This is a genomic window from Enterobacter asburiae, from assembly GCF_008080435.1.
Classification (GTDB): Bacteria; Pseudomonadota; Gammaproteobacteria; order Enterobacterales; family Enterobacteriaceae; genus Enterobacter; species Enterobacter asburiae_C.
Window position 1 is genome coordinate 1 of sequence record NZ_VRKN01000001.1, and the last position, 57,671, is coordinate 57,671.

Sequence of the window (57,671 nt, forward strand, 5' to 3'; positions counted from 1 at the left end):
CAGCAGTCAGCTAAGAAATAACTCAAAGGCGGCCAGAGTAGTTGACGCGTATCGGCCAAGGTAGTTGACGTCTAATATCTGGACATTGATGTTCTGCAAAATTCACTTTTCTTAACAGATCGATTAAATTTGCCTGGCTAAGTTGCTTGCCATTTTCCGGCACGCCGGCAATCAACCCTGCATCAGTCACACCAAAAATCAGATACCGGTCACCGTCATGCAGGAGGTTTGCCATGCAGAGGATATCGTGAATAAGGGTTGCATTGTTTTGGTGATAGGTTTGTTTAAAGTCCCACCATGGCCCTTCCTTTCCACTGGCAATCAGTTTTTCGATGGTTTCGTTCATTGTCCCCTCAATCCGATCTGGTGTGCGTTTACCTGCATCAAGTATTCCCCCAGTCTACTCAAATTGATAGTGTGATATAGGTGGCACGTTAGCTGAAAAATCGAAAAATGGGATTCGATATGAAAATTACAGACTTTCAAATTGGAACGTTCTTTTTGACATGTGCGGGCCAGTTATGGCAGTGCACGGATGTGGGAACAAGGACGATTCTGGCTATTGAAATCGCTCCTGGGCGTGATATGCATTGGTACAATGGTCCACCTTACGTGGTACCAGAAGAGATTTTTGATGAAACCAGTATACGTACCTGTTATCGAAGCGAGGAAGGAGCCATTCTTGAATTGTTGACTGACGGCTATGAGCAAAGCGTCCATCCTGGTTATCCGGCTGAGGTAATGAAAATTTTTATACGTCATTTTTCAGAAAAGTCGGCATATCCTAATGGGCGTCTCTTTCGCATCGATCGTGTCGACGAAGACGGTGAAATCTATCATCCATACTCGGCAAGGGAAATCAATAATGAATGGCGAATCTTGGTATACCTGCCATTTACTCAAGCATTTGCTGATTTTTCTGAAGCAACATTTATTCGAATGCGTGTTGCCACTGAGCAGGATTTTCGGCAAAGGAAAAACAGTATGGATAGCCTTAATAAATCTGAGCGATAAAGAGGGTCAGCCCAGTTGTCGTATTACTTACATGATAATTGGTTCATAAAAGCAGTAGGGATTCTAAGCATACCAATCCAGTTTTAGGGTTGACGTAAGGGAGATGATGTCGTTGGATACCTTTGTTAAAGCAAATATTGCGGTTCTTTTTTCATCTACAGTCGCTATCCTGTCTTTAGTTGTTGCCATTGTTTCATTGGTGTTAAACAAAAGAAACTCTCGCTTATCTAGCTATAACGTTAGGGGTAGTTATGCTGTTGTTATAAAACGAAAATCTTGGCTAAAGCGTTATCTTTTTAGCCCCAACTTCACGGTTAAGATACATGATTCAGTCGTGTCAGATGTCATCGATTTTGATTATCAAATTAATGTAATATCTCTACTCGGAGGTATTCGTAGAACTCAGATTTTTGATGACCTGGAAGATCGGGAGTATATCGGTATCAACAAAACGGTTTGCGTTGTGGACAACTTGCCCAACAGGAAAAAATTCCCCCTAAGATATGCGCATCAGGATCTTTTTAGTTTTTATAGTACACCCCTTTTTCCTTATTTTTCGGCAATGGGTAAAAATTCAGAATCAGACAGTCCTAATGACAGATTGTTCAACAGATATCATCGTTACATTGAAATCACCGATTTTTGTGGCAATACCGAAATTTGGTATTTCTCCTTTTCATTATATCTGTCAAATCTGGACGAAGATTTTAATGGAGATTCAAAGTGGAGATATTGTCAGCGTGGCTTTTATAAATACTATCAGTTTGCGGATTTTACTATCGTTTCTCCTAATGATATGCCTAAAAATTTAAAAGCCGCCCTGACGCCTCAAAAAACATTCTCGGAGATTAGAGGGGGTGAGGAGGCGTGGCAGCCTTCAGAGTTGTTGATGAATAAGGGCTTCCACCGATTTGACGGGGAGCTGCAACTGTATGAACTTAGGGAATACTATCTTTTTCTTGCGAAGCTGAGTTAAGTCTTAGTTCATCCTCAGGATGAGGAAAATCTATGACGATGAGCAAACAATGAAAACATTCCTCAGTTAGACGATGCGTTGGTGCGTGCGCGCAGCACAACCCATTATCGACCTGATCATAGAGCTTGATGGATTACGTGGCTTCGGTCTGGGGACTGAGAAGCGCCCTGTTTTTGAACAGACGGTGCGGCAATTTGACGAACAAAAGCTTGAGCTTGAGATGGTACTATTGGCATTCGATGTGAGTTCAACTGGTACGCCTGTACAACAATTTTTATTGTATATTACACTATACAATAACGTATTTAATGCATACTGTAGTATACAAAATGCGATCATTTCGCACCATAAATTGGCAAGGTAAGCAGTACAAACCCTTGTGGTGTGAACCGAGCTTCCACAGTGAGTATCGGTTATACCTCGCCAGCCTCATACCTGCGGAATTACATCCCTCCCAATTCGCCCTGCGTATGGCGTAACGTCTAAAATCTTCTTAAAGCCCGGTCCCGTAACACCAAAAATCAAAGCAACGTTCACTTCATACAGCGTGCTAAGGCAGCCATACGACCGACGGTAAGAGTACTGTAAGACCCGCTTTATGACTGTTTATGGCCAGGAAGGGAATATGTTTTCCTCCAGCCAGATTAGCAACATTTAACCGGTGATTTCCCTTGGCCAAAACACATATATCTTATTGATTCTATTATTTAAAACAAAATTATTATGAATTTCTGCTATCAGTGCCTAACCGAGGATCAGAACGTCATTTTTTACCCAAGCTGGATAACAGCCATCGAAAGAATAGATCCATTCAGTTGGTTCAAGGCTCCAGCTTATCGTCAGTGACGGCCAGGCCGAGACCGGTTGATTCACATATATTTCTTCTTATACTCCTGATTTGCGAATACAAACAAAAGGCAGCGCCGGTTGATACAGATGTTCCAGTCTATTTGCGGCCAATGACCTGACCCGGATTCAGTTCCCTTGCTCTGGACGAAAACGCTTATCCAGACTAGCCGCCAGCTGTTTAATACTCTTCGTTGAGCCTGCGTAAATCTTGTTGAGAACAAACTCAATGATCCGGTAAGCTTGATCGATGTCAAAGGCATTGACGCGGTCCAGCTCATGACTTCCCACATTACCCAGCCATTTAATAGCCATCAGGGCAGCTTTATGCTCACCGAATTGTTCAGGTAGCGCTTCAATTCTCATGTGGAGTGAACGCATTTGTGGTACCCCCAGCGCAGTCATCAGCTCTTCAAGGGCAATACGTATCATGTTAGCTGCGGCTCCTGGAGCACTCAAAAACAGCCCAAATGACTGCATTACTGGTTGAGCAACACTTCCCGGGCAATGCGGCGGAATGGTAAAGGCCGGTAGTGGTGGAGTGAAATGTCTGACCTGAAACAGCTCGTAATATGGCTCATCACCGTCTTCTCCGTGATTTGAATGAACACCACCGCTACCACTGACAGCGACAACCGTTTCACAACGGGCACGTTCACATTTCAGCAGGCAGCTGAAGACCAGATAAATGTCCTCGTATTCCCCCTCAGGCTCCTGCCAACGAGCGACAGACTCTGGAAGCGCTGCGTAATGAAAAGTTCCGTCCTTTATGGCCAGAGAAGTTGAGTGACAGGATGGGCATGCCCAGTTCGGACAATGGTTTTCGGTAAAACGGGTCAAAAGTGATGGATTCATGGCTTTTTTGTCGTCCGTATTCGCTGGTGTGTCTGCTTACTATTATTGGGGTCAGTCAATTATTTCAGATGGCGTTTCATTTTCGGGTGACCAATAGCCACCGCTGCCATGGTAGGTTTCAGCGCCAAGAACGAACTGAGTTCGGCAATAGTTACATGCAAAATGATAATCAACTATATCGGCCCACACCATTTTCTCAGCATACTCGTGGAAGCTATATTGATTCCAGCCATTCGTCGTTTCAATTTCGGACATCGTTCCTTCATCCAGCGCGTTTCTGGCAATACGAATTGCTTTTTGTAGTTGATCTGGTGCCCGGATAACGTATTCACGCACAGTTCCTGACAATGTTCGCAGCTCATTTAGGGGTACCTCGTGTTGGCGTCTGAGTGCTAGGACAACTTATGTTGGTCTAAGAACATCTCGGGTCAGCAGGAAGAAATGACTACTATCCCTGTGACTCTGGCTTGATGTATAAAAAGTGTCATGGTCGGTGTTGCATCAAGATGAATCATCTTGTCAACTAACCTAGATGACCTGAACAGCTAACGATTTTAAAAGGAGTCATATTATGGCCAGAAAAGTATTTTTTAGCTTTCATTTTGACAATGACTTTTGGCGCACCCAGCAAGTACGTAACATCGGCGTGATTGAGGGACAGACCTTATATAAACCCAATGCATGGGAAGAAGTTAAGAGAAAAGGCAATGCAGCAATTGAAAAGTGGATTGATGAGAATCTGAGTGGAAAATCCTGTGTGGTTGTTCTCGTTGGAGCAGAAACGGCGAACCGACCTTGGGTAATAGAAGAGATAGTTAAAGGATGGAACTCAGGCAAGGGTGTACTAGGCATCCGTATAAATGGTCTCCTCAACAGCGAACAGAAAACTTCAACTGCCGGGGCGAATCCTTTCGACAGCGTTACACTAAAAAGCGGGACCATCAACCTATCAACTTACGCAAGATTGAAAACACCAATCGGTTCGGATAGCAAAGCCATCTATGCGTCGATTCAAAACAACATCGAGGCATGGATTGAGGAAGCTATTCAAATTCGCAAAGATTACAAACCTTAAAAGTTAAGTTTCGATCGACAGAGTTAAAAAAAACAAACTCTCATACTTCAAGGAATACTAGTATGACCAAAGCGGCTATGAATCGCTTCTTAAAAGAATATCCGAATGCGTTGAATGACGGGACGGGCGCCATTTTTATTGGAGCAGGCGTTTCAATGGCTGCAGGTTATCCATCCTGGTTTGAGCTATTGGGAGAAATTGGCGAAGAACTGGGGGTTAGCTCCAAAAACGTACATGATCTTGCAGCATTGGCACAGTGGAGCATTCAGGCAACCGGTGGGGCAACACGCGTCCGCGAAGTGATAAAGAAAGAAATTAGTCCCGACAGACCGATACCAGACACCGCAGAAGTGATTGCCCGGTTGCCTATCCGGCATATCTGGACAACTAACTATGATCGGTTGATTGAGCGAGCCTTCCAAGCTATCAATCGGCCTCTTGAACCTATCTCCGGTGCAGACAACCTGGCGCTTAAAGCAACGCCGGGCGCCGCACGACTTTATAAGATGCATGGCTCGGTTGATAGGCTTGACGATATTGTGATATCCACCGACGACTATGAATTATTCAGGTCGAAAAGAGGGGCCTACCTACCTCTTTTCCTGGCTCATCTGACAAGTATGTCAATGCTTTTCGTGGGAATCAGTTTCACCGACCCCAATATTAGACATGTGCTATCGCTAATCCGGGAAAGCTTCAAAGATGCGCCCCCCGAGCATTTCGCCATCGTACGCCCACCACAACGTGCTGATTTTTCATCCGATGATGAATACAAAGCGCGTTCAACCCAACACGACTTGTGGGCAAAAGATCTGAAACGCTACGGGCTTCTTGTCGTTGAAATTGACAATTACGACGAAGTCCCTGAGCTGCTACGAAAGGTAGAGCGACGCGTCGCTGCTAGGCGTGTTTGGGTGAGTGGGAGTTGGCCGATTGAGCACGGTGGTGCGGAGGCCTCCAACATTCACGCCTTTGTCGAAAGTATAGGCCGCAAGATTGGCGAATCGAATCGGGATTTGGTGACAGGGGCGGGTGTGTTGATCGGCTCTGCGTCTATATCAGGATTTCTCGCGGCACTACGTAATGGCGGAGGGTGGGACCTAGACCGCCGCCTTGTTGCACGCCCATTTCCCCAGCCTCTGCAAGGTAGCGCGCCAAATGAACGCGAGTGGAACGCCCTGAGGAACGAGCTGGCTAGGCAAGCAGGAATTGTGATTTTTGTGGGGGGTGTAAAACTACTTGACGGAGCACTCATTTCAGCCGACGGCGTATTGCAAGAGTTCGAATGTGCAAAAGCAAGCGGCGCCTTCTTAATCCCCATCGCAGCAACTGGCGGGGCAGCTAAAGACATCTGCGAGCAACTGTTAAGCTCTCCCCTGCCCACCGAAGGGGCCGTGGCACAACGCCCCTCTGATAAGGAACTGAGGGCGCTCGCTGATCCGTCGCTACTTCTTGATCAAAAAAGCCGCGACCGACTGATTACACTGCTCTTTGAACTCATTGATAGAATTGCAAAGATATCCTGACTCGTTTGGTGTTGAGACTATAAATTTATGGCCCGTAACGTCACCACTTCAGAACTGCGAAGCTTTTCAGCAAATCTAGCTCCGGCAGATTTGCAAAAATCATTAATAACGGCATCAAGAAGCCAGTCATCCAGTACTTTTCTTTCCCACTCCAGCAAAGACAAAGATTTGGTTATCGGAGCTATGCAAGTTATTCAAAACCATGGCGGTGTAGTCTATGTCGATGAAATCGATCCGGAGATGCCACCCTATACCACTGACGAAACTGCGGCACTATTGAAGCAAAGAATCAATCAGACGAAACGCTTTGTTCTTTTGACGAGCAGCAACAGCAAGGATAGCCGTTGGGTTCCCTGGGAACTCGGTATTGCTGACGGTGCTAAGGGGCTCGGAAAAATAGCAATTTTTCCGGCATCCGATACTGTGGGTCAAGATTCCTGGACATCCTGGGAGTACTTAGGCTTATACAGACGAATTGTTTGGGGAGAACTGGAGGGGCATCCAAATCACCTTTGGATGGTGCTAGACCACAAAGCCAATACTGCCGTCACTCTTAGATCATGGTTGTCTGGATACTAGGATGGTGTGCATTAAGAGCAAAGTGGACTGACCCCACAACCGTAGACATATCCTGATAATAGCCCCGACATGAATATCAAGATGTGTATCTACACCGAGGATCACGCTTTCAGGAGATTGAAGGTTGTTTTGCATAGTTTGCCTCCAGATATTGGTAGCACAACCATCCCCATCGCAGGACAGGAGACTCGGGATGCAGCACAAAGCTCCTATCAGGTCACAAACGCTGGGCCCGGCTATGCCCGGGAATGTACGGCCATAAAGTCGAGCTCTCGGTCAGTCGTGTACTGATTGGACGAAGAAGTAAAAACGAAACATGTTCAACATCATTTATCCCAGGCGGAATACAAGAACGCGGGATATTCATCCTTCAATCTGGTCGTTTCCGTTTTCTGTCATTTTCGGAGGACAAGCTGGGTTCGGTGCAATTTGCCTCAGAACCATTGAGGTGACGAAGGCGTTATGTGCTGATTTTGTGGCCAGCACCAGCCAGAGCATGAACGGGCTGCATGTGTATGGTATTGGTTCATGAAGTGAATTATGTATGGAAAACTATAAATTGCATTAAAACAATACAATAGATGCAGAATTAGCTATGAACTTAGATTTCACGCAACATAAGTTAAATAGAATGCGGTGCCCAATAACTTCATCTTCGACAGTTGCTTCTCCATAAATCAACACGTTACGAATTCATAACAGGCATCCCTTTTCTTGCCTCAAAGACCGGTATCTGTTCTGTTCTAAAAAGCCTGTCTGCCCGGCGGTTGCCGGGCAGCAGCAGCCAAATATTAATCTTCGCTTGTCATGCACTCGACTTCAGTTCATTTGCGGGAACAGTATTGAAAGGCAGCGGCCCTAACTGCATCACGCTTCCCGCCTGCTCGCCTAGCTGTTGCCACTGGCGTTTCATCGCGCTCAGCCTCAGTGCCAGATACCCTTTTGAACTCTGCTGCAGGTCGGCCAGCGTTTGCTGGTAGCTATCAGCAACGGTCTGCCATCCGTTGACCAGTAGCTTAGCGGCATCAATGGCAGACTGAGAAAGTCTTTCACTGGCCGTCAGCTGGTTATAAACCGTGTCAAAAACAGCCACCTCCAATTCAAGCCCGACGAGATTGGTCAACGTTGTGCTGTACTCTTTTTGCGCTTTGACGATATCGGCAGAGCTTATGGTCATCGCCAGCGTTCCGCCCGCGACCAGGGTAATACCCGCAGCCAGAAGCGTTTGCGTTGCCCCACCGGTTTCGATAATTGTTGTGGCCGCAATGACAATCATGCCGATCCCTATAATGTCGCTCACCGCTCCCGCCGAAATCTGCACAATATCTGCATCCATCTGTTTATTCAGATCGTTTAGCTTCTGCCGGAGTGCCGATATTTCCCCTTTATCACCGGTAATTTGCGTCTGAACGGTTTCTTTAGCCGCTTTAAATGTGCTCTGACTGCTGTTGATCCCATTCACATAAACCTGGACGTTATCGACAAACCCCCCTGTGGAAGTGACGTTTTTCTGAGCAAGAGAAAGCAGCTGCTGGATGCCCTGCTGGATATAAGGAAGCTGGCTTTTATCCCCCATGTCATATTTTTGTGCCACCGGAAGAAGTGCATCGACATAAGCCCCCACCTGGTTCGAAAAATTACGCACATTCACCAGAGAAGAGATGGCCGCCGGATTAATCGAGGACAACCATTCCTGCGCCTGATCGCGCGCAATAGCCTGCTGTGCAGGAAGATCAGGTAAAATATCTAAATGAATGTTGGGTTGACATAATACAGTGCTCGCATAAGTCTGTTGAGCAATCGATGAAGCACCGATGCCCTGAATACCTGTCATTAAGGCATTGGTTGATGATGATTCAGTATCATTTTTCGCAGCTGCAATGGCTTGCATGATCATAATGAAAACCTCAAAGTTGTTAATTGGTTTTTGCCTTACTGCAATTGCTCAACGGTGCGCATCACTTCCTGCCAGTTCGCCTGCACGGTATTAACGGAGACTATAAGAAAATCCGCAGTCACCTGTTGTTGGGTGACCTCCGACAGCTCGGCCGTCACGGTTTGCCAGCCATGTTGAAGAGATTGTGTCAGGCCACACAAAATAGCGGTTCCTTTGGTCAATGCGTTCAGTGCATCACTGGTGGCGCCGAGTTGTCCTATTTCCTGATAAAGCATCCCCGTTTCCTGTTGCGCCTGACCAATCGCCCGCTCCGTGCTTTGCACATATCCTGTTAATTCCATAATGGCGGCGCCAATCCCAAGAGTAAAAATGCCGATGATAATTTCCATCCTCTTTTTACTTTCAAGCTCAGCATTCAGCGCATTCAGCTGAGCGTTAAGAGCCTCTAACCTTGCCCGATCGGCAGCTAATAACTGTTGCGCCCTTTGCTGATCGGCTAACAAGTTCCTTGAATCCTTCGTAATGTCATTATTAAAGGAAATAACAACCTCATTGAAATCATTCAGAGAGGCGGATAGCGGCGCGCTGTCGGAGAGTAATTGCTTAATCTGACCCTGAGCTTTTGTGAGATATTCCTGTCCGTCAGGACCATTTAATTCAGTACGGATGTTGGCAACCGTAGAATTCAGCTCGTCTCCAAATTTGATAACCGCGGAATACAACAAATCCATTTTCACCACAATGTCAGACAGATAATAATTCGCATGGTTGTGGACGGAGAAGATATTTCCATTCAGGTCGGGGATCTGCGGATCGTTAATGGGCGGAAGCTGTTCTAATTGTTGTGCGACCTGCGTCATCTGTTGACGCACATTTTGTTGAGCCGTTAATGCCTGAGTAAAGCTGACTTTCAATGCTGGCATACTCTGAACCTTAGACAAGGGTCTCTTATTGGCATCATCGTGAAATGATGCGTCCGGTTTGTCTGTTAAAACAATCAGACCCTCACGGGCCTGATTGATGAACGCTATGCAGCAGCCAGCCGTGCAAACGTCGCCGTTGGGTTAGGCAACAGGATCCCCCCGCTGGTGACCGATGCGTTGCTGACCGGTAAAGAACCATAATCCAATAGCTTACGGGCATGATTGCCAACATCATCCCAGTCCGCTTTCGCCGCATTGAGTTGCGCGATCAGGAAATAGCCTAAATCGGGGGTCGCGCTGGTCAGCGCCGACTGGAAGACAATAAAGTCCTGTTCAAGCGTCTGCCAACCTGCCAGTAAAGAACCCGCGGCCTGAACGGCAGCGGATGCCTGGCCCGAAAGGTTCTGAACAATCGTATTCACGTTTTTGGTGGCAGAATACTGTTGTTGTAGTTTTGTTTTGGTCGTAATGGCCGTGCTGAGCGCGCTGGTTTGCTTGGCATAGTCAACTCCCCCGGCAATGGCAACACCAGCACCAGCCCCGACGACCACCAAACCACCGACAATCAGTGCGGTACTGACACCTGCGGTCGCAATTTCCGCCAGTGCCCCCACGGCAATCATTAATCCTCCTACCACTGCGGCGGTTGAACCCGCTGCAATCATAGTCAAGTCTTTACTCATGGCGGAATTAATAGCGTCGATTTGTTTACCCAGTGCGGCAATTTGTCCGTCTTTACCGGCTAATGCCGCTTCTGCCGTAGTAAAATCACTGGCGAAATTGCGGGCATCTTCGGCAAGCGTGGTCTGGAAACCGCCCACTGAATTAACCACGGTATGCGTAGCGGTTTGTTTTTGAGCGACCAGCGCCTGAAGTTGCTGAACACCCAGTTTAAAAGTATTAATTGATGCTGTGTCCGAAGGGTTTTGCTGTATTTTTACCGCCAGCTTAACCAAAGGATCATAATAGGAATCAAAATTATTAGAGAAGCTCACAATATCCGTATTGGTTGAGATCATTTGCGGCTGTATGACATCACGCCAGGATGTGGCATGGTCTCTGGCCTTTGCCTGATGTTCCGGTAGATCGGGCAATATATCCGGCAGGGAGAGATCGGCCTGTGTTAAAATGGTGCCGACATAGTTTTGAATAATCACGGCTGCCGTGGTTGAGGCATCAGCGCTCGCTTTCATGTTATTACTGTTAATCGACGGATTGGTGCCAGCCTGTAGAATATGATTTAACATTATTAAGTACCCTTTCTGTTACTAAGATCGGAGTGAACTTTTTGAACTCAGTTAAATATAAAACATATTGTCCGTGGTCAATCAGGTCGTTTCAAACCAAGGAAATCGTGCTTTATTTTCCTAAATCACGCATTGACACAGTATTAATCGAAAATTCAGATTCTGGTGATTCCGACAATATGTGGAGCCCCCTGCAAAGGCTGGAAGATTTCAACAATAGATTCCCACACCACTAAGGCAGGCGGAATTGAAGCAAGGCACTTGAAACGATAATTTGTCCCAGCCACTAACTGCGTTGAGACGGCCTGCGGCTCATACGATACACCAACAAATCCCGCCATGGCTTCTTTAAATACCTGCCAATCTTTTTCGGTCAACGTATGATAAGCCGTCCAGCCACCAACAATAGTCTCTTGATTCGACATGATATTGCCTCGATATTAGTCATCCTACTCATTTGGCTTTTCGGAGTTCGCCCCATCTATTTTGAAATGGTTTCTGGGATCCATTTATTTCCATACAGATTTGTCAACAAAAAACCCGCAAACTTCAATCTGGCAGAAGCTGCTTGTGATATATTTTATATTTTTGCCAGTGCAATAACTGGCAATCAGAACGTTCTTAAATATGGGTGGTGCAATCACTTCCCGCAACTGACTTTAGTAATACGGAATTTCATTTTACTGCCTTGCGAATTATATAGTACAATACGCCATCTAATGACATAAACAAAGCACCAATAACGGCCACCACCTCTTAATCCAGAACAAAATCTCAAGTGGTTAATTGTTATCAGAATAAATACCCCTTCATCAAGAAAAAGGCAAAAAAATCGTTTTTTGTTTTAGATTAATAATTAAGCAGTCGTTAATTGTTAATCTATTTATTAATCAAAACTTAATTGTATAAATATTTTAAATTTTGATTTGTCGACCTTTTTTGCGGCTGGAATAAAAAAACCGCAAAGTCACCTGCGGGTTTTCAGTTTCACCGGCAAACTCCGCCAGGATTTCGTCGTCGCCCCCCACAGCAGGGTCACGGTTTCACCCGCCATATCCGACTCCACTTCCCAGACCGTGCCGTCAATTGTCACCCGTGCATCCACACCCACTCGACGGGACTCATCATCTTATGAAATGGATTTTTACTAAACATAAGTTAAATAAGATATGGACATCAGAAAAGAAGCCATAAAGCGTCCATTCAAAACCCTCATAGTTGTCTTCCCTCTCACCGCTTTTACGCGTTTATCCACGGCAGCAGCATTCAGGGCAATCCCCCAATACCACAGATACCTATGACTTCCCCCCCCTGGCATCGTTTACATTTCACACGAGCAATATCATTTGATCACCGAGTTAACGCTGCTATTATCTAAATCTTATCGTCCGAATCATAAATTTTTTCAATAAATTACCCTGCTATCTACTTGTCCTCACGGAATGAAGGAGCTCTCTGATGAACTTACCCGGTCAGCCGTCGCCTGACGCCACTCTCCCCGGTTATGACCTCTCGCGCAGCTTAGGCCTTCAGGCTGGTGCTGATATCGATTTTAAAAAACTGGCCGCGCAACTCGACTGCACGCGTAACTTTTACAATGTCGGCATCATTTTTGATGATGGCAAGCAACGCTGGCTGGTTCGCCCATCTCGACGCATTGCTGATGTGAATCAGAGCACCGTCAGCCATGTGGTAATCAGTAAAATTCCGGATGCTAAGGAAATCAGTGCACAAAAAGCTGTGGTGGCGACGCTAACGACTCCGTCACTTGCTACAGAAATTACCTCAACTGGTTTCGCCTGTGGCGCGATGATTGTTACGCTTGTCATGGCGTTTGGTGCCGGTGCGGCAGTGCCTTTTACCGCTGGCGGGTCCGGTGTGATTGCCGCGATTAGCTTGTCCGGTACGCTGGCAACGGGCGCACAATGCATGATTGGCGCGGGCCGTCTGCTGGCTATCCATAACGATCATGGTTCCGATGTTGCCTGGCTCGACAGCCAGGACTGGTACGTAGCTACCACGACGGTTCTGGATGTCATTTCGCTGGCTGCGGCAGGAACCGCGCTTCGAGGTACTTTAGAAACGTACAAGCTGATGAAAGCGGCATCCTCAAGTAAAGTTACCGCCTGGTTCCAAAGCCTGAGCCGTGCTGAGCGTAAGCGCATCACGGAAGAGATCATTAAAGCGCAGAATCCAGGTATCTCCAGTGCCGGCGTGAAGGCAGCGATCCGCGCAGGCGTCTACCCGAAACGTTTCCCCAGCGAATCATTACAAAAATCACTGCAACGTGAGCTGATGAGTGCTGTGAACAACGCATCGGCCTTTGTGGGCAGTTCACTCACGGGGACGATCCGCAATCCTCAAAACACCGTCCAGTCCGGGCGCTATGTAGTCGGTCTGTTGCAGTCATTTTCACCTAACTAAACTCTGAGTATTCAAATGGTTAAAGTTTTTTCCCGTCGCCTGCAACACTGTAACGAGGTGGCTACCAGCATAAGCAATGCCTCCACGACACAGCTGCAACAGCTAAAGACTCAGTTGGCTGAAGAAATGGGCAAGCCTGTGGGTCTACACACCATGGGTATTCCAGCGGCAATCAGTACTCTCGGGGTGATTGTCAGTTTCGCTATTCCTCAGCTGTGGCTGGGGTATGGCGTGCTCGCCGGACTCAACCAGCCAGCGGGACACGTATTCGTCTGGGTTGTCCTCATCGCCCTTCTGTTCGCTGGCCTTAACGGCATGACGATGTTTATGATTGGCAAAGGCAGCATGCGCGCCGTGCGTTTACATCTTACGCTGGCGGTTATAAGCCTGGTACTAACGATAGTCTATCTACTGGCCGCGCTGAGCGGTCCCTCTTTTCCAGGCGTCAGTCTGACCGCAGCGCTGGTGAGTATTGTCATGCTAGGGCTTAGCGGCAGCTGTATCCTCTCTACCGCTTTTTATAAGATGCTGCTGTTTACTCTGCATAACAGAGCCTGGCGCAAGCTTATCAGCAAGGCGCGCTAAGCATTCATCACGTAAAAAACCCGCCGCTACCGGCGGGTTTTTTTATGGCTTTTTATGCCTGCGCAACCAAATTAACTTATACGCAGCAGGAATAATAAACAGCGATAGCAACGGTGCCGTAATCATCCCACCGATCATTGGCGCCGCTATCCGGCTCATGACTTCTGACCCGGCACCGGTCCCCCACAGAATGGGCAGCAGACCGGCAATAATCACCGCGACGGTCATCGCCTTTGGCCGCACGCGCAGCACGGCTCCATGATAAAGAGCGTCATCAAGCCCCTGTTCGGTGAACGTGTCCCGATTGGACAACGCCGGATGCGCTTCAATGGCATGACGCAAATACATCAGCATGACTACCCCAAACTCTGCCGCTACCCCGGCCAGGGCGATAAAGCCAGTGCCGGTTGCGACTGACATATGGAAGCCCTGCCAGTAGAGGAACCATATTCCCCCAACCAGGGCGAACGGCAGACTCATCAGGATCAGCAACGCTTCATCCACGCGGCGGAACGCCAGATACAGCAGAATGAAGATGATCATCACCGTCATCGGCACCATCAGCTTCAGTTTCTTGTTGGCATGCTCGAGCAGTTCAAACTGTCCGGAGAATGACACGCTGGTACTCGGTCTCAGCTTTACGTTCTGACTGATAGCCGTCTTAATGTCGTTCACCACCGACACCATATCCCTGCCGCGGGCATCGATATAAATCCAGCTCGCAGGTCGGGCATTCTCCGTTTTCAGCATCGTGGGGCCGGAAACCACGTTGATATCCGCCACATCGCCCAGCGTGATCTGCTGTTTCATCGGCGTGAGGATAGGCATCTGCTTCAACGCGTTCGGGCTATTCCGGTAGTCCTGGGGATAGCGAATATTAATCGGGTATCGGGCGACACCTTCCACCGTTTCTCCCACCGTCGCCCCGCCGATAGCCGAGGAGACGAACAGCTGCACATCGCCCACCGTCATCCCGTAGCGGGAGGCTTTTTCCCGGTTGATATCGACATCAATGTAGCGCCCGCCTTCCAGACGTTCGGCCAGGGCAGACACCACGCCCGGCACCGTTTTGGCTATCGCCTCGATGCTCTGCGCCGTGGCGTCGATATCAGACAGTACGGTACCTGACACCTTGATACCAATGGGGCTTTTGATCCCGGTCGAGAGCATATCAATGCGGTTACGAATGGGCGGAACCCAGAGGTTAGCCAGGCCGGGCAAACGAACGGTCTTGTCGAGCTCGTCAATAATCTTGTCAATTGTCATGCCGGGCCGCCACTGATCCTCAGGTTTGAGCTGAATCGTGGTTTCCACCATTTCGAGCGGAGCGGAATCCGTTGCGGTCTCTGCCTTACCCGTTTTACCAAAAACGGAGGCCACTTCAGGGACGGTTTTGATTAACTTGTCCGTGGTCTGTAACAGCGCCGCCGCTTCTGCCGGAGAAACGCCCGGCAATGTTGACGGCATATACAGCAGATCACCTTCATTAATCTTCGGCAGGAACTCGCCGCCCACCTGACTCAGGGGCCAGATCACCGTGAAGATGGATAAGGCCGCAACCAGCAGGGTTGTTTTTGGCCAGTGGAGCACCTTAATCAGTAGCGGATGGTAGGCTTTAATCAGCAGCCTGTTCAATGGGTTACTGGTCTCGGCGGGGATTTTACCCCGGATCCAGAATCCCATCAGGATGGGGATAACGATGATGGCCAGCGCGGCCGCGCCCGCCATGGAGTACGTTTTTGTGAAGGCCAGCGGACCAAACAGCCGCCCTTCCTGACCCTCCAGGGTAAAGATAGGAATGAAAGATAAGGTGATGATCAGCAGGCTGATAAACAGCGCGGGGCCAACCTCTACAGAGGCGTTGGTGATCACCTTCCAGCGCGTGGCGTTGTCAATCTGCTCTCCCGGATGCTGGTGATCCCACTCTTCCAGCCGTTTGTGCGCGTTTTCAATCATGACGATGGCGGCATCCACCATCGCGCCGACGGCAATGGCAATGCCTCCCAGCGACATGATATTGGCGTTCAGTCCCTGGAAATGCATGACGATAAAGGCAATACACAGGCCAAGCGGCAGAGAGATAATCGCGACCAGCGCAGAGCGAACGTGCCACAGGAACAGGGCGCAGACGATGGCCACCACGATAAACTCTTCGAGCAGCTTGGAACTCAGGTTGTCGATAGCCCGATCGATTAACTGGCTGCGATCGTAGGTGGTCACAATCTCAACGCCTTCCGGCAGGCTGGCCTTCAGCGTCTCCAGTTTATCTTTCACCGCCGTAATGACCTCGCGCGCGTTTTTGCCCGAACGCAGGATCACCACGCCACCCGCAACTTCCCCCTGCCCGTTCAGCTCGGCAATACCGCGCCGCATTTCCGGCCCCGTTTGTACGCGGGCAACATCACGAAGGTAAATCGGTACCCCGTTCCCTCCGGTTTTCAGGACGATGTTATTGAAATCGTCCATCGTCTGCAGATAACCGCTGGCCCGGACCATATACTCCGCTTCCGCCATTTCAACTGACGATCCCCCTGCCTCCTGGTTAGACGACTCAAGGGCCTGCTTAACCTCGGGTAGACTAATGCCATACTGAGCCAGTTTTAACGGATTGACCTGGATCTGATACTGCTTCACCACGCCGCCGACAGAGGCCACTTCGGCCACGTTCGGGATAGTTTTCAGCTCAAATTTCAGGAACCAGTCCTGCAATGAGCGCAACTCTGCGAGATCGTGTTTTCCGCTGCGATCGACCAGCGCATACTCAAATATCCAGCCCACGCCCGTGGCATCAGGGCCGATTTCAGAGCTCACGCCGGCGGGCAGTTTGCCCTGAACCTGGTTCAGATACTCCAGCACGCGCGAACGCGCCCAGTACAAATCGGTGCCGTCCTCAAAAATGACATACACATACGAATCACCAAACTGAGAAAAACCGCGCACGGTCTTAGCGCCGGGAACCGACAACATAGTAGTGGTGAGCGGATACGTGACCTGGTTTTCAACAATCTGCGGGGCCTGGCCGGGATAGCTGGTTTTGATAATCACCTGAACGTCAGACAGATCGGGCAAGGCATCGACCGGGGTGTTGATGATGGTCCATGTCCCCCAGACGCTGAGGAACAGCGCCCCTATCATGACCAGGAAACGGTTGGCGACTGACCGCCGGATAATCCATTCAATCATCATCGTCTCCTTAATGGCCAGAATGCGCGTCGTCAGCAGTTTCAGCGTGGCGCATGCGCTCCAGCGCACCGGTAATATTGGCCTCCGAGTCAATCAGGAACAGACCGCTGACCACCACCGACTCCCCCTCTTCCAGTCCGCTACCAATGCCGGACTGCTGCTGAGATTCATGCTGAACGTGGATCCTTTTTGGTACAAAATTCCCTTCCGCATCAACGGTAATGACGCGCTGTTCTTTGCCGGTATCAATAACGGCCTGGGAGGGGATCAGCAGCATTTCCTGACTTCGGGTATTCAGCTTCAGGTAAGCATTCATGCCCGGTTTCAGCAGCTCATCCCTGTTAGAGACCTGCAGGCGCACCTGCAGCGTACGGGTGGTTTGATCCACGCTCGGCAGAAGACTCCATTTTTCAACCGGGAAGGATTTATCCGGATAAGCCGGTATCGAAACAGCAAACTGCGAGGTATCTTTCAGCAGATAAGCAATGGATTCAGGCACTGCCGCGCCGATCCAGACCGGATCCATCCCCTGAATTTGCGCCACCACCTTATCTTTGGAAATATTCATGCCGGTACGCAGGTCAAAGGCCGTGATCACCCCGTCGATCGGCGCCCTGATGGTAAACCGGGTCTGGATGGTTCGTGTCGCACGCAGCCTCTGAATATCCTCATCCGGCATACCCGCCAGCCGAAGTCGTTCCAGGACCCCTTTTATTTGGGTCGGCGTTCCGCCGGTGCCGGATAACAGCAGAAACTCGCTCTGCGCCTCTACCCAGTCAGGAATGGTAATATCAATAAGCGGCGTGCCTTTCGTCACCTTATCGCCCGTCGTCAGCGGGTACACTTTCTCCACGAAGCCTTCCGCGCGCGCCTGCACAATGACAAACTGATAGTCGTTATAGCTGACGTTGGCCGGTATCGTCTGGGCATAATTCAGCGTTCCGCGCGTCACCTTTTGCGTTTTTAATCCCAGGTTCTGGACCTGAGTCGGGTCAACACGTATACCGGCGCTGCTTTTATTGTCGTTTTCATCCGCATATTTCGGCACCAGATCCATATCCATAAACGGCGATTTACCGGGTTTATCGAATTTTACGTCGGGTTTCATCGGGTCATACCAGAAAAGCACCTTTCTTTCAGCGACGCTATTTTCTGTTTTTCCAGATGAATGAAGAGTCTGCCATGCCGTCACCGATATCAGCCCTCCCGCAATAAGGCTGCTGACTATCATGGCAGCATATTTTATTTTTAAAGAGGCCATGCCGTTTCTCGCTATTTAATGCTCTTCAGTAAAGAAATATTGCCCTGCTGAACAAATGAAAAATCAACATGACTGCCGACTTTCAAGGCATTGATACTCTCGTCAACCTGAATAAAGGTGAAACGCATGGTCATCGCGGGCCAGCCAATCGCCGGGATCGCTTCATGAGAAATCGTGATTTTTTTATTCGTGAGATCAATGTCCTTCACGATGCCGGTCCCGGTGATGAGCTGCTCTGAGGTCCCTTCGCTGGCAGCACTCATCCCCTCGTGCTGATGGGTCTGAGCCTGGAGACCGGCAGAAAACACAATGGAGATCGCACCGAATACAACAGCCTTAAGTGAATTGCGCATGTTTATTTTCCTGTTTAATTAAATAACGTTATTCGACCCAACCGCCGCCGAGCGCGGTGAAGAGATTAATTTCATTAACCTGCCGGGCATAAATAAGGTCGAGAATATTTTGCTGTGTAGAAAACAGCGAACGTTCCGCGTCTAATACTTCGATATAGCTGACCGCCCCGCTGGAATATAACCCTCTGGCACGCTGCAGGGTGATGCGTAGCGAATCAAGATACCGTTGTTGCGCTGCAAGCTGCTGGTTGATGCTGTCCCGCAGCGCGAGCGCGTCGGCAACCTGTTTGAAGGCGGACTGAATTTTTTGTTCGTAATTAACAACCGACTGCTGCTGGCGAATTTCGGCCAGCTTCAGGTTGGCTTTATTCCTGCCCGCATTAAAAATGGGAAGTTCAATTTTAGGAATAAAATTCCACATCCCGCTCCCTGACGTGAACAGGCTGGACAACTCCGTGCTGCCTGTTGAAAGCCCGCTGGTTAGCGATATGGACGGGAAAAAAGCAGCGCGCGCCGCGCCGATATTCGCATCGGCCGCTTTAAGCTGATACTCCGCTTCCATAATATCCGGGCGCTGCAGCAGTATCGCTGAGGAAAGATGGGGAGGCAGTTTTACCGGCGCAACGTCGCTGGCGTTCAGGCCGCTGTTGCCCGGGAGCGCGCGATACGTGCCGAGGACCAGCTGCAGGGCATTATTGGCCTGCGCCAGCTCCCCCTCTCTTTTGGCAATCTCTGCCTGCGTGCTTTCGATCTGTCCCCGGGCCTGTTCCAGCGCCAGGACATTCGTACTGCCCGTCACCAGCTGCTGCTCAACGAACGCATAAGACTGCTGGTAATTTGTCAGCGTTTCCCGCGCAATACGCAGCTGTTTATACGCCAGCTGCTGGTTGAAATAGCTCTGCGACACGTTAGAGACGAGCAGGATATGCACCGCGCGACGGGCCTCTTCGCTGGCGAAATAGTTTTGTCGGTCGGCATCGCTCATGTTCCTCAGCTTGCCGAAGAAGTCGAGTTCATAGCTAAGCGCAAGGCCCGCGTCGTACTGCTGCGTGGTGGGTTTGTCACTTTTCAGACCACCGCTGTATGTGATACCCGAGGAGGCGTTCAACTGAGGATAACGATCCGCATCCGTCACGTTGAACTGCGCCCGGGCTTCCTCGACCTTCAGGGCGGCCATTTTTACATCGCGATTGTTGTTCAGGGCTTCCGTAATCAATCCGGCAACCTGAGGATCGACAAAAAAGCGTCGCCAGCCGGTGTCCTGATACCCCGCCGCTGCTGGCGTCAGGCCGTTACGGGAGAGCGAAAACTGCTGGGGTACAGGTGCTTCCGGTCGCTGGTATTCTGGGGCCAGGGAGACGCAGCCTGCCAGGATAAATACCGTACTGATGCTTAGTCGTTTTAACAGGAACATAACGGTTCAAATGAAGTCCAGAGTAGTTTTAGGGCTACTCTACGGAACGCATCCTGTTTGACGGGTGACAGGATAATGACAATGTTGTCATTTTTAGCGTAAGTCATTGTTAACGGTCGCAGGCTCACTAGAATGTCATCAGCAGCCAGTCAGGGGGGCACGATGAAAATACTGATCGTCGAAGACGAAATTAAAACCGGTGAGTACCTGAGCAAGGGGCTGACTGAAGCGGGGTTTGTTGTGGACCACGCGGATAATGGTCTGAACGGCTACCATCTCGCCATGACCGCTGAATACGATCTGCTGATTCTGGATATCATGCTGCCCGATGTGAACGGCTGGGACATTGTCCGCATGCTCCGCGCCGCCGGCAAAGGAATGCCCATACTGTTACTCACGGCTCTCGGCACGATTGAACACCGGGTTAAAGGGCTTGAACTGGGCGCTGATGATTACCTGATTAAGCCTTTTGCCTTTGCTGAACTGCTCGCCCGGGTCAGAACGCTGCTAAGGCGCGGAAATACGGTGATCGCAGAAAGCCAGCTTCAGGTAGCAGACCTGACGGTTGACCTCGTGTCGAGAAAGGTAAACCGGGCCGGAAGTCGCATCCTGTTAACCAGCAAAGAGTTCAGCCTGCTGGAGTTTTTCATGCGTCATCAGGGAGAGGTGCTTCCACGCTCCCTGATTGCCTCCCAGGTGTGGGACATGAATTTTGACAGCGATACAAACGCAATTGATGTGGCGGTAAAGCGGCTTCGTGCAAAAATCGATAACGATTATGAACCGAAGCTGATCCAGACGGTGCGCGGCGTGGGCTATATGCTGGAGGTGCCGGATGCACGTTAATCTCCCCAGGCGCCCTTTTTCGCTTGCCCTGCGGCTGACCTTTTTTATCAGTCTCTCCACGATACTGGCCTTTTTCGCGTTTACCTGGTTTATGCTCCATTCCGTTGAAAAGCATTTTGCCGAGCAGGATATCAGCGATCTGCAGCAAATCAGCACCGCGATGCACCGCATACTGCAATCGCCGGTCGATCCCGATCAAAAGAAAATCAGCAAGATCAAAGAGTCGATTGCCAGCTACCGCAACGTGGCCGTCCTGCTCCTGGATCCGCAGGGAAATACCCTGTTCAGCTCGGCGCAAGGGGCGGCACTGGGCCCTGCGATGAACACGGCGGATTTTAGCGAACACCGTCGCACACAGGATGTGTTTCTCTGGACGGTTGAAGACCCTGCCGCAAACATGCACGCCGGGTCCGACATGAAAATGGAAACGTACCGGATTATCGCCTCTTCAGGAACGGCAACGCTGCAGGGCAAAACGCAGGACTACGTCATGCTGATCGGGCTCTCCATTAATTTTCATCTGCACTACCTTGAGGCGCTAAAAAAGAATCTCCTGGCGATTGCCACGGCGATCAGCCTGCTGATTATCCTTGTCATTCGCATCGCGGTTCGTCAGGGACATTTGCCCCTGCGTAACGTCAGCAACGCCATTAAAAATATCACTTCAGAAAACCTGGATGCGCGGCTGGAGCCGTCCCGCGTGCCCGTTGAGCTGGAACAGCTGGTCATCTCCTTCAACCATATGATCGAAAAAATTGAAGATGTGTTTACCCGTCAGGCGAATTTTTCCGCCGATATCGCGCATGAAATCAGAACCCCCATCACCAACCTGGTGACGCAAACGGAAATCGCGCTGAGCCAGAACCGCTCACAGAAAGAGCTGGAAGATGTTCTTTACTCCAGTCTTGAAGAGTACAACCGGATGACCCGGATGGTCAGCGACATGCTTTTCCTGGCACAAGCGGATAATAATCAGCTCATCCCTGACCGGGTGATGTTTGATTTAAGTGCCGAGGTGATGAAAGTCTTCGATTTCTTCGAAGCCTGGGCGGAAGAACGCAACATCACGCTGAAATTTAACGGGATGCCCTGCCTGATAGAAGGCGATCCTCAGATGTTCAGAAGAGCAATGAATAATCTGCTCTCCAATGCCCTGCGCTATACGCCAGCAGGGAAAGCGGTGACGGTCTCCATCAGAAATCAGGATAACGTCGTTGAACTGATGATAGAAAATCCCGGTACGCCGATCCCGCACGAGCATCTGCCAAAGCTGTTTGACCGTTTCTATCGCGTCGATCCGTCCAGGCAGCGCAAAGGCGAAGGCAGCGGGATCGGGCTTGCCATCGTGAAGTCCATCGTCACCGCGCACCACGGAAAAGTCCGCGTGGAATCGGATGGGGTCTCGACACGCTTCATCCTCTCCGTGCCGGGAAAAGTGACCTGAGGCGTCAGCGTACAGGCCGACACACTTCCAGTACTTTTTCCCTGAGCCATCGATGCCCCGGCTCCCTTTCCATCCGCGGATGCCACATTTGTGACACCGTAATGGTCCGGGTTTTAAACGGCAGCTCAAAGACGTGTACGCGCTCGTTCATCGGCTGATTGAGCAAGTACAACGCCGGCACCATGGCAATCAGATCGGACGCCAGCGCCACGGATAACGCCGTCGGAAACCCGGGCACCACGCTGGCGATCTTGCGTTTCATCCCCCGTTCCGCCAGCGCGTCATCGACAAACCCGTGTAACGATCCGTCCGGTGAGGCCACCACATGGCCCCACGCGATATAATCGTCAAGGCTGACATCAGGCTGTGATGACAGCGGATGCCCCTTGCGCACCGCGCCAACAAACCGATCCTGAAAGAGCCTTTGCAGCCGTATTTCAGGCCCCATATTGCTCTGCACGCCGATCTCCAGGTCGACAAGCCCCTCGCGCAAGTAGCGCGACGTTTTTTCAGGTTTCGGCGAGAAGCGGATGCATACCCCGGGCGCAACGCTCGCCACCGCCGCAATCAGCAGTGGCCCAAACGCCACCACAAAACCGTCGTTGGCTCTGATGGTAAACAGCCGTTCGAGACTTTCCACCTTCAGCGTGTCGGTGGAGGGCTGAAGCACAGCCCTCGCCTCATGCACGGCGCTTCTGGCGCGATCCCGCGTGGCTTCGGCCCAGGGCGTCAGCACCATATGACGCCCGGCGCGCACCAGAATAGGATCGCCGGTCACCTCCCGCAGCCTGCTCAGGGTGCGGCTCATGGCGGAAGTGCTCAGGTTCAAACGTCGCGCCGCGCCCGCCACGCTGGCTTCTGCGAGCAGAATGTCGAGTGCAACCAGAAGGTTAAAATCAGGATCGGACACGATGACTCCTCAGATAAGGCGTTATATGCAACGATTAAGTGCAACTGATGCGTCTTCCGCCCTGTATACCGCATGATTATAGTTTCGTCATCACTATTCTTATCCGGAGTCACGACGATGACGCTATTTTCAAACCAGCCCGGCGATGAAGGTTTACCCGGGCATGAACGCGCCAGGGTGATGGCCGCCGTCATGACCACCACGCTGATGGGCGTCTTTGACGGCACCATGATCAACATCGCGCTGCCCTCCATGGCAAGGGCGATGCAGGTTCCCGCGAACGTGGCGGTCTGGTTCGCCAACGGTTACCTGCTGTCAGCAGCAATGACGTTAGCCATCTTCGCTGCGCTGGCGGCGCGCGTGGGCTACCGCCCGGTTTTTCTGGCCGGGCTTGCCACCTTCACGCTCACCTCGCTCGGCTGCGCGCTGGCAAAAACGCCGGAAATGTTAACCGGGATGCGTATTCTGCAGGGCATCGGCGGCGCGGCCACCCTGAGTATCGCCCCGGCCATCCTGCGATCCGTTTTTCCGGGTCGACTGCTTGGCCGCATTCTGGGACTGCACGCTCTGCTTATCGCCTCCAGCACGGCGATTGCCCCTGTACTGGGCGGAACCCTACTGGACGCGCTGAGCTGGCAGTGGTTGTTCGCCATTAACATTATCCCGGGCAGCATCGCCCTGCTGCTGGCATGGCGGGCATTACCGCGCGAAACGTCCGTTGACCGCTCACCCTTTGATGCGCCGGGCGCTGTGCTCTCCGCCGTGCTGTTAGGTTCGACAATCATGATGGCCAACAGTCTTCAGCGCGTGACGCAACACATTAACCTGGAGGCTGTATGCTGGGGACTTCTCGCTCTGGTCAGCGCCCTCGCCTTTATCTGGCGTATTCGGCGCGCACAAAGTCCCATACTGCCGCCCGTGATGTTCAAAAACGGACGCTTTACCCTCGCCGCCCTGACCTCGCTGGCCTCGTTTGTGAGCCAGGGCATCACCTTTGTCGCGCTGCCGTTCCTGTTTCAGAGCGTATATGGCTACAGCCCGGTGGTCTCCGCGCTGCTGTTCACCCCGTGGCCGATTGGCATCGTGCTGATAGCGCCGCACGCGGGGCGTTGGGCAGATACGGTTTCCGCACCGCTGATCTCGACAATCGGGCTGATGATTTTTGTCGGTGGACTGGTCCTGCTGGCGACATTGCCGGACAGCCCTTCCGCATGGAATATCTGTCTGCGCAGTCTGGTTTGCGGGATTGGATTTGGGTGCTTTCAGAGCCCCAATAACCGGGAAATGCTCTCTAACGTGGCGCGGGAACATGCCAGCTATGCCTCCGGCGTGTTGTCTATCGTCAGGACATTCGGCCAGTGTCTCGGTGCCGCCGCGGTGGGCGTACTGCTGGCCGCGACAACCGGGGGCGACCATCAAACGCTTGATGACCGGGCCGTGCATTTTGCGTTGTGGCTAGCCGTCATCGCCTCGACGGGATCGGTCTTGTTTAGCGTGAGCAGGCTGCGCCCTGCGGTTCGGGCATCAGCCTGATTCGCCCGGCGGCGCTACGCTTGCACAATGTAGGCCGGGTAAGCGCAGCGCCACCCGGCAAAAAAGACGACTCGTTTGTTTACTCCAGCGCCAGCAGCGCAAAGCTAGCCAGCCAGTGTCCGCCGCTGTAGTGGCTGCCGACCACATGTTCTACGCTCGCCTCCAGGTGTTTCGTCATAGCATCACGCAGCGCCTGCTGCGACGGATGGTTAGCAGGTAGCGCTTTGGCAATATGCTTCATGCACCAGGCGCGGCTGAGGTTTAACCCATCGAGATGGGCGATTTTCGGGTCAGTACGATCGCTCACTTCCGCCGGGTTCATCAGCGCCGCAACGGAGCCGACATCCGGCAGAAACGCGTCAAACCAGGCCGGGAAGTCTTCCAACACCTTGCTCATCAGCAGCGCTTCCGTCAGCGCCCCGGAAATATACTCATCACCGCCGGGTTCGTAGTGCGCCGGATAGCGCGTGTCGGCGAGATAAAACCGCTCCGCCGCCGTCACAATCGCCTGCTCAAGCGCGCTATCTTCTACGGCCCGGGCATAATCCAGCCCAAGCGCCAGGGCAAACGCGGTGTTGTAGTGCGTCCCGACGCGGATCGGATAGGTCAACTTGCTGAGGTAATCCACCAGCCGGTTGCGAATATCCTGGGTTAACGGCTCAAGCATCTGGTACCAGCCTGCGGCCTGCGGCAGCGACGACTGTTTTAGCTCCTGGGCCAGCGCCAGCAGCCAGCCGTAGCCATACGGGCGCTCAAACGAGGCGCGGAACGGCGCGGTGAAATAGGCCAACTCCTTCGCCACGTTATCTTCCGTCAGGTGCTCGTCGAAAAGCGCGACGATCGCGTCCCTGCACGGCAGTTTCGGGTAGCGGCGCACGCAGCGCAGCAGCAACCAGTAGCCGTGCACCGCCGAATGCCAGTCGAAACAGCCGTAGAAAATCGGATGCAGTTCGCGAGGCGGCAGAACATCGCCATCATCATTCAGCAGGTGCATGATGTGGTTCGGGTATTCCTGGCGCAAATAGGTCAAAGGCATTCGGGCAAACGCGTCAGCCTGATGTTGCGTTAATTCCATAACCGCTCCTTAGCGAAACACGAGGAAATACATTAGGAACACGTTCACCACCAGCAGGGTTAACGCGGTCGGTATCTGGATCTTGATCACCTGATATTTGTCTTTCAGCTCCAGCAGCGCGGCGGGAACAATATTGAAGTTCGCGGCCATCGGCGTCATCAGCGTGCCGCAATAGCCCGCGTACATGCCAATCGCCAGCAGCGGCGCCGGGTTCCCGTGATGCACGTTGATCAGGAACGGTAAGGCGATACCGGCGCTTAATACCGGGAAGGCCGCAAAGGCATTCCCCATGATCATGGTAAACAGCGCCATCCCCACGCAGTAAATCACCACCAGCATAAACCGGTTATCCGGGTTAACGAAAAGGCTCACCACCTTCTGTACCGAATCGCCGGTATTGGCCGCCACGAACACGCCGCCGAGCATGGCCAGCATCTGCGGCAGGATCACCGCCCAGCCGATGGTATCGACAAGACGACGAGACTGACGAATGGCATGCAGCGGTGTGCCTTTGGTCAGCCACCAGCCGGTGAGGATCGCCGCGACGCAGGCCACGCACAGCGCCGCCAGGGTGAGCTGTTTCTGATCGAGCAGGAACACGCCGCCAATCGACACGCCCTTCAGGAACAATGTCCCGATCACGGTCACCACGGGGATCATCAGCGCCGGTAAGAACAGCCAGTTTTTGAGTCGATTCGACGACGCGACGCGCGCCTCCTCGGTGGACATTTTATAATGCCCTTTCCCGACGAGACCAAAACCCGCCAGCAGCGCGATAACGATGACACCGCCGCCAATGATCCGGTACGCCAGCGATTTACCCAGTTCCTGCACCATCAGGTCGCCAAACAGGAAGATCCCGCCGAATAAAAACCAGAACAGCGCCGTGGTAAAGCGTTTAGGGTTGGCGCGATCGCGCAGGGTCATCACAACCAGCAGCATCACGACAAAGCCGATCAGGTAGTACACGCGGTTAATGGTGATAAGCGTCATCATTGCGCGGCCTCCTGCGTGCCCTGCTCTGCACGCCAGGCCATGACGTCGCGACGGATGCTGGCATCAAGGCGCAGCAGGCGCGTCATATGAATAATCAATGCCGCAATGGCGGTTGGGATGGCCCACAGGCCGATATGCAGCGGTTCGATGCCCGGAATACCGTTCTCTTTCAGAAACGCGTCAATCAGCAGAACCGCGCCAAAGGCAATAAAGATATCTTCTCCAAAGAAGACCGCGATGTTGTCACACGCGGCGGCATGGGCTTTGATTTTGTCGCGGATGTGCTGCGGCAGCTCGCCGTATTCGTTCAGCGCGGCCCCTTCGGCCATCGGTGCCAGCAGCGGGCGCACCGTCTGGGCATGACCACCCAACGACATCAGCCCCAGCGCGGCAGTGCCTTCACGCGCGACAAAATAGAGCATCAGAATACGCGCCGAAGTGGCACTGGCGATCTTCGCCACCCAGGCCTGGGCACGCTCCTTGAGCCCGTAATATTCCAGCAGACCAATCACCGGCAGGATCAGAATGAAGGTCGCCAGCGAGCGGCTATTCACGAACTTTTCGCCAAAGGTCTCCAGCAGCATCCCGAAATCCATACCGACCAGCAGACCCGTCGCCAGCCCCGCCACCACGACCACCAGTAGCGGGTTGAAGCGCAGTGCAAAACCAATAACCACGATCGGTATCCCGATCAGCGGCAACAGCGTAGTACCGTCCATAACGTTTACCCTATCCAAAGTGAGCGTTGCGCGCCGACGGCTATTTTTTTAATTTGCGGCGAGCGATGTTGTGTTTTTCGTCAGGTTTCGCAAAACCTGCGCTAAAAAGCTATATCTGAACCTCAAAAACATGTAAACAAATTATCAATAAAATGTTCTTATTTTATCGATGAGTTTACATTTCTGGCTAAGGAACGTTATGACCTCGAAAAAGAGTGCTTCACCCGATCGCGATGATATCAACGACGGCCGGATCGTCTCTTCCCGCCATCTGGTGTCCGAGCGCTGCGCGGAACTGTCAGAGCTGGAGTACGCGCTGATCATGACCAGCAACGCGTTCAATAAATGGATGGTGCGCTGCATGACCGCAGCCGGCGAACCGGATATGGGCGCATTTGACGTCTCTCTGCTGCATCATGTGAACCACCGCGACCGCAAGAAAAAGCTGGCCGATATCTGTTTCGTTCTCAACGTGGAAGATACCCACGTGGTGACCTACGCCCTGAAAAAGCTGGTCAAAGCGGGCTACGTGACGAGCGAGAAAGCGGGCAAAGAGCTCTTTTTCTCCACTACCGGGGAAGGGAAAGCGTTGTGTATGAAATACCGGGACGTGCGGGAAGCGTGTCTGATCGCTATCCACGCGGAGAGCGGCATTGCCGGGAAGTCGATTGGCGAAACCGCGCAGCTGTTACGCACGATCTCCTCCCTGTATGACACCGCCGCCCGCGCGGCGGCATCACTCTAAATTACGGACGTCTGAAGAGGGTAATACTGCGTCCGGCCAGTTCGTATTCTACGGTGTCGGTGATCGCTGTCCCGGTGGCAGCGTCATCTGCCGTAGACAGTTCCAGCACCCATCCCCCTTCGCCAAACTGCGGGATCTGGAACGGCACGGTGCCTTCAAACGGGTTGAACAGCATCAGTACATCGTGCCAGATGCCGTCCTCCTGCCTGAGATCCGGTCTGCTGATGGAAACCCCGAGCGTCGAACCTTCATCCCACTGCTCGGCCTGCTGCGGGCCGCCTCCGGCATTGAACCAGCGGATCTCCAGCCCGTCACGCCAGCTTTCACGACGCAGCAACGGCTGTTGCGCACGAAGGGCAATAAGCCGTCGGGTAAACTCGCGCAGCGCCGCGTCGTTTTCGGATAGCCCCTTCCAGTCGATCCACGAAATCTCACTGTCCTGACAGTAGCCGTTGTTGTTGCCCTTTTGCGAGCGGCCAAACTCATCCCCCGCCAGCAGCATCGGCGTGCCGTGAGAAAGCAACAGCGTGGTCAGGAAATTACGTTTCTGCCGCTCCCGGGTCGCGATGATATCGGGATCGTCGGTTGGGCCTTCCTCGCCGTAGTTGTACGAACGGTTATCGTTGTGGCCGTCATTATTCTCTTCACCATTATCAGCGTTATGCTTTTCGTTGTAAGACACCAGGTCATTCAGCGTAAAGCCGTCGTGAGCGGTAATGAAGTTGACGCCGGCCCACGGACGACGCCCGCGCAGATCGTACAGATCGCCGGAGCCGAGCAGACGCGCGGCGAAATCGTTGGAGACATTATCGCCCTTCCAGTACTCGCGAACGGTATCGCGGTATTTGTCGTTCCACTCCCCCCAGCCCGGCGGGAAACCACCGACCTGATACCCACCGGGACCGATATCCCAGGGTTCACCAATCAACTTGAGTCTGGATAACACCGGATCCTGAGAGATGGCATCGAAGAAACCGCCGCGCGGGTCAAACCCCTCAGGCTCGCGCCCCAGTATCGTCCCGAGGTCGAAACGAAAACCGTCAATATGCATCGATTCCGCCCAGTAGCGCAGCGAATCCATCACCATCTGCAGCACGCGCGGGTGCGAGGTGTTGACCGTATTTCCCGTCCCGGTGTCGTTGATGTAATACCGGTGCTGGTCCGGCAAGGTGCGGTAATAGCTGTAGTTATCAATCCCTTTAAACGAGAGCGTGGGGCCAAGCTCGTTCCCTTCCGCCGTGTGGTTGTACACCACGTCCAGAATCACCTCAATGCCCGCATCATGATACGCGCGTACCATGTCGCGAAAGCCCTGGATCCTCGCCGGGCCGTAGTAGCGCGACGCAGGAGCAAAAAAGCCGAGCGTGTTATAGCCCCAGAAATTCTTCAGGCCACGGTCGAGCAGATGCTGGTCGTCCGGAAACCAGTGAACCGGCAGCAGCTCCACCGAGGTGATGCCAAGACTCTTGATGTAGTCGACCGAGGCTTTATGTCCCATCCCCTCAAACGTCCCGCGCAGCTCGGACGGAATGGCCGGGTTCATCTGGGTAAAGCCCTTCACGTGGCTCTCATAGACAACGGTATGCGGCCAGGGCACGTTTGGCCGGTTGTTGTCCTGCCAGTCAAAGGCGTCCGGGTCAATGACCTTGCATTTCGGCGTGAACGGCGCGCTGTCGCGCGTATCAAAACTGAGATCCCGTTCATCATGCCCCAGCTCATAGCCGAAATGGGCGTCGTTCCAGTCGATATCACCCACCAGTTCACGGGCGTAGGGGTCGATAAGCAGTTTATGCGGGTTGAAGCGGTGACCGTTTTCCGGATCGTAGGAGCCATAGACGCGATAGCCATACAGCGCACCGGGCCTCAGATCGGGCACATAGCCGTGCCAGACCTCATGGGTATATTCCGGAAGCACCAGCCGGACGATTTCCGTTCTCCCGGACGGGTCAAACAGACAGAGCTCCACCCGCTCAGCGTGGGCGGAAAACAGCGCGAAGTTGACCCCTTTCCCGTCATAATTCGCGCCCAACTGTTGGCCATGACCGGCCCGAATTTCAAACGTAGTATCCTTTGCCATTTTCGTTCTCCACGATTATTCGCAGGTAAGCAGAACTAATACACATCCCTTTTCTGACGTTAAATCCAGTGTCTCTTGCAGAATGCGGCTTTCACCGCTGAACAGATCCCGATAGCGCTTCCCGGCCAGTTTTTCGGGTATCGCGACCGTGGTTTTGACCCACAGTCTGTCGTTACCGGTGACATCAAAAACCAGACGCGGCACGGCAACAATCAGCGCCTCGTCGTCCTTAACGCGCGCATAAACAATCAGATTCTCCTCGCGCTCGCCGCTGACCTTAAGCGGCAGCCAGTCGCCATAGCGGAAAAGTGCGGCGTAATGCGGTCGAAGCCGTAACAGCGTGGCGGTAACGAACTGTTTGACGCTTCCGTCTCGCCAGCAGGCCGGGTTTTCAAACACCGCGGCATCCGCCGTGCTGAGGTTTTGCACCAGGGTCGGGAAATCCGGCTCCCGTCGGTTATCCGGGTCGACGAGACTAAAGTTAAGCGCCTCGCTGCCCTGATAAATATCCGGCACGCCGGGAGCCGTCAGCTTGATCACCGTCTGGCTGAGGCTGTTCATCAACCCGGCACGGATAAAGGGCTGCATGGCCTCGCTAAAATCATGCAGGAACAAGGTGTTGTCCGGCGAAAGCAGGTGCCGCGCGTAGCTCAGCACCACGCTCTCATAGCTCTCGTTGCTGTCGATCCAGTCGGTGCGCTGTTTTGCCTCGCGCAGCGCTTTCTCGAGGAAGCCGATGAAACGCGCGTCGAGTGATTTAAGCCCTTCAGCATCGTCCGGAGACAGCGTGGCGGGCCAGACGCCCGCCAGCGCCTGATAGATCATCCAGGTATCGGCGGCGTTCGGCGCGGTACCGTCATTGAGAAAACGCACCTGAGTCTGATTCATCTGCCGCCAGCGGGCCAGGTTACCGCCCCATTGTTCCGGCGCTTCCGTCAGGGTGTAAAGACGTGCCCGGGCATCTTCCCCGCGCTTGGTGTCGTGCGTGGAGGTGCCCAGCAGCGCATCAGGCTGACGGGCGAGACGAATGCGCATCTCCTGGTGAAAACGGGATAACGAAAACGCACGCGGCGTCGGGTCGGCACCCACTTCATTGAGCGCCAGCTCGAGGTTGTGGCGGAAGAACAGCGTGTCCTCCACCGACTTCGCCATCAGCGGCCCGGTAAGCTGCTGGAGGCGGGTTCTGAAAAGCGCGGCGGACTCGCGGCACGCTTCCGGCAGGTCGCCGGTAAGAATGCGCACGATCAGGCTCAGCGCCGCTTCAGACGTCTCCACGCTGGCGACCACGCGGTTGAGCAGCGCGACATCCGGCGGGGTTAATCCCTCCTGAGTGCCGTAGGTGCGGTAGACCGGAAAGGCGATAAGCAGTTCACGCAGCGCGTGGCGGATATCCTCGCGCGGCAGCGCAACTTCATTGCGGCGGGCCAGATCGTCAGCAAGGTTTAGCAGCGTGGTAAATTCACCCTCAAAATTACGATCGGTCATCAGGCCTTTGGCATCGCGCAGTTCAGCGTGCCGATCGACCGTTATTCCCAGCGTCTCCTCGTGGATTGTCTCCAGGTGCGACAGGTTAGCGTCGTCGACCAGCACTTCCGCCAGCGAGGCGATAAACTCGTAGCCGGTGGTGCCGGATACCGGCCAGTCTGCGGGCAACTGCTCTCCCTTCGCGAGAATTTTTTCAACCGTGATGTAGCAGTCAGGTCCGGTTGCCTGCCGCAGGCGCTGAAGATATCCCAGCGGATCGGCCAGGCCGTCGACGTGGTCAATGCGCAGGCCGTCCACCACGCCCGCGTGGACCAGTTCAAGAATGAGGCGGTGCGTATCGTCGAATACCGCGTCATCTTCAACCCGTACGCCTACCAGCCCGGTAATCTCAAAGAAGCGCCGCCACGAGAGCTGCTTCGGCGCTTCACGCCAGGACATCAGCCGCCAGCTTTGTGCGTCATGCAGTTCAGCGATGCTCTTATCCTCGCTGTACGTACCCGGGTTGAGCGGATACTGAGCGTCATAGTAAACCAGCGCGGCCTTTTTTGTGACAGGGTCACGTTTTAAGGTGATGGCTCCCTGCTCCAGCTCCGCCTCAAAGGTGTCCCCGAGAAACGGCAGCGTTAGCGGGCGAGACGCGTCGATATCGAAGTAGCGGAAATAGCGGCTCTGCTGGCCGTATTCAATCACGTCCCGCCACCAGGGGTTTTCCAGCGAGGTCGACATATGGTTAGGGACAATGTCGAGAATCAGCCCCATCCCGGCCTGCTTAAGCGCCGCGGCCATGCGGTCGAAACCGTCTCGTCCGCCGATCGCGGGGTCAATTTCATTTGGGTTGGTTACGTCATAGCCGTGGGTGGAACCCGCTGTGGCGGTAAACACGGGCGACGCGTAGAGGTGGCTGATACCGAGATCTTTCAGATACGGCACCAGCGCCGCAACGCGGTCAAACGTCATGCCATTACGGAACTGGATACGGTACGTGGCGGAAGGGATCATAACGATGCTTCTCCATCAGCAAAGCGAACGACAATACCGTACGGCGGTAAAACGTCAGTGACCTCCGGCCAGGCAAAGCACGTCTCACCCGCGAGATCGGGCAGCCCGACGGGCTTATTACCGATATTGAGCGCCAGAGAGAGCGTCCCCGACGGGAAGTGCCAGCTCACCGCCACCATGCCGGGCGCGGTCTTGATTACCTTGCCCTGAACGGTGCCGTCATGACGCAGAAGCGGAACGATATGGCGATGACGCAGCGTCAGCAGGTGGCGCGTGAAGCGCAGCCACGTTTTACCTTCCTCGGTGGCAATCTTATTCCAGTCGAGTTTTGAGCGAACAAAGGTATTCACGTCATTCGGATCCGGGACGGTTTCATCGTGCCCGGCGTGGCCGGTAAACTCTTTTGCGCGCCCTTTCCGCACCGCGTTTGCCAGGTCGCCGTGAAAATCGGTGAAGAACAGGAACGGATGCGTTTCACCAAACTCCTCACCCATAAACAGCAAGGGGATATGGGGAGAAAGCAGCAGTGCGGCGAGCAGCACCCGCGTCTTACCGGCACCGGCCAGGGTGATAAGACGCTCGCCCTGGGCGCGATTCCCGGTTTGATCGTGGTTCTGAATAAAATCGACGAAGAACTGAGCCGACTGCGTGTGGCACTCCACCCCACGAGATTCACCTGTTTGCAACGAAATCTCGCCCTGGTAGACAAAGCCTTCCGCCAGCGCCCGGGCGAACTTTTTCTCCGGCTCAAAGGCAAAATCCTGGTAGTACGCGTGCGTCTCGCCGGTGGCGAACACATGGGCGGCATTGTGGAAGTCATCATTCCACTCAGCGGTAAATAGCGGCGTATTGCCCTGTTCATCGCGCGGATGCAGGAAAATTACGTTGCGGCTATCTTCCGTAGTCAGGTGAACGTGACGGTACGGGATCGCCTCGCGGATCTTCTCTGCTATCTCTTCAAGAATGTGCGTATCCGAGGTGTCTTTAATCTGGTCGATGGCATCAAAACGCAGGCCATCCAGACGATATTCCGTGAGCCAGAAAAGCGGTGCGTCGGTAATATACTGCCTGACCGGCTCACGTTCGTAAGCGATGCCGTTACCCCAGGGTGTGGTGCGATCCGCATCGAAAAAACCCGGTGACAGCAGGGGCAGATAGTTTCCTTCCGGGCCAAAGTGGTTAAGCACGATATCCAGCACCACGGAAAGCCCCAGCCCGTGAGCCGCGTCGATAAACGCATGGAAATCCTCCGGCGTACCGTAGGCGGCGTGCGGGGCATAAAGCAGCACGCCGTCATACCCCCAGCCGCGGGATCCGCCAAACTGGGAGACGGGCATCACTTCAAGTTGGGTAATACCGAGCTCTGCCAGATACGGCAGCTTGTCAATGGCCGCCCGGAAGGTCCCCTCCGGGGTAAAGGTGCCAATGTGCAGTTCGTAAATAACCGTCTCTTCCCATGGCCGCCCTGCCCAGTCCCGGTTGACTGGCTGATAGCCTCGGGGATCGATCACCACGGAAGGCCCGTTAACATCCCCCTTTTGGGCGCGAGAGGCGGGATCGGGCACCGTCATGCCGTCCTGAAGAACAAATTGATATTCTGTACCGTGCATGACGCCGGGTACGTCAGCCTGAAACCAGCCGTCGCCAGATGCCATCATCGGCACGTCGGCGGCGGCCAGACGTAGCGTAAGTTCTTTTTGTCCTTCTGCCCAGACGCGAAAACGTATAACGTCATCGGAAATAAACTCAGCACCCCACTGCTTTTGAAATGTCCTGAATTCCATTCATTGTCCTCGAATGACCCACATTTTACGCGGAACGAAGTACAAGCTTAGTTCAGGATTAAAAGTGTGTTAGCCCAGCGGATTTAACCGCTTCGTCTATGCCTTCCCGGAAAAAGACGAGGTCGTCCTGTTCTGGTATTACATGCTGGCCTGGCGACGCAGCCTTCATATTTCTGTCATTGAATTTCATTACGCTTTCGGGATTTTAACCATGGTGTTGAGGAAAGAAGCGTGAATTCAATGGCTAAGGCATTACTGCTGGCATTACCTGTTTTGAGTGCAACGGCTGCGGCGACGGCCGCTGAGCGCGACCTGTGTGAACCCAAAGCGTACGAAATGGCGCTGCGCTATCAGCAGAAATCGGCAGAGATCATGGCTCTCCAGCTGCAGACGTATCGGTTTGCCACCGAGCGTTTCAACGAAAAGTTAAAAGATCTGAAAACGCCTGAAAATTACGCCGTGGTGATGGACCTGGATGAAACGGTACTGGATAACACCCCTCTGCTGGTGCGCGACACAGAGCAGTGTCACGACTATACAAAATGGGACACCTGGAGCGACTGGGAGAAACAGGGAAAACCAGGCTTAATTCCGGGTGCAAAAGCGTTTCTTGACCATGTGAATCAAAGCAACGTCCGTATCTATTATGTCTCGGACCGTATGCAGGAAAATAAAGCCGATACGCTCAGGACGTTAAAAGCCCTCGGACTTCCACAGGTGTCCGATGAAAGCGTGCTTCTGGATACGGTCAGCAAGGAAGAGCGTCGCCAGAGCATCCTTAAAAAGCAGCAGATCGTGATGCTGTTTGGCGACAGCCTGCCAGATTTCGCCGTGCAGTTTAAAAACAAAAAGCCGAGCGAACAGCAGCGTGAGCTGGTTGAGGCCAGCAAAGCGCACTTCGGAGATGACTGGATTGTGTTGCCGAATGCCGCTTATGGCTCCTGGTCCAAAGCCACGCCGGACAGCTGGAAGCCATGAATTTTGCCGGGTGGCGCTGCGCTTACCCGGCCTACGTACAGAATGTAGGCCCGTGCAAGCGTAGCGCCGCCGGGCGATACTCACATCTTCTGGGATGCTAAATCATCTTGCGCGCAGGCGTGGGTGTCGCTCTGAAGGCATTCACGGTTTTATCCATCACTACCTGAGCGTCAGTGCCTGAATCCAGCACAGTATTTTGCACTGATGCCGCTTCAATCTGGACGGTTGTCACCGTCAGCGCTTCAAGGCCGTCAGTTGCCAGTAACGCACTCACCTGCGTAGCGAAACACGCGCTGGCGTCAGCTGCGACCTCTACGACAGTGGTTTCGGTTGTGGCGACAATATGATTATCAGAAATATAATTTCCTTTACCCGACACCACCCGAATAATGACCGGTGTCGCACCAGGTGGCGTTATATATTGCGTATCAATTGTCTCGGAAATATGGTTGGCAATGACAGAATTATTATCACCATTGATATACAGCAGGCCATATAAATCATCTAACCCGTTATTGTAGTTCTGCATTGGCTCCCAGGGTTCACGCTCGCGGAAGAAATGGTTTGACGATACCAGGTTTTCAGCGCTGCCTTCTTCAATGACCAGCATACCAGGGTAAAACGAATGGAATCGGTTACTGCTGATTGAGGAGCGAACCACCCCGGAGAAATGCACGCTGCTTTTTCCGCGCGGGAATATATTGTTGGCGGTAATTAAAAGGCCGCCGAAGTTTTCAGCATAAACAGAGTAGCCTCTGTAGCCCGCACCAATCAGGTTATCGGTGATTTTCGAAGCCTGACCGGATTCACGTAACTCAATGCAATTACCACATTCCGCGATGAAGTTGTTATGGATAGCAAGGGCATCAGCATTATAAATCGTCACGCCGTGCTCAAGATAGACCAGCCCCATGCCGCTGATGCGGAAAGAGTCTTGCGCGCTGGCAATGTAAATGCCGGTCTTACCGTTAAGGTAGCTGTTCTCCGGGTCATTGCTTCCAGAACCGTCGTCAACAAAGTGCAGTCCGTCGATGCAGAAGTCAGCAAATTCGACCGAGCTTATCCGCGGGTCCCCACTGCGTGCAATATAGAATGCGGCTCCAGTAGATTCCTCAGCTCCCTCTTCGGGTGACATATCCACCAGGACACGGCTGCCACCGGGCCATAATTCATGCCAGTTTGGCCAATCACTTTCTGGGGTATTAAAGCGAATACTGGAAGACGTAAAACCATGCCCGGACCCCATGATTTTTAGATAACTAATATCAATGACAACCTGTGTCAGAAGATGATAATCGCCTGGTGGAATATAAATCACCGCGCCGGGTTTACCGCCTTCATTCACATCGGTATTTGTTTGCCGACTCTTAATATCTGCGATGATACTATTAATCACTTCACCAATATCATCATATGGATTACCTGTATTCCACTCTGTGACATCGTAATAATTATTACTGGACATGTGCAAAATCCTTCTGGTCAATTAACATTCAACAACTTTATTACTACGCGTAGGTAGGGTTTGTTTCTAATTCACGCTTAGCGAGCTCGACTTTTATTTTCTCGAGAAATGTATTATTCAGTTTAAAATAACGCACTATCCACGCGCTAAAGAAATAGCTCACCATCGGCAATAACGAAAACATCATAATAATGCCCTGGAGGGTCTGCGGATTTTGTTGAGCCTGATTCGCAACATAACCGGTCCAGGACAATATCCACGCGACAATCGCCCCGGCGACAGCCAGACCCATTTTCAGCATGAAAAGATTCCCGGCAAAAGAAATACCCGTCAGACGTTTACCAAATTTCCAGTCGCCGTAATCGTCGACGTCGGACATCATGGCCCACAGAATTGGCCCAGACTGAATCAGGTGCAGAATATTTATGACGATAAACAGAGTCAGTAGCGGCGTCAGTGAGTGCGGATCGACAAACCACAAGGCAAAGGAAAGGATGCCGAGAATAATATTGATAATGCGAAAAAGTTTAACTTTATCAAAACGATCGGTCAGGGGTTTAGCAATGACGCTGCCCAGCATATTGCAGGCCACGCCGAGAGCCATAAAGAAGGTAATAAATCCTACGGAGGCCTGCATCACATAGGTGGCATAATAGATGGTTACCGCCCCGCGAATAAATGCCGGAAAAACGTTCAGGAAGGTAATGGAGATCATCAACAACCATTGGTCATTTTTAATGATGTCGTTAAGATCCTTTCTTAAGGTGTCATTGGTCTTAATCGAGACCACGCGCTCTTTAATACTGGAAAAACAGAACAAAAACATTACTGTGGCGGCTCCCCCCATGATCAGCATGGTCAGTTGAAAGCCAGATGCCCTATTCCCGTCACCCAGCCAATCGGTTAACGGCAAAATAGAAGAAGATACAATCAGCGTTGCGAGGCCATTAAGGAAGAAGCGCCATGAAAGACAGCCCAAACGCTCTTTCTGATTAAGCGTAATAACGCCAGCAACCGAGCAGTAAGGGATATTTATCGCTGTATAAATCAACGACATAATCAGATAGGTAACCCATGCATAAATGATTTTCCCGTTCATGCTCAGGTCAGGAGTTGTGAACATCAATACCGCGCCCAGACCAAACGGTATGGCCATCCATAACAACCACGGGCGGAACTTACCCCAGCGGGTTCGGGTACGGTCACAAATTGCGCCCATAACGGGGTCGCTGAAGGCGTCAAAAACACGGATTACCAGAAAAAGGGTACCAACAATACCGGCATCAAGACCATACACGTCGGTATAAAACCAGGTCAGATATAGCGCCAGCACGCTCCAGATCATACATGAACCAGCATCGCCCATACCGTAGCCAATCTTTTCTTTCAGACTCAATCTTTCATAAGCGCTGTGTTTATCTGCGGCTGTCATATATATCCTTAAATATTGATAATAAATACAAAACAAGGTTTATCATGTGATGTCAGGGAAACATCACCCACTTCAAATTGCATGTGATTAATAAATACTTAAAGCGTAGTAATATTAAGGGTGATGCTGCTCTCACGTATGATCAAGCGAGAGTCGATTTCAACCATTTCGATACTTTCTTGTTTATTGCTATTGTTAACCATCTGAAATGCCAGATGCGCAATTTCATTTATCGGCTGTGCGATACTGGTTATTCTCTTAGTCTGCGCCAGCAATGTATTATCGAAACTTACGATAGCAATATCCTGTGGAATGCATATGCCTTTGGCATTTAGCCCATCCATAATATAGCTGGCAGCAACGTCGTTATAGATCATCAGACCCGTGCATACCGTTTTTCGGCTGGCGATCTTTACTATAATATCGTCAAGGATACTGATATGTCCTGATATTTTTTCACCTTCCCCTTTTGCTATCCAGAATTGGTTCTGTAGATTAAGGGCTATTCCTCGGCCGGTAATTTTTTTACTCCAGGCTGATACTTTACGATTGTCTACGCCCTCCTGTGCAATAAAACCTAATGCGGTATGTCCGGTCTGAATAAAATGTTCTGCAATGTTCTCCGCACCTTTGCTCTGATCAATCGACACCGAGTTAAAAAAACGGGAAACCTGTGTCACCACGGCAACCGGAATATGTGTCGCGGCAAGCCACTGTGCAAGCTCAGCTTCCGCCTCCGTAGGAACCCACAGCAAGCTGTCAATTCCCATTCCGATCAGAGTGTGAATGATCTGTTTATCCTGCTGCGGCTGGTTCTGGTGCGTTTTAACGATCACCGTTTTGCCAATGTATCGCGCTTCTTCCTCAAACGTCGCCAACAGTTCGCAGAAATGTGGGTTGACCAGATTCGGCAGCACGACGGCAATCAGGCCTGAGCATTTACCGCTCAGTTGAATCGCGCTTTTATTGGGTACATAACACAGGTAATCCATCGCATCACGCACCGCCTGACGCGTTTCGGGCACCACGCTGGGATGATTGTTCAGCACCCGCGATACGGTAGCTGTTGATACTCCAGCTTTTTTTGCGACATCTTTAATGGAAGCCATAATGATGAAATGCACCCTATAAACAGTGACGTCACTATAAAGTGTGATAGAGGTCAAAAATGTAAGCCAGTTCACATGTTGTTTTGTTACATGAATTCCGGTTCACGCTCTCATTTTTCCATTAGCGTTAACGTTGCGAAACGTCAGGCGCCGCTTTCTAACTGGACCTATCCATCCCATTTATAGGTCCTATCATTTCTGGGCAGGTTCTTATAATTTTACGAAGAAGTAAGATGAGCGCTTTCAAAGGAGACTCGTATGTTTATCGTAAAAAAACTTGCCCTGTCCACGCTGATTTCCAGTTCATTGCTTTTCTACCCTGCGCTGCAGGCGTCGGCAGAGACGCCTCAGCATGTCGTTAAACAACCGGCGGGCGGATACAGCGTTCAGGTCGGCGACGTTCTGGTCACCTCGTTTACGGACGGAACCGTCGCGCAGGATCTGCACAAGCTGCTGCGCCGGACAACGCCGCAAAAAATTGATGCGCTGCTCGCGAAAAATTTCCAGACCAACCCGGCTGAGGTGTCCATCAACGCGTTCCTGATTGCGATGCCCGGACATAAAATTCTGGTGGATACGGGCTCAGGCCAGCTCTTTGGCCCCGGCAACGGCGGACGTCTGATTGAGAGCCTCGCCACGCAGGGGATTAAACCCGAGGACATTACTGAAGTCCTGCTGACCCACGCCCACTCCGATCATGCTGGCGGCCTGGTGAAAGATGGCAAGGCGGTGTTCAGCAACGCGCGCGTTTTTATTGGCAAACCGGACGTCGACTTTTTCTTTAACGACGAGAATCAGAAAAAAACCGGCTACGGCAAGAACTACTTCACCGTCGCGCAGAAAACCTTAAAACCCTATCTTGACGCCGGTAAAGTGGTGCCGTTTAGCGGCACTTCTGAGATTCTCCCGGGGCTTACCGGCACGGTTCATCCTGGCCATACACCGGGTTCAGCCTTCTACACTCTGACAAGTAAAGGCGAGAAGATCATCTTTGTCGGCGACATCATTCATGCCGCGGCGGTCCAGTTCCCGCAGCCTGACGTGACCATTACCTACGATGAAGATCAGAACAAAGCGGCAAGCGTGCGCGAACATGCGTTTGCCGACTTTGTGAAAAATAAAGATCTGGTTGCCGCGCCCCATCTACCGTTCCCGGGAATCGGCTATGTCACCAAAGGCGAAAACGGCGGCTATGCCTGGGTCCCTGTCACCTATACCAACCGGGACGCCAGCAGCGCGAAATAAGATGACGCCCATCTCTGACATGGACATAGACCTGATCCTGACCCTGGACGCTTTGCTTCAGGACAGGAATATCACCCATGCGGCTACGCGGCTGGGCATCAGCCAGCCCGCGCTGTCCGCCCGTCTCGCGCGCCTGCGAACACTCTTTGGCGAGCCGCTGTTTATACCCTCCCCACATGGACGTGGGGTGTTACCCACGCCGAGAGCAGAAGCAATTAAGCCTCAGGTGGAGAGCGTGCTGCGCGGCATCAGCGCGATGTTTGCCCCCACCACGTTTGATGCGCCCACCAGCAGCCGGACCTTTGTTATCGCCCTGCATGAAAACCCGGCGCTGATGCTGGGCACCGGGCTGCTTAACCAGGTGAGCACCGATGCTCCCGGTATCCGCCTGCGCTTCGCCCTGCCGGAGATGGCCGAACTGCCGCAGCAGCTGGAAAACGGTGATGTCGATATCTACATCGGCGTGAGCGCCGGTGCCCATGACGGCTGGGTCAGACGCAAACTTCTCGACGACACGTTTGCCACCGCCCAGCGCAAAGGCCACCCGCGCGGGGCCGGTGCGTTAGACCTGGAAAGCTACTGCGCGCTTTCGCATCTGGTGGTGTCATCGGCGGGGGATCCGTTTACCGGCTTTGTCGATCAAACCCTGGCCGGGATCGGCTATCAGCGACACGTCGCGATGTCTACGCAGAGCTACGCCATGGCGCCTGCGCTGGTCGCCGGTACTGACCTGGTGTGCACCTTGCCGGAACGGATGCTGCAACGGTTTGCCTCCACGCTGGATATTTTTCCACCGCCGCTACCGCTCCAGCCGATTACCATTTACATGTACTGGCACCCGAAAAACAGTCAGGATCCAGCGAACACGTGGCTACGTGAACAGCTGCGGCAGGCCGCCGGACGTCAGGTACGATCGTGAATGCAATAAAAGCTACGTTAACCGTGGCCTTTGCAATCTGTCGTTACAGGGTAGGTTTGTTGCCGCTTCCCCTGCTTTCTTGTACCCTTTCACCGGTAACCCTGCCCCCACAAACTTTGAGACATCCGGACACCTATGACTGCACACATTTCTAACGATCCTTTGCATGGCGTAACGCTGGAGATGATGGTCAACGCCCTGGTGACAAAATATGGCTGGAGCGAGTTGGGCGACCGAATCAAAATTAACTGTTTCAGAAAAGATCCCAGCGTTAAATCGAGCCTGAAATTTCTGCGTCGTACCCCGTGGGCGCGCGCGGAAGTTGAAGCCCTGTATCTGGACTCCCTCAACGATGAGGTAAGCACAGAACAGGCGGCACCCGCCTTTAATCCCTGGGCTAACAGTCGGATTATTAAGAGCTAATACGCAAATGACGCGACACGTAAAACGGATTGGTGCGCTGACTGCCTGCGCACTTTTACTTGTGAGCTGCTCCTCAAAACCACCAAAATCACTGGTTACCCCTCTTCCCACCGCGAGCAAACCGACGCAGCAGGCAAACGAGCCGATGCGCGGGATTTGGCTGGCAACCGTCTCTCGTCTCGACTGGCCGCCGGTGGCCTCGGTGAATGGCCGCAGCGCTGACCAGCGCATCGCAATGCAAAAGCAGGCGCTGACCAGCAAGCTCGACAACCTCAAGCACCTCGGTATTAACACGGTGTTTTTCCAGGTGAAGCCGGACAGCACTGCCCTCTGGTCATCAAAAATTTTACCGTGGTCAGATATGCTGACGGGCAACATCGGCGAGTATCCGGGATACGATCCGCTGCAGTTTATGTTGGATGAAGCGCACAAGCGCGGCATGAAGGTCCATGCCTGGTTCAACCCGTACCGCGTGTCGACCAACACCAAACCGTCAACCATCGCCGCCCTGAACCGGACAACCTATCAGACCCCGTCCAGCGTCTATGTCCAGCACCCGGAGTGGGTGCGCATCTCGGGTGACCGTTTTGTTCTCGACCCCGGCATTCCGGAAGTGCGGGACTGGATAACCCGGGTAGTGACCGAAGTGGTGGCGAACTACGCGGTAGACGGCGTGCAGTTTGATGATTACTTTTACGCCGAATCGTCGGGATCCGCCCTCAATGACGCGCAGACCTGGCGGCAATATGGTCAGGGATTTGCCTCAAAGGCCGACTGGCGAAGGCACAACACGCAGCAGCTGATCGTCCAGGTTTCCCGCGCGATTAAACAGACCAAGCCCGACGTTGAGTTTGGCGTCAGTCCGGCGGGCGTGTGGCGTAACCGCTCCTTTGACCCGGCTGGCTCGGACACCCGTGGCGCCGCAGCCTACGATGAATCCTACGCCGATACGCGTCAGTGGGTTCAGCAGGGCCTGCTGGACTACATCGCTCCGCAAATTTACTGGCCCTTCTCCCGGGATGCCGCGCGCTACGACGTGCTGACCAAATGGTGGGCCGACGTCGTGAAGCCGACCCACACCCGTCTGTATATCGGCATTGCGTTCTACAAGGTGGGCGAGCCGTCGAGAAATGAGCCAGACTGGACGGTTCAGGGCGGCGTGCCGGAGCTGAAAAAACAGCTCGATCTCAACGATTCGCTGCCCAACGTGAATGGCACTATCCTGTTCCGGGAAGATTACCTGAACCAGCCGCAAACGCAGCAGGCGGTGAACTACCTGAAAGGACGCTGGGGCAGCTAAGTGACGCTCAGGCAGAAACGTCCTGTTTCTGCCTGTTTTTTTTACGGCTTCGGCCCGAACATTGCCTCAAGCTGTTGCGCATCCGGCATACCGACCACCTGCTGCAGTTCATTTTCCGCATTCAGATAATAGATGGCCGGCGTGGCGTTAGCGCCCAGGCTGTCCATCAGCGTCTGGTGTTTCTGCAGGATCTCTACCGTTTCGCGGGAAGACTCGCCGTCAGGCTTGGGTAATTTTTTCCCACCGGAAAGCTCGTATTCACGCCAGGCCGAGACCGGATCTTTCGCATTCAGAATCGCTGAGGCGTTACGTCCGCTGTTGGGGTTGAGAAACGCCACCAACAGCGTGTTGAGCTGAACCTTGCCCGCCGTCACCCACGGCTGAGCCTCTGACCAGAACTGCTTGCAGTACGGACAGAACGGATCGGCGAAGACAAAGACTTTACGCGGAGCGTTATCCACCCCTTCCTTCAGGGGATGCGCCGCGTTGAGTTTTTTCCACATCTCGCGTCCCATCGGGGCGTAGATCTCTTTCTGGAAATAGCCCTCGCTGAGGTTTTTTCCTTTGTCATCGTACAGATAGCCTGAGATAACGTGCTTGCCGTCCGGCGTTAAAAAGAGCGTCACGCCCATATCCTGATACTGCCCCAGCCATGCAGGCGCACCGCCGGGTGCATCCAGTTTCTTAATGATTTTAATGTTCTGCTGCTCGCTGAAGTGCTTAACCACATCCGGTATGGCATCAGCCGCCTGTACCAGCCCTGACGTCGCCAGCGCTGAAAGTAACAGTAATTTTTTCATTTCCCTCTCCGGTTTTTCGGGGGCATTCCGCCCCCTTCAGGTTAGCGGTTTTTCAGTGCATCACTGACCATTTCATCGAACTGCTCAAACGGAACCCAGCCGGGCAGCAATCCCTCGCCGATTAGCGTGGCAGGCGTGCCCTGGATCCCCATTTTTTCCGCAACGATCAGGCTGCGCTTAATTGTCATCAGACTCTCCTCATCCGGCGTCGTGACGCTCACGCCTGCCCGCTTCTGCGCCTCCTGAATGCTGGCGTCATCGTGGTACCCCTTCCTGGCCATCAGGGTATGGTTCAGTTTCATAAACTGCCCGGGCTCCTGACGCCAGAGCGTTAACGCATCCCGCGCGGCGGTCAGCGAACTTTCCGATCGGAAAGGCAAAAACTTAAAGACCACCGCCACATCCGGATGCTTTTCGACGATTTTCTCCAGGTACGGATCGAATTTTTTACAGTACGGACAGTTGTAGTCGGTAAACACCACCAGGGTGAGCTTTGGATTTTTCGCGCCGATGCGTGGGGAGTTCGGATCGTTAAACAGGAAATCAGCGATCATCTTCTGCGCACGTTGTTCCTGGTCCGGCGTCAGCGGCTGGGCAGCGAACACCTGAAGCGGGGCCAGCAGGAGCAGAAGCGTAATAAAGAGTTTTTTCATCATACCGTTAGCCTTTTGCATTGTTCAGGGTGGCGATCAGGGTGCGCTTGTCCAGCAGCGGTGAGAGGATTTCCCCCTCAGGCAGACCGGGGCCATACACCGCGTTAAACGGAATGGCGTAACGGTTTCGCTTCGCCAGAAAATCCGCGATAAACGCGGACTGTTGGCTCCAGTCTCCGCGCAGGGCCACCACGTCCGGCTGACGTAGCGCGGCAATGATGTCCGGCTGATTCAGTACCCGATGCTCGTTAACTTTGCAGGTCACACACCAGTCCGCAGAGATATCCACAAACACCCGTTTCCCCTGCGCCAGCGCCTGCAGGATGGCTTCCTCGCTGAGCGGCTGCCACGGGATGGTCTGAGCGACATTTTGTGCTGGAGAGTCAGGCGGCGAGTTAAGCAACCCGCGCAGCTGATACCCGCCAAACGCCGACAGCGCGATGACCACAACCCAGAACAATGGTGAGGATTTTTGCCCTTTCAGCGCGAAAAGCGCCAGCGCGACGGCGATCAGCACCAGCATCACCATCTGGCTGACAGACTCGCCCAGATGCACGCTCAACAATGTTGCCAGCCAAAGGCTGGAGGCCAGCATCATCAGGCCCAGGATCACTTTTAGCGTGTTCATCCAGCGGCCGGGTTTTGGCAGCAGCAAGGCCGTTCTTGGCACCAGGGCGACAAACAGCCACGGCAGACTCATGCCCACGCCGAGCATCAGGAAGATAAGCCACAGGGAGTGCAGCGGCGCGCCAAGGGCAAAGGCAACTGCGGTACCGAGGAACGGCGCGGAGCACGGCGTGGCCAGCAGCGTGGCGAACATCCCTTCGCAGAAACTGCCGCCAAGCCCCGCGCCTCCTGCTGTTGCCAGCCGTCCCGTGGCGACGGAAGGCAGCAGCATCTCAAACACGCCAAACAGGTTAAGCGCAAACAGGAAGGTGACGACGACCATCAGGCCGATAAACCACGGGTTCTGGAACTGAATGCCCCACCCCAGCGACGCCCCGGCCAGCTTAAGCGCGGTTACCATTCCCGCCAGCAGCATAAAGGAGGTGAGGATCCCGGCGCTGGTGGCCAGAAAGCGCAGCCTGATCGCGCGCCTGTCCGATCCCGCCTGCAGGATGCTGTTAAGCTTCATCCCCATGACCGGCAGCACGCAGGGCATCAGGTTGAGGATCAACCCGCCCAGCAGCGCAAAGAGCACCATTTTGCCCGTCCCTTCAGGCGCAGAAGGTGCATCAGGCGTCGCGCCAACGGTCATAGTGGTTTGCTGCGCGTTATCGCCACTGGTCAGCACAAACGACAGCGTCTTGCCTTCCAGCGAGGCGGGTTTGTCTCCCCATTCGTCGGTCACGGGTACCGTCACCCGAAGCGTATTGCCGTCGTGTTTAATAACAGGCTCGCCGGGAAGAATGTCACCCTCCAGCGGGTCAAAGTAGATCCCCGGATTATCCCACTTCCCGTCCGTCGTGCCGGTAATCACCAGTTTGTCGCCAGAGAGCCAGGCGGAAAGATCCGTGGATAGGCCTGACGTACCGGGCACGGCGCGCATCGCTTGCTCGAACTCGCTACGGAAGTCCTCATCCACCGGCTGGGTAAAATCGAGGTGCAGCGGGTAGTCCGTCAGCAGACAGACGTTGCTGCAGGTAGAGAGCGTGAGCATCCCGTCGAGCGTATCGCCCTTCACCCGGTCGAGCGTAATCGGGATAGTGACCTTATCGTGATAGCCCTGCGTCGTCATGCCGGAGATATCGAAGCGCGACGGGACCGGCCAGGACCAGCTATCCGTCACGCCTTCCGGCCAACTGATTTTCGGCGCCACGCCGCCCTCGCCCGGCGATCGCCAGTAGGTTTTCCAGCCGGGCTTCAGCTCAACGGTGAGCAGGCCTTTAATGTGCGTTTGCTCCCTCTCCGCCTGAAAGCGGATGCGGGCGTGATCGTTTTGTGGGGACACCAGCCAGCCTGTGTCCGCCGCATGGACAATGCCAATGCAGGACAGCCACAGGAAGACGAATCCCCTGAAGAGGTTAACCATGTTGTACTCCGTGAACAGTGAAAAATTATCGTGCGGTGACGATGATTTTCATTCACGGAAAACGCAGTTTTTAAGGTGTATTCGGGGAGGCGGCGCCTGAACGGGCTGTTCCATGGGAGCCAATGCCCGCCCCTGGGTAAACAGCTGCAACAGCGCGAAGAAGATGATAATGGCCGGTAGCGCACCGTCGAAGAACAGCGGCTGGGCACAAAGCAGCGAGTGTGCGCCCAGCTGACAAGGCGACGGGCCGGGCTGTTCAGTGTTGCTTTGAGCCGGGGCATCTGCCATCAGGGACGTCTGCGGATCCAGTCCTTGTAAAAAATGGTTGAGCATCACCGCACGCTGCACGAGACAAAGTGCCATCGCGAGACAGGTGACGATCAAAAGCCATTTTCCGAGGAGCTGACGGTTGCGCATAACATTCCAGAGTGACAAGACGCCCCGATCATAAACGATAGTGATGAATCTACAAGTGCCGGAAGTGTAAGGTTTTGTCTGTCGCCGCTATTCCCCCGTCAGCGCGTCATAGACGTCCCGCAGCCGCGTGCGCAGAAACAGCACCGCCTTGTGCTTGCGGGATAACAGCGCCTGTTCGCTGGCTCCGCTCTCCTCTGCCAGCATTTTAATGCTGTAGCCGTGGAGTTCGGTCTTTTCAAATACCTCGCGCTGCGGCGGTGGCAGTTCAGACAACGCCTGCCCCAGCTCTTCCCACAGCAGCGTTTTGAGGTACTCCTCTTCCGGCGTGTGCGATACGCCGAACAGGGTTTCGGCCAGCTCGTCTTCCGGGAAACCCTCTTCATCTTCACCCGTAAAATAGCCGGAGAGTGAAACCTCGCGCTTTTTACGCGCCCGGTCGGTCATCTCGTTACGCGCCGCACGAAACAGCCAGGCGGCGACGTTTTCGACCGGCTGTTCCACTTTCATCAGCTGATACGTGACTTCCTGCAAAATGTCGTCGGCATCATCGCGAACGGACGTCCGTCCGCGAATGAAGGCTTTCAGCCGGGCGCGGCAGGCATTGAGCGCCGACATCAGCATAGATTCGCCCGCCTCCCCGGCTTTCATTTCACTCACTCTGCTTCCGGCGCTTTTGGCGTGGCGTCGTCGCGCTTATCGTCACGATGACCGTGCCAGCCGCAGTGCCCGCGACCGTGGCGACCAAACCCTTCGCGACGCTGCTGAATAAACGCCTCGCGCTGTTCGGGCGTCATGTTCATCCAGCGCTCGTGCATCCGGCGGTGCGCGCCAAACATCCCGGGACGGAAACCCAACCCGCCAAACAGAATGCGGCTCAGTACCAGAATGCCCAACGCCTGCCAGAATCCGATGGCTTTCACGCCGAGGATGGCCGGGAGTAAGGCGTTCCACAGGGTCATCACCAGCAGGCCGAGCACAATGAAAATGACCGCGCCGATAACTAAACCCTTGCCCATACGGTGGCGCCCGAATCCGCGCCCGTGACCTCTGCCGTGCATATCAAAATCTCTCATGGTGTTTACCTCGTTTACAGTAACTGATTATGGCTTGTGATGAGGTAGACGGATGAGGGAGGGAAATATTGCTGGGGTGAATGAAATAATGACTCTGGCCGCACATTCGCGGTTATTGCCCGGCGGCGCTGACGCTTGCGCGGGCCTACAGGTTTCGTAGGCCGGGTAAGCGTCAGCGCCACCCGGCACATGTCAAAACCTTACGCCTGCACCGGCAAACTAAAACTCGAAATACTCCGCGAAAGCTGCTGCGCCTGCTCTTCCAGCGATGCCGCCGCTGCCGCAGACTGCTGCACCAGCGCGGCGTTCTGCTGGGTCACACCGTCCATCTCGGTCACCGCCTGCCCGACCTGGCTGATCCCGCGGCTCTGCTCTTCGGAGGCGACGGAGATCTGCTCCATCAGCGTATTCACTTTATTCACCGATGAAATAATCGAGTCAATCACCTCGCCTGAGCGGCTGACCAGCTCCGCACCGTTTTTCACGCTGGAAACCGACTGCGCAATCAGGCTTTCGATGTCTTTCGCCGCCACCGCGCTTTTCTGCGCCAGGGTGCGTACTTCACTGGCCACGACCGCAAAGCCGCGGCCTTGCGTGCCAGCGCGCGCCGCTTCAACCGCCGCGTTCAGCGCCAGAATGTTGGTCTGGAAGGCGATGCTGTTAATCACGCTGGTAATGTCTTCGATGCGCTTCGAGTTCGCCGCGATGGTATTCATCGTGTCAATCACTTCACGGGTCACCGCTTCACCGGTGTGGGCATTTTTCACCGCGTCCTGCACCAGTTTTCCGGCCTGATAGACGTTGTCGGTATTGTTCGCCACCGTCGCGCTCAGCTCTTCCATGCTCGCCGCCGTCTGGGTCAACGCGGAGGCCTGCTGCTCGGTACGTGACGCCAGGTCGATATTCCCGGAGGCAATTTCCTGCGCCGCGTGCGTCACGGTATGGCTCGCATCGCGCACCTGGGCGATGGTCGCCAGCAGTGCCTGACGCATCTGCTCCATCGAGCTCATCAGATGATCGATTTCGTTACCGGAACGTCCTTTCACCGGCACCGGAATGTCCAGCTTGCCTGCCGCAATCTGGCTGCAGTGCTCGCGTGCCAGGTTGACCGGCGCAAAGACAAAGCGCTTCATCAGCAGGCTGACGGCGACAATCACCACCACAAACAGGCTGGCGATAGCGGCAATGATCGCCAGGCCAGAGACGAAGTTACTGCTCGCATCTTCGTTCAGGCTTTTGGCGTATTTCTGGTGGACGGAAAGGACCTGGTCAAGAACGATTTCATACTGGCGGTCGAGGCGGGAGACTTCCGGGATCAGGGCGTTAAATTTGGCGACATCGTGCGCCTCGGCGGCATCGATCAGCGGCGTCAGCCCCTGGTTGCGGTAGTTCTGCCAGGCGTCCTGATAGGCAGTCACCAGCGGCGCTTCATCCGTCAGACGCGGCGAAGCCATAAAGGCCGCAAAGGCGTGGTCCGCTTTGGTCAGCGCCTCTTTCACGGCGGTAAGCTTTGCAGCCCCGTCTGCCGCGTTGCCCGCTTCCACCATCTTCACATACTCCATCACCCTGACGCGCAGCGTACGGCTATGGTTGATAGGGTCAATAATGGACAGCACAACCTGGATCTCTTTGTTGACGTTATCCAGGGAATTATTACTTTTAATGATGAGGCCAACGCTGGTGACAGTGCTGACAATAAAGAAGAAAAGTAGTGAGAACAGGACTATCAGGGACGACTTTTTCAACGACATAAACCAATACCTCAAGGAAAATTATTCCTTATGGTTATCGGCCATTCCAAAACTTAAATTAATTAAAGTTATTGATGTATCGAACCGGGCTATACCGCTGACTTATAGCGCCGCTGCAGGGTGGCATCCAGTTTCCGTTGCAACGGCTCCGGGGTCTCCCCTTCAATCAATTTACTAATTAAATCAAAGCAGTGCCAAGCCAGCTGACGGTTATCCTGGCGAATGGTATCCACGGGGATCGTCAGCGAATCGTAGAGATAGTGATCGTCAAAACTGGCTAACCTGATATCACTTTGCAACAGGTTGTGTTGGCCCATATAGCGCAGCACCCCCTCCAGCAGCCCGCAGGCGGCGGCGAACAGCGCTTTCGGCGGACGCCCCAGACGGGCGCAGAGTTCAGCAAACATCTCGTACCCGGAGCTCGGGTGATAGTTACCGTGAATGATCCACTCCGGGCGCAGCGCTACACCGGCGTCATGAAGCCCCTGCTTAAACCCTTCCAGACGGTCGCGCGTGGGGGATAAACGGGGCTGCCCGCCGAGGAAGTAGAACTCATCAGGATGCTGACGCGCAATGTCAGCCACCAGCTCCGCCGTCGGGGTAATGGAATCGGTGATCACCAGCGGCAGCGCGCTGTCGTTGATGTGGCGGTCAAAAAGGACAACGGGCAGTTGCTCACTCAGCTTGTGGTAGTCCGCATCGTTAAGCATGCTGGAGGCCACAATCAGCCCGTCCACCTGACGCGCCACCATGTTGTTCACCACCACTGTCTCCTGCCCTGGGTTTTCATCGCTACAGGAGATCAGCAGCTGAACGCCTGCCTCGCGGCACAGCGTCTCAAGCTCGTGAGAAAACACGGCAAATCCGTAGTTGGTGATCTCCGGGACCACCAGGCCAATGGTGTGACTGCGGTTATCACGCAACGACCGGGCGTGAATGCTGGGCTGATAGTGGTGCTCTTTTGCAATCGCCAGCACGCGCTCGCGCGTCTCTTCCGCCACGCGAAGCTCTTTGCTACGCCCGTTCAGGACCAGGCTGGCGGTGGCTTTTGACACACCCGCCAGCTCCGCGATGTCTTTAATGGTGACGCGTTTTGTTTTTCTCACAACGACTTAGATCCGGCTGCCAAAACCCTCATTCTATCATGCAGGCGCGCAGCGACCAGTAGCGTAATGTGATATCGGACGCACCTTCGAATCGCACCCGGGCCGGATGGTCAGGAAAATAGCGGCTACTCATCACCCCTTCACCGTGATTAATGAAAATTTCAACGCTGGAGCGGTCGCACAACACACGCAAATGGCTGACGTCGCCCTGCCAGTAGCGGGTCAGCGTTTCACCGGTTTTCAGGCTCGCGCGTTCCAGACGTACGCCCTGCTCATCGACCGAGAGACGCAGCGCGCCGCCAAAATCGACATTCACCTGTGATGTGTTCAGTTCAAACTCCAGGCGCGTCGCGTCCAGGTCTGGCGCCTCGCTGGCGCGTCCCTGCCAGTGCTGTTCATCTTCACGCAGCGTCGCCAGCTCGCGCGCCGGGGTCTGCCAGAGCTTGCCGTCGCGATAGCGCAATTCACGCGGGCAGGTCATCTGGTGCATCCAGCCGTGCGCCCGGGTTGGCTGAAGCATCTCTTCCCCGTCCGGTACGCCCATCCAGCCGATCAAAATGCGTCGACCGTCTTCCGCCAGCGTCGTCTGCGGCGCGTAAAACTCAAAGCCCGCGTCCAGCTCGTGCAGCTCGCCGTGATCGAATGCAGCGTTTGCATAGTCAAACGCCCCGCTCATCCAGGTGGCCGGATAGGTGTTGAGATAGCGATGCGGCTCGCGCGCCAGCCCCTGCGGACAACTGATCAAGATGTGCGTTCCGTCGAGCGCGAACAGATCCGGACACTCCCACATATACCCCGCCTCCGTCAGGCCGTTGACCCCGTGACCGGCGACTTCCCCACATGATGCCCAGGCGTGCAAATCGGCTGATTTAAACAGTAGCACCTTGCCGCGTTTTTGCACATCCTGCGCGCCGAGCACCATGTACCACTCCCCGTCGTGTTGCCACACCTTCGGGTCGCGCACGTGTCCGGTGTAGCCTTCCGGCAGTGCCAGCACCGGCCCCAGCTTCTTAAAGGTTCCGTCCGGCTGTTCCACGGCCAGGCACTGCCAGGCGGTGCGGCTGCCGTCATCAAACTTGACGTTGCCGGTGTAGCAAAGCGTCAGGACGCCCTGGTTATCCACGGCGCTACCGGAGTAACAGCCGTTGCGGTCATACTCTTCATCCGGCATCAGCGCCAGCGGTTCATGCTGCCAGTGCACCAGGTCCGCAGAACTCCAGTGCCCCCAGCATTTAAACCGATGCTCGCAGTCCAGCGGGTTCCACTGATAGAACAGGTGGTAGCGGCCGGCAAACCAGATAAACCCGTTGGGATCGTTCATCAACCCCGTGGCCGGCGCGGCGTGCCATTGCGGATAATGGCTATCCGCAAGCGCGCGCGGCTGACCTTTCATTACGGCCTGCAGAATCGCAGGCCAGCGGGAAGGTAACGTCATTATTCAGAGTCCGTTTTATATTTCAGCAGCAGTGAGACGGTAAACGCCACGCCGAAGGCGATCACCATGCCGATAATATAGTTGAGCAGCGAGCTGGCCTGCACGATGGCCATGCCCGGAATAGCGGTTAACCCAACGGCGGTCATATACACATGGACTGAGACCACCCAGGCACCGCCCACCGCGCCGCCAATCAACGCGGCGATAAACGGTTTCACGAAGCGCAGGTTGATACCAAAAATGGCCGCTTCGGTGATGCCCAGCATCGCAGAAAACGCCGACGGTAAGGTAATGGCTTTGATTTTGGCATCTTTGGTTTTGAACCACACCGCCAGACAGGCGCCGCCCTGCGCCACGTTCGCCATAGCCCAGATAGGCAGCAGGAAGTTAACGCCGATCGACGGGTTACCCAACAGCCCGGCTTCAATCGCGTGGAAGCTGTGGTGAATACCGGTGATCACAATCACCGAGTAAAGCCCGCCAAACAGCAGCCCGGCCAGCCAGCCTGCGTGGGCGATCAGCGTGCTCAGAACGAAGGAGATACCATCCCCTAAGGCGCGCCCCGCCGGGCCAATAATCAGCAAGGCGATAAAGCCGGAGATAACGACGGTGAGGAACGGCGTCAGGATCAGGTCTAACGCATCCGGGATCACGCGGCGCAGGTTTTTCTCCACGATGCTCATAAACCAGACGGCCAACAGCACCGGGAATACCGTGCCCTGATAGCCAATCATCGCAATCTCAAGGCCGAAGAAGTTCATAGTGTGGAAGCCGGAGGCCACGCCCCAGGCGTTGGTCAGCGCCGGGTGCGTCAGAATGCCGCCCAGCGTCGCGCCGAGATACGGGTTACCGCCAAATTCCCGCGCGGCGGTAAAGCCGATAAGGATCGGCAGAATGATAAACGCCGCCGAACTGCACATGTCCAGCATGATGTAGATGGCGTTATCCGCATTGACCCAGCCGTAGGTTTTCACCATGCCGAGCAGGCCCATCAGCAGGCCGGAAGCCACAATCGCGGGAATAATCGGGACAAAGATGTTTGAGAGCAGACGGGCAATGCGCTGGAACGGGTTCAGCTTGCGCGCCGCCAGATCTGCGGCTTCAGATTTACTGGATTCGCTGATCCCCGCTGCCTGAATAAACGCGGCGTAAACCTTGTTGACCACGCCCGTGCCGAAAATCACCTGCATCTGCCCGGCGTTACGAAAACAGCCTTTTACGCCGTCAACCTTGCCGATAGCCTGCTGATCGGCAAGCGCGTCATCGACCAGCACCAGACGAAGACGCGTTGCGCAGTGTGCCGCGCTGGCAATATTTTCCTTGCCACCGAGCAGTGGAATAAGCTCGCGGGCGATTTGATTAAAATCCATAGATACCTCTGCCTGACTTCTTTTTATGATGTGCGAAACGCTCCCGCCAGGCGGGAGCGTGATGGGTTAAAACCAGGTTTCCATCTGGACCCCAAAGTTCCATTCCCCGCCGGCGTTGAAGCCGCTGCTGCCAAAGGCATCATCGCTGGCGTAATGATCCAGTTTGCTACTCCAGTCCATCCAGGTGGCAAACAGGCGCAGTTCCGGACGGCTGAAGAAATCGCCGATTTTGCTCGCTTTTAACGTTGGAGCAAAGGTCAGCTTGTAGAAACTGCCGTTGACGGCGTTCCGGTCCTTATAGCCTTCCGGATTTAAATCCATGTACTGATAGCTTCCCTCAAACGCCAGGGCGAAGTTCTGCGTCACCTCTTTAATCAGGCGGGTGTTGAGCGTCACCCACTCATAGCTGTCGCCCTTGACGTAGCGATCTTTACTGCTCTGTGCCAGTACGGCGGGCGCAACGCTCCAGCCACCGCCGATGGGCGTGACACCGTAACTTGCTAAGCGCCAGGTATCCGCCTCAGAGAGCAGCGCGCCATCGGAGCCGATGCTTTTCACTTCCGCACCCAGCCCGTGACCATACAGCAGCGCCGTTTTGGCGGTCCCTTCCCGCAGGCCGTAGAAGCTATCATTATGCAACCCGACCAGCGCATGAACACCGGTATTGGCAGCATCGGTTTTGATGAGATCGCCGTTGGTATCTTTACGGTCGTCGTTATCTTTCGCCCGCAGGCCGCTCACCATCAGCTGGAACGGTCCGGCGAAGTGGTTCATGCTGAGGATATAGTTTTGAACGTTATTGTCGGTCTGCTCCACGCTGCCGAAGTTGCGGCCATAGATGGAGAAGTTGCTGCGCAGCGAATCGTTCCATTTCACGTCATAGACACCGCCGCCGGTACCGGCAAGGAAGACCACGTCGGAATCCAGCCAGTGAATGTCAAAGTTGTCGCGGTCGAAGCGTTTACCCGCCCAGAAGGTGCTGCCCTTCAGCGCGCCGGTAAAATCAGGCAGATTGCCCAGCTCCGCAAAGGCCTGGCGAATATTGAGATCGCTGGTATCGGCTGACCAGTCGTTATAGGTTCTCTGACCGTCGGCCAGCATCGCTTTGAAGCGCGTGGTCGCCCCGTTGTCCAGGGTTTGCTTGTGCTCCAGGTTCAGCTCCACGTAGGTGTCGGCTTCATTACCCAGACGCCCCACCGCACCACCGGTTTCACCGGCCGGGGTCAGATAAGGACCGCTTTTGCTGCTGGAGGCCGCGTCGTTCATCAGCAGACCCGAACGGGCGTAGCCGTGGAATTCAAACCCGCTGCTTTGGTCCGCCTTCTTCTCCAGCGCGGTGGTGCGCTGCGCCACTGCCTGGGTTGTGGTTTGCGTCTGCTGCTGCGCGGCAACCAGCTGCTGCGTTTTTTGTTCTGCATCCGTGGCGCGCTTCTCAGCCACCTGCGCACGCGTTTCTGCTGCCTGGAGGCGCTGCTCCATCGCGGCAAGACGCGCTTCGATACTTGTCATATCCGTTTGGGCAAAAACAGAGGTACTTCCGGCCAGCATGCCTATCATCACGGCAAGTCTGCGTTTTTTATACATTTTGTCGCATCCCTAAAAGAAGTCATTAAACGTGCTAAATTGCTAAACCGGTTTAGGTTGCTGATACTAAACCTCTGAATTTTGGATCGGCAATCTTTTTTGCTAAACCGTTTTAGTAAGTGTGATCGAGGCGACAATTCGGGCCGCCGGATGGCGGCCAGTGAAGGAAGGAATTACAGTTCGTGCTGCCAGGGCAATGCGGTCATCGCCCCTTTGGCCGTGGTGGCTAATGCGCCGCAGCGCTGGGCTAAGGCGATCACAGGCGTCAGGTCCTGCCCGGCGGCCAGTCCGTAGAGCAGCCCGGCCACGAAGGCATCCCCTGCGCCGGTGGTATCGACACACTGAACGGGCGTTGCCGGATAGTGCTTCACGGTGCCGTTATGCCAGGCGATGACGCCCTCTTTACCCTGGGTGACCAGCACCAGACGCGCCGGGCAGCGCGCCATCAGCGTATCCAGACCGACGTTTACCTGCACATCTCCGGTTAAAAACGCCAGCTCTTCGACGGAGAGTTTCACCACGTCTGCGCTCTGCAGGGCTTGCTCCAGACAGCGACGCAGTTCGCTCTCATCCGGCCAGAGATCCGGGCGAATATTGGGATCGAAACTGACGTAACCGCCCGCCTCACGGATGGCGGCCATCGCCTCAAAGGTCGCAGAACGGCTTGGTTCTGCGCTTAACGCGATGGAACAGACATGCAGCCACTCCCCGTCGCTGAACGTTGGCAGATCGGCGGTTTCCAGAAACAGATCGGCGCTTGGACGCACCATGAAGGTAAACGAGCGTTCGCCCTGGTCGTCGAGATCGACCACCACCGTTGAGGTGCGGTGCGCCGGGTCAAGGCGCATCCACTTCACGTCGACCCGCTCGTCGGCTAATGTCTTAGACATAAAACGTCCGAAAGGATCATCGCCAACCCTGCCGATAAACGCGCTCTGGCCGCCCAGTCGGGCAATGCCGACCGCGACGTTTGCCGGTGCGCCGCCGGGACACTGTAGTAATCTGCCTTCTCCATCAGGCAGCAAATCCACTACCGCATCGCCAAGTACCCAGATTTTTTTCATGTAACCCTCCTAGCTAAACTATGTTAAACCGATTTAGCTATTTAAGCACAGGCAGGGCGAAGGGGAAATAACGCGGAGGAAAATAGGCTAACGCACCAGATGCGGCCAGTGAATATCACCGACGCCATTAATCTGCGGACGGGCAAACAGAAAGCCCTGGAAACGGCGGATACCGGCAGACTCGAGCCAGCACCACTCCTCTATCTTCTCGATCCCTTCGGCCACCAGGGTAATTTCCAGATCGGAGCAACAGCTGACGATGGAGCGCACAATCGCCTGCTTCGGTCCGCTGAGGTGGATATCGCTAACTATCTCCCGGTCGATCTTAATTTTATCCGGCTGGAACCGGGTCAGCAGCGAAAGACCGGCATAGCCGGAACCAAAATCATCAATCGCCAGACCCACCCCCTCACCGCGAAGCTGTTTAATGGCGCTATTAAACTGGTTGAACCCGGATATCATCTCGTTTTCAGTGACTTCAATGACCACCTGCTCCGGCTGAAGCCCATGTAGTTTAATCTGATCGACCAGAAATTCCACTGCACCGGGGACATTCACCAGCGACATCGGGAGAAGATTGACCGCAATTTTATGGCCGCCAATCCCCAGCTTTTCCGCCAGCGCGAAGGCATACGCTTTGGTCTGGAGATCGACCTGGTAGATTTTGTCCGGGTCCAGAGTGCTGAAGAAATGCTCCGGGCTGCCGCCGTCATTGCCGCGGATAAGGGCTTCAAGAGAACTGAT

Annotated in this window: 51 protein-coding genes and 2 pseudogenes (1 of these 53 running past the window's edge); 18 read left to right on the forward strand and 35 right to left on the reverse strand. The window is 53.9% G+C overall.

Annotation, left to right across the window (positions count from 1 at the left end):
- Nucleotides 1-22: 22 nt before the first annotated feature.
- The gene (locus FU672_RS00005) at nt 23-346 is read right to left on the reverse strand and encodes an ATP-binding protein (RefSeq protein WP_262348986.1); all 324 of its coding nucleotides are present in this window, start codon (nt 344-346) and stop codon (nt 23-25) included.
- Between the two features lie 119 nt (nt 347-465).
- Here FU672_RS00005 and FU672_RS00010 point away from each other — a divergent pair, with 119 nt between their 5' ends.
- From FU672_RS00010 to FU672_RS00020, 3 genes are all read left to right on the forward strand, one after another.
- Nucleotides 466-1,014: a hypothetical protein gene (locus tag FU672_RS00010; protein WP_148241657.1), complete on the forward strand. Its 549-nt coding sequence runs from the start codon at nt 466-468 to the stop codon at nt 1,012-1,014.
- Nucleotides 1,015-1,126: 112 nt separating this feature from the next.
- On the forward strand, nt 1,127-1,990 hold the full coding sequence (locus tag FU672_RS00015) for a hypothetical protein (RefSeq protein WP_148241658.1): 864 nt from the start codon (nt 1,127-1,129) through the stop codon (nt 1,988-1,990).
- A gap of 85 nt (nt 1,991-2,075) precedes the next feature.
- Nucleotides 2,076-2,354 carry a hypothetical protein gene (locus FU672_RS00020; protein ID WP_148241659.1) on the forward strand — a complete coding sequence of 93 codons (279 nt, stop codon included), beginning with the start codon at nt 2,076-2,078 and terminating at the stop codon, nt 2,352-2,354.
- 611 nt (nt 2,355-2,965) lie between these two features.
- Here the strand turns inward: FU672_RS00020 and FU672_RS00025 are convergent.
- Both FU672_RS00025 and FU672_RS00030 read right to left on the reverse strand, forming a co-directional pair.
- Nucleotides 2,966-3,691, reverse strand: coding sequence for a DUF8608 domain-containing protein (locus FU672_RS00025; RefSeq protein WP_148241660.1), 726 nt, complete (start codon nt 3,689-3,691; stop codon nt 2,966-2,968).
- 51 nt (nt 3,692-3,742) lie between these two features.
- On the reverse strand, nt 3,743-4,027 hold the full coding sequence (locus FU672_RS00030) for a hypothetical protein (protein ID WP_262348987.1): 285 nt from the start codon (nt 4,025-4,027) through the stop codon (nt 3,743-3,745).
- 116 nt (nt 4,028-4,143) lie between these two features.
- Between FU672_RS00030 and FU672_RS25415 the strand changes: the two are divergent.
- The 4 genes and pseudogenes from FU672_RS25415 to FU672_RS00050 all read left to right on the forward strand — a co-directional run.
- Nucleotides 4,144-4,218, forward strand: a pseudogene (locus tag FU672_RS25415) (SEC-C metal-binding domain-containing protein); the annotation flags it as partial.
- Nucleotides 4,219-4,262: 44 nt separating this feature from the next.
- Nucleotides 4,263-4,766, forward strand: coding sequence for a TIR domain-containing protein (locus FU672_RS00040; RefSeq protein ID WP_148241661.1), 504 nt, complete (start codon nt 4,263-4,265; stop codon nt 4,764-4,766).
- A gap of 62 nt (nt 4,767-4,828) precedes the next feature.
- Nucleotides 4,829-6,292, forward strand: a complete 1,464-nt coding sequence (locus FU672_RS00045; protein WP_148241662.1) for an SIR2 family protein — start codon at nt 4,829-4,831, stop codon at nt 6,290-6,292.
- Nucleotides 6,293-6,319: 27 nt separating this feature from the next.
- Nucleotides 6,320-6,871 (forward strand): TIR domain-containing protein, encoded by a 552-nt coding sequence (locus FU672_RS00050; RefSeq protein ID WP_148241663.1) that lies wholly within the window; start codon nt 6,320-6,322, stop codon nt 6,869-6,871.
- Nucleotides 6,872-7,676: 805 nt separating this feature from the next.
- Here the strand turns inward: FU672_RS00050 and FU672_RS00055 are convergent.
- From FU672_RS00055 to FU672_RS25030, 5 genes and pseudogenes are all read right to left on the reverse strand, one after another.
- Nucleotides 7,677-8,768, reverse strand: a complete 1,092-nt coding sequence (locus FU672_RS00055) for an HBL/NHE enterotoxin family protein (protein WP_148241664.1) — start codon at nt 8,766-8,768, stop codon at nt 7,677-7,679.
- A gap of 35 nt (nt 8,769-8,803) precedes the next feature.
- Nucleotides 8,804-9,691 (reverse strand): HBL/NHE enterotoxin family protein, encoded by an 888-nt coding sequence (locus FU672_RS00060; protein ID WP_148241665.1) that lies wholly within the window; start codon nt 9,689-9,691, stop codon nt 8,804-8,806.
- 104 nt (nt 9,692-9,795) lie between these two features.
- Nucleotides 9,796-10,938, reverse strand: a complete 1,143-nt coding sequence (locus FU672_RS00065; protein ID WP_148241666.1) for an HBL/NHE enterotoxin family protein — start codon at nt 10,936-10,938, stop codon at nt 9,796-9,798.
- 155 nt (nt 10,939-11,093) lie between these two features.
- Nucleotides 11,094-11,363 (reverse strand): hypothetical protein, encoded by a 270-nt coding sequence (locus FU672_RS00070; protein WP_148241667.1) that lies wholly within the window; start codon nt 11,361-11,363, stop codon nt 11,094-11,096.
- A 549-nt stretch (nt 11,364-11,912) separates the two neighbouring features.
- Nucleotides 11,913-12,067 (reverse strand): annotated as a pseudogene (locus tag FU672_RS25030) (hypothetical protein); the annotation flags it as partial.
- 329 nt (nt 12,068-12,396) lie between these two features.
- Here FU672_RS25030 and ssp4 point away from each other — a divergent pair.
- Both ssp4 and FU672_RS00085 read left to right on the forward strand, forming a co-directional pair.
- Complete coding sequence (gene ssp4, locus FU672_RS00080) at nt 12,397-13,362, forward strand: Ssp4 family T6SS effector (RefSeq protein WP_148241668.1); 966 nt, start codon at nt 12,397-12,399, stop codon at nt 13,360-13,362.
- A gap of 15 nt (nt 13,363-13,377) precedes the next feature.
- Nucleotides 13,378-13,947, forward strand: coding sequence for a hypothetical protein (locus tag FU672_RS00085; RefSeq protein ID WP_148241669.1), 570 nt, complete (start codon nt 13,378-13,380; stop codon nt 13,945-13,947).
- 42 nt (nt 13,948-13,989) lie between these two features.
- Here FU672_RS00085 and silA read toward each other — a convergent pair whose 3' ends face one another.
- Genes silA through FU672_RS00105 form a run of 4 tightly spaced genes read right to left on the reverse strand, consistent with a single transcriptional unit; the run spans nt 13,990 to nt 20,158 of the window.
- On the reverse strand, nt 13,990-17,130 hold the full coding sequence (silA, locus tag FU672_RS00090) for a Cu(+)/Ag(+) efflux RND transporter permease subunit SilA (RefSeq protein ID WP_148242110.1): 3,141 nt from the start codon (nt 17,128-17,130) through the stop codon (nt 13,990-13,992).
- 10 nt (nt 17,131-17,140) lie between these two features.
- The gene (locus FU672_RS00095; RefSeq protein ID WP_148241670.1) at nt 17,141-18,391 is read right to left on the reverse strand and encodes an efflux RND transporter periplasmic adaptor subunit; all 1,251 of its coding nucleotides are present in this window, start codon (nt 18,389-18,391) and stop codon (nt 17,141-17,143) included.
- Nucleotides 18,392-18,402: 11 nt separating this feature from the next.
- Nucleotides 18,403-18,744, reverse strand: a complete 342-nt coding sequence (cusF, locus tag FU672_RS00100; RefSeq protein WP_148241671.1) for a cation efflux system protein CusF — start codon at nt 18,742-18,744, stop codon at nt 18,403-18,405.
- Nucleotides 18,745-18,772: 28 nt separating this feature from the next.
- Nucleotides 18,773-20,158 carry an efflux transporter outer membrane subunit gene (locus tag FU672_RS00105; protein WP_148241672.1) on the reverse strand — a complete coding sequence of 462 codons (1,386 nt, stop codon included), beginning with the start codon at nt 20,156-20,158 and terminating at the stop codon, nt 18,773-18,775.
- Between the two features lie 162 nt (nt 20,159-20,320).
- Here FU672_RS00105 and FU672_RS00110 point away from each other — a divergent pair, with 162 nt between their 5' ends.
- Together FU672_RS00110 and FU672_RS00115 are read left to right on the forward strand one after the other, a co-directional pair.
- Complete coding sequence (locus tag FU672_RS00110) at nt 20,321-21,004, forward strand: copper/silver response regulator transcription factor (protein ID WP_148241673.1); 684 nt, start codon at nt 20,321-20,323, stop codon at nt 21,002-21,004.
- On the forward strand, nt 20,994-22,448 hold the full coding sequence (locus FU672_RS00115) for a Cu(+)/Ag(+) sensor histidine kinase (protein ID WP_148241674.1): 1,455 nt from the start codon (nt 20,994-20,996) through the stop codon (nt 22,446-22,448). Before FU672_RS00110 ends, FU672_RS00115 begins: the two co-directional genes overlap by 11 nt.
- 4 nt (nt 22,449-22,452) lie before the next feature.
- Here FU672_RS00115 and FU672_RS00120 read toward each other — a convergent pair whose 3' ends face one another.
- Nucleotides 22,453-23,358 (reverse strand): LysR family transcriptional regulator, encoded by a 906-nt coding sequence (locus FU672_RS00120; RefSeq protein WP_148241675.1) that lies wholly within the window; start codon nt 23,356-23,358, stop codon nt 22,453-22,455.
- Between the two features lie 117 nt (nt 23,359-23,475).
- Between FU672_RS00120 and FU672_RS00125 the strand changes: the two genes are divergently transcribed.
- A complete protein-coding gene (locus FU672_RS00125; protein WP_148241676.1) occupies nt 23,476-24,891 on the forward strand; it encodes an MFS transporter in 1,416 nt (471 codons plus the stop codon).
- A gap of 79 nt (nt 24,892-24,970) precedes the next feature.
- Here FU672_RS00125 and FU672_RS00130 read toward each other — a convergent pair whose 3' ends face one another.
- The 3 genes from FU672_RS00130 to FU672_RS00140 are packed head-to-tail and all read right to left on the reverse strand — an operon-like array spanning nt 24,971 to nt 27,681.
- Nucleotides 24,971-25,966 (reverse strand): DUF2891 domain-containing protein, encoded by a 996-nt coding sequence (locus tag FU672_RS00130; RefSeq protein ID WP_148241677.1) that lies wholly within the window; start codon nt 25,964-25,966, stop codon nt 24,971-24,973.
- Nucleotides 25,967-25,975: 9 nt separating this feature from the next.
- The gene (locus FU672_RS00135) at nt 25,976-26,962 is read right to left on the reverse strand and encodes a DUF979 domain-containing protein (protein ID WP_148241678.1); all 987 of its coding nucleotides are present in this window, start codon (nt 26,960-26,962) and stop codon (nt 25,976-25,978) included.
- On the reverse strand, nt 26,959-27,681 hold the full coding sequence (locus tag FU672_RS00140; protein ID WP_021240145.1) for a DUF969 domain-containing protein: 723 nt from the start codon (nt 27,679-27,681) through the stop codon (nt 26,959-26,961). The genes FU672_RS00135 and FU672_RS00140 overlap by 4 nt, the downstream gene beginning before the upstream one ends.
- A gap of 199 nt (nt 27,682-27,880) precedes the next feature.
- On the opposite strand from FU672_RS00140, the gene FU672_RS00145 reads away from it, so the two are divergent.
- Entirely contained in the window at nt 27,881-28,426 is a 546-nt protein-coding gene (locus FU672_RS00145; protein WP_148241679.1) for a winged helix DNA-binding protein, read from the forward strand.
- Between the two features lies 1 nt (nt 28,427).
- On the opposite strand, the gene glgX is transcribed toward FU672_RS00145, so the two are convergent.
- Genes glgX through treZ form a run of 3 tightly spaced genes read right to left on the reverse strand, consistent with a single transcriptional unit; the run spans nt 28,428 to nt 34,771 of the window.
- The gene (glgX, locus tag FU672_RS00150) at nt 28,428-30,503 is read right to left on the reverse strand and encodes a glycogen debranching protein GlgX (RefSeq protein WP_148241680.1); all 2,076 of its coding nucleotides are present in this window, start codon (nt 30,501-30,503) and stop codon (nt 28,428-28,430) included.
- 15 nt (nt 30,504-30,518) lie between these two features.
- The gene (gene treY / locus FU672_RS00155) at nt 30,519-32,987 is read right to left on the reverse strand and encodes a malto-oligosyltrehalose synthase (protein ID WP_148241681.1); all 2,469 of its coding nucleotides are present in this window, start codon (nt 32,985-32,987) and stop codon (nt 30,519-30,521) included.
- On the reverse strand, nt 32,984-34,771 hold the full coding sequence (treZ, locus tag FU672_RS00160) for a malto-oligosyltrehalose trehalohydrolase (protein WP_148241682.1): 1,788 nt from the start codon (nt 34,769-34,771) through the stop codon (nt 32,984-32,986). The genes treY and treZ overlap by 4 nt, the downstream gene beginning before the upstream one ends.
- Before the next feature lie 231 nt (nt 34,772-35,002).
- Here treZ and FU672_RS00165 point away from each other — a divergent pair, with 231 nt between their 5' ends.
- Nucleotides 35,003-35,749 carry a 5'-nucleotidase, lipoprotein e(P4) family gene (locus FU672_RS00165; RefSeq protein WP_148241683.1) on the forward strand — a complete coding sequence of 249 codons (747 nt, stop codon included), beginning with the start codon at nt 35,003-35,005 and terminating at the stop codon, nt 35,747-35,749.
- Nucleotides 35,750-35,846: 97 nt separating this feature from the next.
- Here FU672_RS00165 and FU672_RS00170 read toward each other — a convergent pair whose 3' ends face one another.
- The 3 genes from FU672_RS00170 to FU672_RS00180 form a co-directional block, all read right to left on the reverse strand.
- Complete coding sequence (locus tag FU672_RS00170; protein ID WP_148241684.1) at nt 35,847-37,214, reverse strand: NosD domain-containing protein; 1,368 nt, start codon at nt 37,212-37,214, stop codon at nt 35,847-35,849.
- A 43-nt stretch (nt 37,215-37,257) separates the two neighbouring features.
- The gene (locus tag FU672_RS00175; RefSeq protein WP_410053317.1) at nt 37,258-38,646 is read right to left on the reverse strand and encodes a glycoside-pentoside-hexuronide (GPH):cation symporter; all 1,389 of its coding nucleotides are present in this window, start codon (nt 38,644-38,646) and stop codon (nt 37,258-37,260) included.
- A 98-nt stretch (nt 38,647-38,744) separates the two neighbouring features.
- The gene (locus FU672_RS00180; RefSeq protein WP_148241685.1) at nt 38,745-39,755 is read right to left on the reverse strand and encodes a LacI family DNA-binding transcriptional regulator; all 1,011 of its coding nucleotides are present in this window, start codon (nt 39,753-39,755) and stop codon (nt 38,745-38,747) included.
- Between the two features lie 258 nt (nt 39,756-40,013).
- Here FU672_RS00180 and FU672_RS00185 point away from each other — a divergent pair, with 258 nt between their 5' ends.
- The 4 genes from FU672_RS00185 (at nt 40,014) to FU672_RS00200 (ending at nt 43,642) form a co-directional block, all read left to right on the forward strand.
- Nucleotides 40,014-41,000, forward strand: a complete 987-nt coding sequence (locus tag FU672_RS00185; RefSeq protein WP_148241686.1) for an MBL fold metallo-hydrolase — start codon at nt 40,014-40,016, stop codon at nt 40,998-41,000.
- 1 nt (nt 41,001) lies between these two features.
- Complete coding sequence (locus FU672_RS00190) at nt 41,002-41,919, forward strand: LysR family transcriptional regulator (protein ID WP_148241687.1); 918 nt, start codon at nt 41,002-41,004, stop codon at nt 41,917-41,919.
- Nucleotides 41,920-42,054: 135 nt separating this feature from the next.
- Entirely contained in the window at nt 42,055-42,342 is a 288-nt protein-coding gene (locus FU672_RS00195) for a VF530 family protein (RefSeq protein ID WP_148241688.1), read from the forward strand.
- A gap of 7 nt (nt 42,343-42,349) precedes the next feature.
- Nucleotides 42,350-43,642, forward strand: coding sequence for a glycoside hydrolase family 10-like protein (locus tag FU672_RS00200; RefSeq protein ID WP_148241689.1), 1,293 nt, complete (start codon nt 42,350-42,352; stop codon nt 43,640-43,642).
- A 41-nt stretch (nt 43,643-43,683) separates the two neighbouring features.
- Here FU672_RS00200 and dsbG read toward each other — a convergent pair whose 3' ends face one another.
- The 13 genes from dsbG to FU672_RS00265 form a co-directional block, all read right to left on the reverse strand.
- Entirely contained in the window at nt 43,684-44,442 is a 759-nt protein-coding gene (gene dsbG, locus FU672_RS00205; protein ID WP_148241690.1) for a thiol:disulfide interchange protein DsbG, read from the reverse strand.
- A gap of 41 nt (nt 44,443-44,483) precedes the next feature.
- Nucleotides 44,484-45,095 carry a DsbA family protein gene (locus FU672_RS00210; RefSeq protein ID WP_148242112.1) on the reverse strand — a complete coding sequence of 204 codons (612 nt, stop codon included), beginning with the start codon at nt 45,093-45,095 and terminating at the stop codon, nt 44,484-44,486.
- Between the two features lie 7 nt (nt 45,096-45,102).
- Nucleotides 45,103-47,127, reverse strand: a complete 2,025-nt coding sequence (locus FU672_RS00215; RefSeq protein WP_148241691.1) for a protein-disulfide reductase DsbD family protein — start codon at nt 47,125-47,127, stop codon at nt 45,103-45,105.
- Nucleotides 47,128-47,175: 48 nt separating this feature from the next.
- Nucleotides 47,176-47,544 carry a hypothetical protein gene (locus tag FU672_RS00220; RefSeq protein ID WP_148241692.1) on the reverse strand — a complete coding sequence of 123 codons (369 nt, stop codon included), beginning with the start codon at nt 47,542-47,544 and terminating at the stop codon, nt 47,176-47,178.
- An 87-nt stretch (nt 47,545-47,631) separates the two neighbouring features.
- Nucleotides 47,632-48,192 carry an RNA polymerase sigma factor gene (locus FU672_RS00225; RefSeq protein WP_148242113.1) on the reverse strand — a complete coding sequence of 187 codons (561 nt, stop codon included), beginning with the start codon at nt 48,190-48,192 and terminating at the stop codon, nt 47,632-47,634.
- A gap of 5 nt (nt 48,193-48,197) precedes the next feature.
- On the reverse strand, nt 48,198-48,617 hold the full coding sequence (locus FU672_RS00230; RefSeq protein WP_024909528.1) for a hypothetical protein: 420 nt from the start codon (nt 48,615-48,617) through the stop codon (nt 48,198-48,200).
- 200 nt (nt 48,618-48,817) lie between these two features.
- Nucleotides 48,818-50,368 carry a methyl-accepting chemotaxis protein gene (locus FU672_RS00235; RefSeq protein ID WP_148241693.1) on the reverse strand — a complete coding sequence of 517 codons (1,551 nt, stop codon included), beginning with the start codon at nt 50,366-50,368 and terminating at the stop codon, nt 48,818-48,820.
- An 89-nt stretch (nt 50,369-50,457) separates the two neighbouring features.
- Complete coding sequence (locus tag FU672_RS00240) at nt 50,458-51,474, reverse strand: LacI family DNA-binding transcriptional regulator (RefSeq protein ID WP_148241694.1); 1,017 nt, start codon at nt 51,472-51,474, stop codon at nt 50,458-50,460.
- 28 nt (nt 51,475-51,502) lie between these two features.
- On the reverse strand, nt 51,503-52,909 hold the full coding sequence (locus FU672_RS00245; protein ID WP_148241695.1) for a sucrose-6-phosphate hydrolase: 1,407 nt from the start codon (nt 52,907-52,909) through the stop codon (nt 51,503-51,505).
- Nucleotides 52,909-54,279, reverse strand: a complete 1,371-nt coding sequence (locus FU672_RS00250) for a sucrose-specific PTS transporter subunit IIBC (protein ID WP_148241696.1) — start codon at nt 54,277-54,279, stop codon at nt 52,909-52,911. Before FU672_RS00250 ends, FU672_RS00245 begins: the two co-directional genes overlap by 1 nt.
- Nucleotides 54,280-54,345: 66 nt before the next feature.
- On the reverse strand, nt 54,346-55,863 hold the full coding sequence (locus tag FU672_RS00255) for a carbohydrate porin (RefSeq protein ID WP_148241697.1): 1,518 nt from the start codon (nt 55,861-55,863) through the stop codon (nt 54,346-54,348).
- Nucleotides 55,864-56,036: 173 nt separating this feature from the next.
- The gene (cscK, locus tag FU672_RS00260) at nt 56,037-56,927 is read right to left on the reverse strand and encodes a fructokinase (protein ID WP_148241698.1); all 891 of its coding nucleotides are present in this window, start codon (nt 56,925-56,927) and stop codon (nt 56,037-56,039) included.
- Between the two features lie 87 nt (nt 56,928-57,014).
- Nucleotides 57,015-57,671, reverse strand: partial view of a diguanylate phosphodiesterase gene (locus tag FU672_RS00265; RefSeq protein WP_148241699.1) — the 3' portion only. Its footprint extends 555 nt past the window's final position; the window shows 657 of its 1,212 coding nt (coding positions 556-1,212); its start codon lies off the right edge, out of view; it ends in the stop codon at nt 57,015-57,017.

Coding starts and splice junctions, on each gene's coding strand:
- FU672_RS00005 (WP_262348986.1), bottom strand. CDS start 346: ATGAACGAAACCATCGAAAAACTGATTGCCAGTGGAAAGGAAGGGCCA.
- FU672_RS00010 (WP_148241657.1), top strand. CDS start 466: ATGAAAATTACAGACTTTCAAATTGGAACGTTCTTTTTGACATGTGCG.
- FU672_RS00025 (WP_148241660.1), bottom strand. CDS start 3,691: ATGAATCCATCACTTTTGACCCGTTTTACCGAAAACCATTGTCCGAAC.
- FU672_RS00040 (WP_148241661.1), top strand. CDS start 4,263: ATGGCCAGAAAAGTATTTTTTAGCTTTCATTTTGACAATGACTTTTGG.
- FU672_RS00045 (WP_148241662.1), top strand. CDS start 4,829: ATGACCAAAGCGGCTATGAATCGCTTCTTAAAAGAATATCCGAATGCG.
- FU672_RS00050 (WP_148241663.1), top strand. CDS start 6,320: ATGGCCCGTAACGTCACCACTTCAGAACTGCGAAGCTTTTCAGCAAAT.
- FU672_RS00055 (WP_148241664.1), bottom strand. CDS start 8,768: ATGATCATGCAAGCCATTGCAGCTGCGAAAAATGATACTGAATCATCA.
- FU672_RS00060 (WP_148241665.1), bottom strand. CDS start 9,691: ATGCCAGCATTGAAAGTCAGCTTTACTCAGGCATTAACGGCTCAACAA.
- FU672_RS00065 (WP_148241666.1), bottom strand. CDS start 10,938: ATGTTAAATCATATTCTACAGGCTGGCACCAATCCGTCGATTAACAGT.
- FU672_RS00070 (WP_148241667.1), bottom strand. CDS start 11,363: ATGTCGAATCAAGAGACTATTGTTGGTGGCTGGACGGCTTATCATACG.
- ssp4 (WP_148241668.1), top strand. CDS start 12,397: ATGAACTTACCCGGTCAGCCGTCGCCTGACGCCACTCTCCCCGGTTAT.
- FU672_RS00085 (WP_148241669.1), top strand. CDS start 13,378: ATGGTTAAAGTTTTTTCCCGTCGCCTGCAACACTGTAACGAGGTGGCT.
- silA (WP_148242110.1), bottom strand. CDS start 17,130: ATGATTGAATGGATTATCCGGCGGTCAGTCGCCAACCGTTTCCTGGTC.
- FU672_RS00095 (WP_148241670.1), bottom strand. CDS start 18,391: ATGGCCTCTTTAAAAATAAAATATGCTGCCATGATAGTCAGCAGCCTT.
- cusF (WP_148241671.1), bottom strand. CDS start 18,744: ATGCGCAATTCACTTAAGGCTGTTGTATTCGGTGCGATCTCCATTGTG.
- FU672_RS00105 (WP_148241672.1), bottom strand. CDS start 20,158: ATGTTCCTGTTAAAACGACTAAGCATCAGTACGGTATTTATCCTGGCA.
- FU672_RS00110 (WP_148241673.1), top strand. CDS start 20,321: ATGAAAATACTGATCGTCGAAGACGAAATTAAAACCGGTGAGTACCTG.
- FU672_RS00115 (WP_148241674.1), top strand. CDS start 20,994: ATGCACGTTAATCTCCCCAGGCGCCCTTTTTCGCTTGCCCTGCGGCTG.
- FU672_RS00125 (WP_148241676.1), top strand. CDS start 23,476: ATGACGCTATTTTCAAACCAGCCCGGCGATGAAGGTTTACCCGGGCAT.
- FU672_RS00130 (WP_148241677.1), bottom strand. CDS start 25,966: ATGGAATTAACGCAACATCAGGCTGACGCGTTTGCCCGAATGCCTTTG.
- FU672_RS00135 (WP_148241678.1), bottom strand. CDS start 26,962: ATGATGACGCTTATCACCATTAACCGCGTGTACTACCTGATCGGCTTT.
- FU672_RS00140 (WP_021240145.1), bottom strand. CDS start 27,681: ATGGACGGTACTACGCTGTTGCCGCTGATCGGGATACCGATCGTGGTT.
- FU672_RS00145 (WP_148241679.1), top strand. CDS start 27,881: ATGACCTCGAAAAAGAGTGCTTCACCCGATCGCGATGATATCAACGAC.
- glgX (WP_148241680.1), bottom strand. CDS start 30,503: ATGGCAAAGGATACTACGTTTGAAATTCGGGCCGGTCATGGCCAACAG.
- treY (WP_148241681.1), bottom strand. CDS start 32,987: ATGATCCCTTCCGCCACGTACCGTATCCAGTTCCGTAATGGCATGACG.
- treZ (WP_148241682.1), bottom strand. CDS start 34,771: ATGGAATTCAGGACATTTCAAAAGCAGTGGGGTGCTGAGTTTATTTCC.
- FU672_RS00170 (WP_148241684.1), bottom strand. CDS start 37,214: ATGTCCAGTAATAATTATTACGATGTCACAGAGTGGAATACAGGTAAT.
- FU672_RS00175 (WP_410053317.1), bottom strand. CDS start 38,646: ATGACAGCCGCAGATAAACACAGCGCTTATGAAAGATTGAGTCTGAAA.
- FU672_RS00180 (WP_148241685.1), bottom strand. CDS start 39,755: ATGGCTTCCATTAAAGATGTCGCAAAAAAAGCTGGAGTATCAACAGCT.
- FU672_RS00185 (WP_148241686.1), top strand. CDS start 40,014: ATGTTTATCGTAAAAAAACTTGCCCTGTCCACGCTGATTTCCAGTTCA.
- FU672_RS00190 (WP_148241687.1), top strand. CDS start 41,002: ATGACGCCCATCTCTGACATGGACATAGACCTGATCCTGACCCTGGAC.
- FU672_RS00195 (WP_148241688.1), top strand. CDS start 42,055: ATGACTGCACACATTTCTAACGATCCTTTGCATGGCGTAACGCTGGAG.
- FU672_RS00200 (WP_148241689.1), top strand. CDS start 42,350: ATGACGCGACACGTAAAACGGATTGGTGCGCTGACTGCCTGCGCACTT.
- dsbG (WP_148241690.1), bottom strand. CDS start 44,442: ATGAAAAAATTACTGTTACTTTCAGCGCTGGCGACGTCAGGGCTGGTA.
- FU672_RS00210 (WP_148242112.1), bottom strand. CDS start 45,095: ATGAAAAAACTCTTTATTACGCTTCTGCTCCTGCTGGCCCCGCTTCAG.
- FU672_RS00215 (WP_148241691.1), bottom strand. CDS start 47,127: ATGGTTAACCTCTTCAGGGGATTCGTCTTCCTGTGGCTGTCCTGCATT.
- FU672_RS00220 (WP_148241692.1), bottom strand. CDS start 47,544: ATGCGCAACCGTCAGCTCCTCGGAAAATGGCTTTTGATCGTCACCTGT.
- FU672_RS00225 (WP_148242113.1), bottom strand. CDS start 48,192: ATGAAAGCCGGGGAGGCGGGCGAATCTATGCTGATGTCGGCGCTCAAT.
- FU672_RS00230 (WP_024909528.1), bottom strand. CDS start 48,617: ATGAGAGATTTTGATATGCACGGCAGAGGTCACGGGCGCGGATTCGGG.
- FU672_RS00235 (WP_148241693.1), bottom strand. CDS start 50,368: ATGTCGTTGAAAAAGTCGTCCCTGATAGTCCTGTTCTCACTACTTTTC.
- FU672_RS00245 (WP_148241695.1), bottom strand. CDS start 52,909: ATGACGTTACCTTCCCGCTGGCCTGCGATTCTGCAGGCCGTAATGAAA.
- FU672_RS00250 (WP_148241696.1), bottom strand. CDS start 54,279: ATGGATTTTAATCAAATCGCCCGCGAGCTTATTCCACTGCTCGGTGGC.
- FU672_RS00255 (WP_148241697.1), bottom strand. CDS start 55,863: ATGTATAAAAAACGCAGACTTGCCGTGATGATAGGCATGCTGGCCGGA.
- cscK (WP_148241698.1), bottom strand. CDS start 56,927: ATGAAAAAAATCTGGGTACTTGGCGATGCGGTAGTGGATTTGCTGCCT.